This window comes from Mycobacterium sp. GA-0227b, from assembly GCF_001499855.1.
GTDB lineage: Bacteria > Actinomycetota > Actinomycetes > Mycobacteriales > Mycobacteriaceae > Mycobacterium.
In genome coordinates this window covers 114843-170811 of record NZ_LQIK01000002.1, presented here as the reverse complement: position 1 = coordinate 170811, position 55969 = coordinate 114843, and the positions used below count along the sequence as shown (strand labels likewise).

Sequence of the window (55969 nt, the reverse complement as noted above, 5' to 3'; positions counted from 1 at the left end):
ACGCTCGTCTGGGCGGCGGTCACCATGGTCTTCAACGCCGTCGCCGGCACCAATTACGGCTTCCTGAACGCCAAACCGGACACCGCATCGCTGTTGGATGTCCTGGGTCCGTGGCCGGTGTACGTCCTCGTCGGGGCGACCCTGGTGGCCGCGGTTTGGGCGTTGATGACGTGGCCGTGGGTGGCACGCCGGTCGCAGACCTGAGTCACGCCACCCCGAGATAGGCGGCGCGAATGCTGTCATCGGCCAACAACTCTCGGGCATTGCCTTCGCGCGTGACTTCACCGGTCTCCAGAATGTAGGCGCGGTCCGAACGGCTCAGCGCCTGTTGGGCATTCTGCTCGACCAGCAGCACGGTGGTGCCCTGGGCGTTGATCTCGCCGATGATCCGGAAGATCTGGGAGATCACCATCGGCGCCAGGCCCATGGACGGCTCGTCGAGCAGCAGCACCCGCGGCCGGGCCATCAGCGCCCGCCCGATGGCCAGCATCTGCTGCTCGCCACCCGAGAGCGTGCCGCCCACCTGACTGCGGCGTTCGGCGAGCCGCGGAAACGTATCCAGGACCCAGTCCAAACGCTTCCGATGTTCGGACCGTGAGGCGAACTTGCGTCCGTAACAACCCATCTCGAGGTTCTCCACGACCGACATCCCGGGGAAGACACCGCGTCCCTCGGGCGCCTGCACCAGCCCCTGGATCACCCGCTGGTGGGCTTTGACCTTGGTGATGTCGGCGCCCTCGAACCAGATCGAACCCGAGGTCAGCGGCAGCAGCCCCGAGATCGCCCGCATGGTGGTCGTCTTGCCGGCTCCGTTGGAGCCGAGCAGGGTCACCAGTTCACCTTCGCGAACCGTGAGCGAGATCCCGTGCAGTGCACGGATTCTCCCGTACTGCACGACGATGTCGCGTAATTCGAGGATGACGGGCCGCTCGGTCCCTGGCGATTCATTCGACTGCGTCATCGGGCACCCCCAAGTACGCCGCGATCACCTTCGGGTCCTCGCGGATCTCCCCGGGCAGGCCGTCGGCGATCTTGCGACCGAACTCCAGGACCACGATGCGATCGGTCACGCCCATCACCAGCCTCATGTCGTGTTCGATCAGCAACACGGTGTAGCCGTCGTCGCGGATCTTCTGGATCAGCTCGATGAGCGCGGCCTTCTCCCGCGGGTTGAATCCGGCCGCCGGCTCGTCCAGACACAGCAGTTTCGGTTCGGTGGCCAGCGCGCGGGCGATCTCCAGCCGTCGTTGGTCCCCGTAGGACAGGTTCTTCGCCTTCTCCTCGCCGCGGTCCGCGATGCCTACGAAATGCAGTAGTGCAGCCGATCTCTCGATCGCAGTCCTCTCCTCGCGCCTGTGGCGCGGGGTTCTGACCAGCGCACCGGGCACCGAGGTGAAGTGCCTTGCGTCGGTGCCAACCATGACGTTCTCCAGGGCGGTCATCTCGCCCCACAACCGGATGTTCTGGAAGGTCCGCGCTATTCCGCGGCGGGTGATCTGGTGCCTTTTGACGCGGCCCAGTGGTGCGCCGTCGAAGGTGACCGATCCCGATGTCGGGCGGTACACCCCGGTGATCGCGTTGAAGCAGGTGGTCTTACCGGCGCCGTTCGGGCCGATCATGCCGAGGATCTCGCCGCGACGAATGTCGAACGACACCGAGTCGAGCGCCGTCAACCCGCCGAACTTCACGGTGAGATCGGTTGTCCTCAAGAGGATCTCGCCCTCGGCGGCATGGATCTCGCGGTGGACGCCCGCCAATTCCTCGATCGTCATCGCGCCGATTCCTTTTCCGGCGAGCGCAGCAGGTCGCGCGCGGCCCTGCCGTAGGCGAGAAGTTGCTGGCGGGCCGGGAACAGGCCCTGCGGCCGGAAGATCATCAGAACCACCAGCGCCAGCCCGAAGAACAGGTACTTCAGGTCGCCGAGGTTGATACCGAGGAACTCCACGCCGAGCAGTCGGTTCGGCAGGTAGACGATGATGAACGCACCCACCACCACGCCGAGCTTGTTGCCCTGACCGCCGAGCACCACGGCGCACAGGAACAGCATCGAGTTGATGATGTTGAACGTCGGCGGCGCGACGAACTGCACCTGGCCCGCGTACAGCGCGCCGGACAGACCGCCGATCGCCGCGCCGATCACGAATGCCCACAACTTGAATCGGAAAGTGTTGACGCCCATGACTTCCGCGGCGTCCTCGTCTTCCCGGATCGCGATCCAGGCGCGACCGACGCGGCTGCGTTCGAGGTTGCCGACAAGCAGCAGGATCCCGACCATCAGCACGATGCCCAGCCAGAACCACCATGTGCCGTAATTGGCGTCGCCTGCGGAGTTACCGCTGGAGAACACGCCTTCCGGGACGCGTTCGCTCTCACCGAACCGCGGGTAGGCCACCTCGTTGAGGCCGCGCGGGCCGTTGGTCACCTCCGAAAGGTTGTCCGCCAGCAGCCGGATGATCTCGCCGAAACCCAGCGTGACGATCGCGAGGTAGTCGCCGCGGAGCCGTAGCGTCGGCGTTCCGAGGATGAGTCCGGTCAGCGCGGTGATGGCCATCGCCAGCGGCACGCAGGCCAGCCACGCCCAGTCCTCGTTGAACCATCCCGTCGCGCCCATCTTGTTCCACGGACTGTTGGGACTGGTGAGCAGCGCGACGGTGTACGCACCCACGGCGTAGAAGCCGACGTAGCCGAGGTCGAGCAGGCCGGCCTGACCCACCACGACGTTGAGGCCGATCGCGATGATGGCGACCATGGCGAATTGCGCCATGGTGCCGCCGAAGCTGATGTTCGGCGTGTTCAAAAACGGCGGCGGGAAGAGCGGCAACAGTGCGAGCAGGCCGAAGGCGAGCACGCCGAAGCCCCACTTCTGCACCCGCGAAAGGCCGTCCCACCAGCGCCGCACCGCGTCGCCGGGCGCCAACACCTTCTCGCTGGCCCTCATGCCCGTGCCTTTCCGAGGCTCTCGCCGAGTATTCCGGTCGGCCGGAAGAACAGCACCAGAACTAGCAACACGAAGGCCACGACGTCACGCCATTGCGTCCCGAACACCGCCTGCCCGTAGTTTTCCATGATGCCCAGCAGCAGCCCGCCCAGCAGCGCACCGCGCAGGTTGCCGATGCCGCCGAGGACCGCGGCCGAGAACGCCTTGATGCCGAGCAGGAAGCCGCCGGAGTAGATGATGCCCTGCGGCACCTTCAGCGTGTACAGCAGCGCCGCCGCACCCGCCAGGAGGCCGCCGATCAAGAACGTCAGCATGATGATGCGTTCCTGGGAGACGCCCATCAGCGTCGCGGTGTCGGGATCCTGGGCCACGGCCCGGATTCCGCGTCCGAACTTCGTCCGGTTGATGGTGATGTCCGTCATCAGGGCGAGGACCAGCGCCCCGCCCACGATGATCAGCGTGATGTTGGAGACGGCGGCGCCGAACACCGTGAACTGAGTTTCGGGCGAGACGAGCCGGATCGGTTGCTGCGCATTGGATCCGCCGTACCCGTCGATGATCTTCGGCAGGATGAAGTGCACGAACTCCTGCAACACGAATGACATTCCGATCGCGGTGATCAGAAATGACAGCCGTTCGGCCTTGCGTCTGCGCAACGGTCGGTATGCGACCGCCTCCAGTCCGATCGCGGTGGCGCCGGACACCATCATTGCGAACAGCATCGCGATGCCCAGATACAGCACCGTCAGCGCGATGCCCTTGTCGTAGGTGTTACCGCTCGGGGTGAAACCGAGGATCATGTCGAGGCAGAAATACGCGCCGAACATGCCGAACATGAAGACTTCGGAGTGGGCGAAGTTGATCAACTTCAACACGCCGTAGACCAACGTGTAGCCGACCGCCACCAAGGCATAGATGGCGCCCCACGACAGGCCGTCGATTGTCAACTGCCAGAAGCCGTCTCGCAACCCGTCCAGGTTGAAGCTGATGTTGGCGGCCAGGCAGGTGTACTGGTCGACGCACTCGGGGGGCATCCCGGTCTCTCGATCGGTCTCCTACTGAACCTTGAAGATCCAGATGAGGGTGGACGTCAGTTCGCCGTTGGGATCCCACTGGTACTTGCGTCCGATCCCCTGACCGTTGTAGGTCCGGACGAATTCGAGGAGGTCGGGGCGGGTGGTTTTTCCGGAGTCGATGCCCTTCAGCATGATGGTGCCCAGGTCATAGCCCTCGACGCTGTAGGTACCCGGATCGGCGTTGAACGCCTTCTTGTACTCCTCGGCGAACTCAGCAGGCGCCGGCGTGCACGGGCACGACAGGATCGCGCCCTCTGCCGCGTTTCCGGCCTGCTTGACGAACTCCGGGTCTTTCGTGCCGTCGGCACTGACGAAGGTCCCGGTGTATCCGCCGTCTTTGAGCTGCTGGGCGAACGGCGCGGCCTCGGCGTAGTAGCCGCTGAAGAACACCGAGTCAGGGCTGGCGCCCTTGATCTGGGTCACCGCGGCCGAGAAGTCCTTGTCGCCCTTCTTCACCGAGATGTTGCACGCCGGGTCGGCGACTGCCCCGAGCGTGTTTCGGACCACGGTCGCCAGGCCCAAGCCGTAGTCGGTGCTGTCATCGACCACGCATACCTTCTTGTGGCCCAGCGAGTTCTTCAGATAATTTCCGACCGCTTGCCCCTGCTGGCCGTCATTTCCGAGGCCCCGGAAGAACGTCTTCCACCCCTTCTGCGACAGCGTGACATTGGTCGCCGACGCGGTGGCGGCAACCAGGCCGGCCTGGTTGTACACGTCTCCGGTGGCCATCGTTTCCCCTGAGAACGCGGGACCGATCAGGCCGATGATCGACGCATCGTTGATGATCTGCGGCGCCGTCTGGCTGGCCTTCTGCGGATCGCCCTCGGTGTCGAAGGCCTTCAGTTGCACCTTGCAGCCCGGGTTTGCGGCGTTGTGCTGGTCGACCGCCAACTGGATGCCGTTCTTGATGTTGATGCCCAGCGCGGCGTCGGGGCCGTTGAGCGCGCCCGCCATCGCGATCGACACGGGTGGGCACTGCGCCTTGCCGTCGCCAGCCGGGTCAGCCGCCGCGGCAGTGTCCGGCGGAGTGATCTCCGCGCCGTTCTCGTCGATCGGGACCTGCTCGACGATTTTCAGGTCGGTCTGCGCCGCACCGCCCTCGCTCGGCTGGGATTGCTGGCAGGCCGCCAATGTCATTGCGCTGCCGAGCACGACCAAACCAGCGCTGCTGATAGCAATTGCTTTCCGTGCTCCGCGACCGCGCACGCTTCACCTCCGGGTCAATGTTCTAGTCGGCTCCGCGCCTCCACCTGGCTCGGCAAGGGCGGCGACGTTCCGGGAAGACCATAGCCAACGCTCGACGCCGGTGCGTGGTCTGCGCGGCCGGAAACGAAGTTTTTACGAACCGCCGGGCCGGCCCGTCAGCCTGACTCCGGTGCGTCGCCGGGCGTGTCGAGGGTTTCGAGCACCACCTCGGCGACTCGTTTCATCGTGGTGCGCCGGTCCATCGCGGCCCGCTGAATCCACTTGAACGCCTCGGGCTCGGTCATGCCCTGCTTGGCCTGCAGCAAACCCTTGGCGCGCTCGACCAGCTTGCGGGTCTCCAACCGGTCGGACAGGGTCGCCACTTCCCGCTCCAGGGCGGAGATCTCCCCGAACCGGCTCACCGCCACCTCGATGGCCGGGATGAGATCGGTGATGGTGAATGGTTTGACGAGGTAGGCCATCGCGCCGGCATCCCTGGCTCGTTCGACCAGTTCCCGCTGGCTGAAGGCGGTCAGGATGACGATCGGCGCGATGCGCTTGCTGGCGATCTCCGATGCCGCGTCGATGCCGTCGCGACGCGGCATCTTGACGTCCATGATCACGAGGTCGGGTTTCAGGCTCTCGGCGAGATCGACCGCCTCCTGCCCGTCGCCGGCCTCACCGACGATCTCGTAGCCCTCCTCGCGGAGCATCTCGGCCAGGTCCATGCGGATGAGCGCTTCGTCTTCGGCGACGAGAACGCGGCGTGCCTTCACGGCGTCGGTCGCTGACCCAGGAGCGGATGCCATGGAACACATTGTGGCGGTAGCAGGCACGTCCAGCGACTGCGGGGCATCCTCTATGGTGGTAAGCCGCACAGCGACATGACACAGACCGACGTTCGGCCCTCGTAGCCCAATTGGCAGAGGCACACGACTCAAAATCGTGACAGTGTGAGTTCGAGTCTCACCGAGGGCACCACCGCCGCAGCTACGCTCTAAACGTGGAGATGAGACTGCGGCCGGTCTGTGTGCCGGAAGTCGCGCTGGAAAGCCGGATGCCGGCCCGCGTCCGCCACCACGCCGAGAGCGCCGCACGTCACCGCCGGGTGCTCGACGTGACCGCGATGATCAGCGCCGCGATCAGCGCGTTCTTCGGGCTGCAGGGGCTGCTCGTCGGCCTCGAGGTGTGGTGGATCCCCGTGATCAACCTCGTCAGCGCGGCGGCTTTCGCGTTGATCCCGTTGATGTGCCGGTTCGGGGAACTCGTTGCGCCGCTGGTGTTCTTCACGGTCGCGTACACGACGATCACCGTCCAGTGCATTCAGCTGGGCACCGGCTCGGGGCTGCAGTTCTATTACGTCGTGGCGGCCGCGATCATGGTGCTGGTCCTGGGCATCGACCACATCCTGCTCGCGTCGACGCTGTCGGCGGTGGGCGCGGTGACGGTGATCCTGCTGGAGTTCCTCGTCCCGAACGACACCGGCATCCAACCGCCGTGGGCATTCACGACCTCGTTCGTCCTCACCGTGGCGACCGCGTGGATTCTCGTCATCGCCACGCTGTGGTACGCCCTTCGTGAGATACGCCGGGCCCGGCTGGCGATGGAGGCCGAGTACGAACGCTCCGAGCGGCTGCTGGCCAATATCCTGCCCGTCCCGATTGCCGAGCGGCTGAAGGATCCGACCCGCGCCGTGATCGCCGACAAATACGACGACGCGTCGATCCTGTTCGCCGATATCGCCGGCTACACCAAGCGGGCCAGCGACACCACGCCCAGTGATCTGGTGCGCTTCCTGGACCGCCTCTACACCGACCTCGACGCGCTGGTCGACCGGCACGGCTTGGAAAAGGTCAAGACCAGCGGCGATTCCTACATGGTGGTCAGCGGAGTGCCCCAACCGAGACCGGATCACCTCGAGGCGCTGGCCTGTCTTGCGCTCGATATGGCCGACGCGGTGGCCGACCTGCGCGACCCGCGCGGCCGCGAGGTGCCGTTGCGCATCGGGCTGGCCGCCGGACCGGTGGTCGCCGGCGTCGTCGGCGCGCGCAAGTTCTTCTACGACGTGTGGGGCGACGCGGTCAACGTCGCATCCCGAATGGAGACCACCGACGTCGAGGGCCGCATCCAAGTGCCGCACGACGTCTACGAACGGCTGAGAAGCACATTCGTCCTGGAACCGCGCGGCGAAGTCGACGTCAAGGGCAAGGGCGTCATGAGGACCTGGTACCTCGTCGGTCGGCGCGACGATTCAGCGGTCCGCGACGCGGTGGAACTCGAACCGCTCAGTCGTCAGAGAGCTCAGTCGGCTTGAGCCGTTCGGCCAGCGCGCCGAGCCGCCACAAAGTTTCCCGGTTCCGCGGATAGACGGCGATATCGGACAACCGGTTCGGCATGAGCGCGGCGGGTCCGCTCACCGGGAACTCCTGCATCTCGACCCGGCAGCCGTCGGGAATATCGCTCAGCTGCAACACTATTCGCGCCCCGCCGAACGGCCGGCCCTTCGCGTGCAACACCAGCTCCTCCAGTGGCACGCTCTTCTCGACCACGGTCACGTCGTCGAGCAGCAGCGGCCACACCCCGATCGAATGGCGTATCTGCGAGCCGGGCGCCGGCCAGTCCGCGTCGACAGCGCGCATCCGGCTGTTGCCGACGACCCACTGTGAGTACGTCCATCCATCGGCCATCACGTCCCACACCTGCTGCCGCGAGGCGTGGATGTCTCGTGTCACGGTCACGCCGGTGATATACCCGCATCGCCGGAAACGACGCACGGGCGGGCCAGCAGCTCGAGGATCGCCGCAGTCACCTCGGCGGGGCGCTCCTCCATGACGTAGTGGTCGGCGCCGGTCAGCCGGGTCAGCGTGGCACCGGGAACGCGGTCCGCCAGCTGACGGGCGGTGCTGAACGGGATGTAGCGGTCGCGGTCGCCCCAGATCACCGCGGTCGGGCAGGTGATGTGGGCGAGGCCCGCCGCGAGTTCGGGGATCGCGGGCACGTGGTAGTGCCGGAAGAACTCGACGAATGTCTGGCGGCCGGCGGCGGTGTCCATCCAGCCCAGATACTCGGCTTCCAGCGCGTCGTCGAAACACCCCATGACGCGATACGGCCGCAACGCCGCGTGGTGCAGGCGGCGCAGCGGCAGCCGACGGACCAGCCCGGGAACGTGGACCGTCGCCCACCGCTGGCTCAGCGAGTAGCGGTAGAACCACGGCCGGAAGGTGTTGTGCGCCCTGGTGTTGAGCAACGCCAGCCGCAGGACCCGCTCCGGGCGGCGCAGCGTGTAGCCCAGGCCCAGGAACCCGCCGTAGTCATGCGCGACGAGGTTGAACCGGTCGAGACCGATCGCGTCGGCGACCGCGTCGATGCGATCGACCTCGTTGTCGTAGGTCGGCGGCGTGCCGGGCGGCTCGGAACGGCCGAAACCCGGCCAGTCGGGCGCAATGACCCGGTACTGCTGCGCGAGCGTGGGGATCTGATGCCGCCAGCACGAGGCGTTCTGCGGATAGCCGTGCAGTAGCAGCACGGGCTCGCCGGAACCCCGGTCGACGTGCGATAACCTCATTTTGTTCAAACTAGTATAAAATTCTCGTCGTGACCAGAGCAGCGGCCCGTCGCCGCGGTCGGCCCCGCGCATACGATCCCGAAGTCGCCTTGCGCCGGGCGCGCGAAACGTTCTGGCGCGCCGGCTACGCGGGCACCTCGTTGGACGATCTAGCGGCGGCCATGGGCATGAACCGGCCGAGCATCTATGCCGCGTTCGGTGACAAGCGGGCGCTCTACCGGCGCGCCGCCGCCGACTACGCCGACGCCAGCCGGGCCTGGCTGACAGCGGCGCTGGCCCGGCCACAGCCGTTGCGAGAGGCGCTCGGGGCGGTCTACCGCTACGCCCGCGATTTCTACCTGTCCGGAGACAGCGGGCCGCGCGGCTGCTTCCTGATCGGTACGGCGCTCACCGAGGCGACCGGCGACGCACAGGCGCGCGCGATCGTCGAGGAGACGATGGCGGCGTTCACCGCGACGTTCGCCGAACGATTCGAGCGCGCCGGCCGCGACGGCGACCTTTCACCGCACGCGCCGGACGCGCTCGCACAGATCGCGACGGCGACCCTCAACGCGCTGTCGGTTCGGGCCAGGTCGGGCGCGGGCAGGCTCGAGTTGGATGCGCTGATCGATGCCGCGATCGCGGTGATCTGCGCACCGGTTGACCGGCCCGGTTAGACCTTGCGGTTCTCCGACTTGATCAGCCAGGCCAGCTTCTCCAGGCCGTCGATCAGCTGATGCAGGATGTCGGCGGTGCTGGGGTCCTCGGCGTCGACCGCGTCGTGCACCGCGCGCATGGTCCCCACCGCGGCGTAGATCCGGCCCGCGATCAGGTCGACCGCCTCCTGCGTGCTCACCTCGTACGCCGGGAACTGCGGCAGCGTGGTGTCGGCGGTGACGGTGTTCGACCGGCCGTCGGGTACGGCATCGAGGGCGCGCATCCGTTCGGCGACCGTGTCGCTGGCCTCGCGGGCGAACTCGACGAGTTCGTCGAGCTGCAGATGCAGGTCGCGGAAGTTGGTGCCGACGACGTTCCAGTGCGCCTGCTTGCCCTGCAGGTGCAGCTCGATCAGGTCGACCAGAACCCGCTGCAGGCTCGCGCTGAGTTCGGGCGACGCTTGGAATCCCTGGACTTCTGTTTCTAGACGACGTGTGGTGTTCATGACTCCTTCAACGCCTCCTAATCTGGATTGAGTCCAGTTTAACGTGTGTCGGCTGTCACGGGCATGTTCTGCTGCTGGTCCTGCTTCTCCAGCAGCCGCGCGTAGCCGGCGCCCATGCCCAGCAGCACCAGGCCGACCACGATGAACACCACCACCCGGAAGATGCCGTCCAAGGTGCCCAGGTCGAAGAGGAACAGCTTGGCCGTCGCGGCGGCGACCAGCGCCAGCCCCCCGCCGATCGGCAGGGAGCGGTCGGCGCGCGGCAGCCGGGCGGCGTAGCCGAACAACGCGGCGGCCAGCCCGATCCAGCAGATCGTCGCCGCCATGTGGCCCGCGAAGAACCCGCCGTCGGTGCCGCCGACCAACACGCCGGCGGTCACCGCGAACATCGTGATCGCGTAACCCGCCACGGCCGCCGAGACCGCCCACGCCGCCGAACTCCGGCGGGGGAACGCCCACACGAGCACGGCCGCACACGCGGTGAGCAGAACGCTGGCGACCAACGTCGAAATGCCGACCGCGGCGCTGGTTGCGGTGCCCCGCATCAGTACTGACGGCGGGGCGTAGCTCAGATAGAACCCCGCGCCGATCAGCCCAAAGCCCACGGCGATCGCCCGGGCCGTGGCGTGGCGGCGACCAACCGTCGCCACCACGAGCGCCGTCGCCAGCAGCACGGGGCCGGCGATCCTGCCGTCGAACGCCACCAGCACGCCGATCAGCGCCGACACCGCCGACAGCACCGCCCAGATCCGGCGCACGCTGCGGTCCACCCCGGACAGCTGCTCGCCGACGAGCACGATCGCCAACAGCGCCGCGGCGAGCGCGGCCGCCATCAGTGCCGCGACGACACGGTCGACGGCCAGCCCGACCGACAGCACGGGCAGTACACCCGCGGCGGTGAGCACGGCCATCACCGGCTTGTTCGCGGTGTGGGGCAGCAGGATGAGCGCGCCGGCGATCGCGAGCAGTGCTGCGATACCGCACGCACCGGCCAGCCACCGATCGCGTCCGCCGTCGAAATAGACACCCACGAGTGCGGCCAGCAGCGGCAGCGTGCCCGCCGCGATACGGGCGGCGTGCAGCCAGAGCCAATCCCTGCCGAGCTGTACGGGCAGCGACGCCGCCGACAGCGCCAGCATGAACGCCACGAGCAGCAGCGTGACACCGCCGACCACCACCGGCGCCAACACCAGCAGCGGTACCAGCACCAGCAGCCCCAGATGCTCGGAGTTCCACCGACGCGCCAACGTGAGGCCGCCTCCCCCGATCACCGAGGCGATGATCAACGCCGCGGGTGCGGACAGCCAGGTATAGATCGTCGTCACCGCGATGACGTCCATGTACGCCGCGGCGGTACCAGTCGCGGCCAGCGCAATTGCGCCGACCCGACCCCCGGGACGGGTGTACAGCCACCGCGCGGCGATCACCAGTCCCGCGGCCAGAATCACACCGGCCGCGACCCGGACCTCGGGCCTGAGCACGCCCGCCTGCGCGGCCAGCACCAGTAGGAACACCACGCCGATCAGCGTCACGGCGACACCGGCGACGGCCAACAGCTTGCCGATCCATCCGTCGTCCCGCGGCGTTCGGGGCGGCGGAGGCGGGGGCGGCGCCGGTCGTGGCGGCGGGGCGGGCGCCACGTATGGCGGTGAATAGTGAACGGGCGCCACGTATGGCGGTGAATAGTGAACGGGCGCAACGTATTGGGGAACCTGCTGAGGCGGCGGTGCCCACGACGGTGCCAACAGCCGGTCGAGTTCGGCCAGATCGGTCGAAGCGCGCGCCAACTGCGCTGAGATGGCCGCGAAGTCGGCGGACAGCCGGGCTATCACGGCGCGATGCGGTTCGGTCATGGCGTCATCGTCACAGCCGCGACCGCCTCGCGGATGAGTAGGACTACTCGTCTAGGCCGTGTTCTATCGCGTAACGGGCCAATTCGACGCGGTTGGCGACCTGCAGCTTGCGGAATGTGGCCTGAACATGGTTCTCGACGGTGCGGTGGCTGAGCGACAGCCGGGCGGCAATCTGTTTGGCGGTCAAGCCTTTGGCCACGTAGCGCAGAATCTCGGTCTCGCGCTCGGTCAGGCTCGGCGTCTCCGGGCCCGGTGTCTGCGCGATGCGCCGGTACTCCCCCAGCACCAACCCCGCAAGGCCCGGGGTGAAGACGGCCCGGCCCTCGGCGGTGGCCCGTACCGCGGCGCCGAGTTCCTGCTTCGAAGCGCTCTTCACCAGATAGCCGGTAGCACCGGCCTTCACCGCCTCGAGCACGTCGTCTCGCTCGTCGGACGCCGACAGCACCAGGATCCTCGACGACGGCGAAACGGCGAGCACCTCGGCGGTCGCCTGGGCGCCGTCACCGTCGGCGAGCCGCATGTCCATCACCACGACGTCGGGCTGGACCGCAAGGGCGCGGCGGCGTGCCGAGCCCACGCCGTCGGCGGTGGCGACCACGGTGAAGCCGTCCTCGTCGAGGTCGCGGGCCACCGCGTCGCGCCAGATGGGATGGTCGTCGACGACCATCACCGTCGGGGTACCGTCAGTTCCCATTCCGTCCCGCTTTCCGGCCCGGTCGTCAGCTTTGCGCTGCCACCCAGCCAGTTCATCCTTCCCACAATCGATTTCGCCACTCCGATCCGACCCTCGCGCACCGCCTCGTCGAGCCGGCCGTCGGCGATCCCGGTGCCGTTGTCGCGGATGCTCACCGTGACCGTATCGCCGAGGTCCTCGAGCAGCACGTAGGCGTGGGCGTCGGGCCCGGCGTGGGCCGCCACGTTGTCGAGCGCGTTGGCGGCCGCGGCGTACAACTCCGTGGCGACGCCCGCTTCGAGGAGCACCGGTTCGGCGGGCAGGCTCACCGAGACACGGTCCGACGCGCGTTGGCGCAGTAGCGCGCCGACGTCGGTCGTCGCACCGAGCCGCGGTTCGCTCTCCCCGGAGCTGACCAGCCGGCGCAACGCGCGCTCCTGCTCTCCCGCGAGCTCTGCGAGTTCAGCTGTCGCACCGCCGATTTCGCGGCCGCGGCGGGACACCAGCGCGAGCACCTGGATCGCGCCGTCGTGCACCTGGCGGGACAACCGCTCCCGCTCCTGGTGCGCTGCCGCCAGCCGCGCCGCCTGCTCCAGCTCGGCGTGTGCCCGGCGCGCGGTCTGCGCGGCCATCCCGACCGCGAGGCCGACGGCAAGCTCGATGACGATCGTCGCGTTGCGGCCGAGGTCGTAGTTGATGAAGCCCTTGACGACGGTGCTGGCGATCATCACCACCACCCCGGTCAACATCCCGGCGATCGGGCCGGCGACGATCGCCGCCGAGATGGTGGCGTTGGTCGCCCACAGCGTCGTCGGCCAGGACTGGTTGTCGAACGCCCACTGGGGCGACGCGACCACTTCGGTCGACAGGATCAGCCCGACCACGACGGCGATTTCGGCCAGCACCCACAGCGGACGTCGCCCGAATCCCTGCAGATAGGCGACCGCGCAGACGGAGCTCCACGCGAGCAAGGAGGCGAACAGAATCCACGCCACACCCGGCCGGTCCAGATCGCCGTTGACCGACACTTGAAACCCGAGCGCATACAGGCAACTCAACACCCGGAACACCTGCGCCGCACGCCACAGCGGCGCGGCCGGGTCCGGGGCGCTTTCCACCACGACACCGCCTCCGCAACGCTGCGTTCGAATTTCCATTTCACTGACGGCCGGGACTTCCGGATATCTACGATACGTCTTCTGGTAATGCTCAAGAGGATTGATTATGGATGCGCCAACTCGTAGTGCCGCGAAATGTCTCCTAGCCGCTTGCGCCGCCGCCTCGAGCTTTTGCTTTTTCGCCGTTCCCGCTGGAGCCGAGCCAACCGACTTTGCGGTCCCCGGCCCGACCACCGACGAGTCCAACGTCCTTCCCGTGGCGGACGTGCTCGAAGGCATGTGGAAGGAGTACGTACCTCCTAATGCCATGTCACCCGACCCGATCGGGTCGGCTGACCGATTCGTTGAGCAATTCGTGCCCACCACCACGCAGATCCGCGACTTCTTTGTGTTCCTCGAGCAATTCCGGCCACTGGCGACTGCAAGCTGATCGATACCGAAATGCAACGGCGATTCCATTCCGTTGTGCCAAACTGCGGCAATGGATAACACCGCACCGCCCAGCTTGCTGCGGCACCTCTGGAAAACCACCCTGCTCTCCGGCATCCTCGCCGTTGCACTCGGCGTTCTCGTCTGGCTGTGGCCGGGTAAGACCATCGTCATTGCGGCGATTTTCTTCGGGGCGTACCTGCTGGTCGCCGGCATCGCACAGGTGATCTTCGCGTTCAGCCTGCATGTCTCGGCGGGCGGCCGGGTGCTGCTGTTCATCTCGGGTGCCGCGGCCCTGATCCTTGCCGTGCTGTGCTTCCGCAGTTTGCAGGAATCGATCCTGCTGCTGGCGATCTGGATCGGCGTCGGCTTCATCTTCCGCGGTGTGGCGACGGCGGTATCGGCGATCAGCGACCCGACCTTGCCCGGCCGTGTGTGGGAGATCATCGTCGGCGTGATCAGCCTCATCGCGGGCGTGGTGATGCTGGCGGCGCCGTTCGAGTCGCTCGCGATCCTCACCGTGGTGGCCGGGATCTCGCTGATCGTGATCGGCGTCTTCGAGATCGTGTCGGCCTTCGGTATCCGCAAGGCCTCGAAGAACCTCGACACGCCGGGCGGATCCACCGCCTCACCTGCGGCGGAAGCGCCGGTGAGCTAACCCACACTGACGTCTACTACACCCTGTCGTAGGCTGTATTAACAGCCACGAAAGAGGGTGAGATGGACGCGCTCGATGTGTCGCGGTGGCAGTTCGGCATCACCACCGTGTACCACTTCATCTTCGTGCCGCTGACCATCGGACTGGCACCGCTGATCGCGGGCATGCAGACGGCCTGGCTGATCACCGGAAACACCGCGTGGTACCGGCTGACCCGCTTCTTCGGCAAGCTGTTTCTGATCAACTTCGCCCTAGGCGTGGCCACCGGCATCGTGCAGGAATTCCAGTTCGGCATGAACTGGTCGGAGTACTCGCGGTTCGTCGGCGACGTTTTCGGCGCGCCGTTGGCGATGGAAGGGTTGGCCGCCTTCTTCTTCGAGTCGACGTTCCTCGGGCTGTGGATCTTCGGGTGGACCCGCCTCCCCCGGCTCGTCCATCTCGCCTGTATCTGGGTGGTCGCGTTCGCGGTGAACCTGTCGGCCTTCTTCATCATCGCCGCGAACTCGTGGATGCAACATCCCGTCGGAGCCCGCTTCAACCCGGAGACCGGTCGCGCGGAACTGACCAGCATCGTCGCGCTGTTCACCAACAACACCGCGGTTGCGGCGTTCGCGCACGCGGTGTTCGGGGCGTTCCTGACCGCAGGCACATTCGTCGCGGGCGTATGCGTGTGGTGGATGATGCGCGCACGGCGGGAGAACCAGTCCGAGGCGCACACGATGTTCCGTCCCGCCGCGATCATGGGCTGCCTGGTCGTGCTGGTGTCGACGGCCGGCCTCGTTCTCACCGGCGACGTCCAAGGCAAGTTGATGTTCGAACAGCAGCCGATGAAGATGGCCTCCGCGGAATCGTTGTGCCACAGCGCAACCGATCCCGACTTCTCCGTGCTCACCGTCGGCACGCACAACAACTGCGACAGCGTCGTTCATCTCATCGAGGTCCCGTACGTACTGCCGTTCCTGGCAGAAGGTCAATTCGAAGGGGTCCGCCTCGAGGGCGTCAAGGAGCTTCAAGAGCAGTACGTGGAGAAGTTCGGCCCCGGCGACTACCGGCCCAATCTGTTCGTGACGTACTGGTCGTTCCGCGCCATGATCGGCTTGCTCTCCGTCCCGGTGCTGTTCGCACTGACGGTGCTCTGGCTCACGCGCAGCGGGCGAATCCCGCAGGCGCGCTGGATGTCCCGATTCGCGTTGCTGTCGCTGCCTGCCCCCTTCCTGGCCAACAGCGCCGGTTGGGTGTTCACCGAGATGGGCCGTCAACCCTGGGTGGTGGTGCCGAATCCGACCGGAGACCCGATGATCCGGCTCACCGTCGCCGACGGGGTGTCCGGGCATCCGGTCGGCATGGTCGTGTTGTCGTTGGCCGCTTTCACCTTGGTGTACGCGGTCCTCGCCGTGATCTGGTTCTGGTTGATCCGCCGCTACACCGTCGAAGGACCGCAGGAGCACGATTCCGAACCCGCTGCGCCGCTGCCGCCGGCTGACGACGAGGTGGCACCGCTGTCGTTTGCGTATTGAGAGGGTGTGATTGGCAATGGCGGCAATGGCGCTGCAGGACTGGTGGTTCGTGGTGATGGCGGGCCTGTTCCTCGGTTTCTTCGTCCTCGAGGGGTTCGACTTCGGCGTCGGCATGTTGATGGGACTGTTCGGCCGCGCGGCCCGCGACAACCCCGAAAAGCACCGCCGGGCGGCGCTGAACACCATCGGCCCGGTCTGGGACGGCAACGAGGTCTGGCTGATCACCGCCGGCGGTGCGATGTTCGCCGCGTTCCCCGACTGGTACGCGACGATGTTCTCGGGGCTGTACCTGCCCCTGCTCGCGATCCTGGTCTCGATGATCCTGCGGGTGGTGGCCATCGAATGGCGCGGCAAGATCGACGACGCGGACTGGCGCAGATGGGCCGACGTCGGGATCGCCGTCGGATCCTGGGTGCCCGCTGTGCTGTGGGGCGTCGCGTTCGCGGCACTGGTGCACGGGCTTCCGGTGGACGCCGACAAGCGAATGCACGCCGGGATCCTCGATCTGCTCAACGGCTACACGTTGCTCGGCGGCCTTGCCACAGCCGGCCTGTTCCTGTGGCACGGCGCGGTGTTCGTGGCGCTGAAAACCGATGGGGCGGTGAAGAATGACGCGCTGCGGTTCGCGAACGCGCTGGCGTTGCCCGTGACCGCGGTGCTGGCCTCGTTCGGATTGTGGACTCAACTCGCGCACGGCAAGAGCTGGACCTGGATCGTGTTGCTAGTCGCCGGATGCGCGCAGCTGGCCGCCATCGGCCGGGTCTGGCGCCGCGCCGGAGAGGGGTGGGCGTTCGCGTGCACGACGGTCGTCGTCGCGGCGCTGGTGGTGTTGTTCTTCGGCACGCTGTACCCGAACCTGGTGCCGTCGTCAATCGATCCGGCCTTCAGCCTCACAGTCGACAATGCGTCCTCGAGCCCGTACACGTTGACGATCATGAGCTGGGCGGCGCTGGTGTTCGCGCCACTGGTGCTGCTGTATCAGGGGTGGACGTACTGGGTGTTCCGGCAGCGCATCTCCGCCGAGGACATTCCGGCGCCCGTGGGATTGACCCGGCGGATGCCGTGAACCTGTGGCGGGCTTCCGAGGCGATGCGGCGTTACCTGGTCGCGTCGGTGATGTGCGGAGTGACCATCACCGTAGCGACGATCGCCGCGGCCGTGGTGCTGGCCGACATCGTCGCCGGCGTGATCACCGAACCCGCAACACGCGACATCCGGCACTGGGCCGGCCCGCTCGCATTTCTGCTCGGGCTGTGGGGAATCCGCACCTTCGCGCACTGGCTTCAGGGCCGGCTGGCCTCGACTGGCGCGACGCGCGTCATCGCCGATCTGGCGGGCCAGGTGCTTCGCGCGGTCACCGCGCTGCCGCCGCGGCGCCTCGCGGTCGAACGCGACACCGCGGCCGCGCTGGTCACGCGGGGCCTGGACGGTCTGCGGCCGTTCCTCACCGCGTATCTGCCCGCGGTATTCCTGGCGGGAATCCTCACCCCCGCAGCGGTGCTGGTGATCGCGGCCGTCGACTGGCGCTCGGCGCTCATCGTGCTGGTCGCGTTGCCGCTCGTCCCGGTGTTCATGGTGTTGATCGGGCTGCTGACCAAGGACCGCTCCGAGGCGGCGCTCGCGGCGATGACCACACTGCAGTCACGGCTGCTCGACCTGGTGGCCGGCATCCCCACGTTGCGGGCGTTGGGACGGCTCGACGGATCTGTCGACCGCATCACCGAACTCGCTGCCGCACATCGCCGTTCGACGATGGCCACGCTGCGGATCGCGTTTCTGTCCGCGCTCGTGCTCGAACTTCTGGCCACCTTGGGCGTCGCACTGGTCGCCGTCGGTATCGGACTGCGCCTGGTGTTCGGCGAGATGACGTTGACCGCGGGGCTGACCGCGCTGTTGCTCGCGCCCGAGGTGTTCTGGCCGCTGCGTCGGGTGGGCGTGGAGTTCCACGCCGCTCAGGACGGTAAGACCGCCGCCGACGCCGCATTTCGACTTCTCGACGCCCTGCCGGCCCGGTCGGCGGGAACCGCCACCGTCAGGGCGGCCGGCGCCACCATCCACATCGGGGCGCTCGACGCGGATGTGGAACCGGGTCGGGTGACGGTGCTGACCGGCCCCAACGGCGCCGGCAAGTCGACTCTGCTGCACACGATCCTCGGGCTGCATCCGGGACAGGTTTCGGTCGACGGGATCGACGTCGGCGACCTCGACCAGCGGGCATGGTGGGACCAGATCGCCTGGTTGCCACATCGTCCGGTGCTGGTGCCGGGCAGCATACGGGAGAACCTCGAGCTGTTCGGTCGGCTGCCGGACATCGAAGGTGCCTGTCGCGCAGCAGGTTTCGACGCGGTGCTGGCGATTCTCCCCGACGGGCTGGACACGGTGCTGGGTCGCGACGGCTCGGGGCTGTCGCTCGGCCAGCGGCAACGGTTGGGGTTGGCCCGGACGCTGGGCTCGGCCGCGCCGGTGCTGCTGCTCGACGAACCGACCTCACACCTCGATGCGGCGATGGAGGCGCGTGTCCTCGAAGCGATCGTCGCGAGGGCGCGGGCCGGTGCCACCGTGCTGGTCGTCGGCCATCGCGATCCGGTGCGCGCAATCGGCGATCGGGTGCTGACGCTGGGAGACCTTGTCGATGCGTGAGCTATTGCGACCTCGGTTGGGGCGACTGGTGCTCGCCGTGCTGCTCGGTGTGCTGTCACTGGGCAGTGCCCTGGCGCTGGCCGCGATTTCGGCGTGGCTGATCACAAGGGCGTGGCAGATGCCACCGGTGCTGGACCTCACCGTCGCGGTGGTGGCGGTCCGCGCGCTCGGCATCTCCCGCGGGGTGCTGGGCTACTGCCAGCGGCTGGCGGCCCACGACACCGCGCTGCGCTCGGCGGCGGACACCCGCGAAACGCTGTACCGGCGGCTGGCCGAAGCGCCCGCGGACACGGTGTCCCGAATGCCGAGCGGCGAGCTGGTGGCCCGGATCGGCGCGTCCGTCGACGATCTCGCCGACGTGGTGGTTCGCGCGGTGCTGCCGATTGCCGTGGCTGCGGTGCTGGGTCTGGCCGCCGTCGTTGGCATCGGCATCGTGTCGATCGCCGCGGCGGCCGTCCTGGCATGCTGCCTCGTGGTGGCGGGCATCGTCGCGCCGTCGTGGGCAGCCCGTGCCGCCGCGGACACCGAAGCCGTCGCCGCCCAACATCATTCGGGCCGCGACGTGGCGGTGATGCTCGCGCTCGAGTATGCGCCGGAGCTTCGCGTCAGCGGCCGCCTCGACGCGATCCTCGCCGATTCCGATCACCGACAACGCGACTGGGGCCGAGCCACAGACCGCGCGGCCGCCCCCGCCGCGATGGCCGCCACTGCGTCGACCGCGGCGATCGGCGTCAGCGTGCTCGGCGCCGTGATTGCAGCGATCGCGATCGCCGACTCTGTTGCACCGACGACTCTGGCGATCCTGATGCTGTTGCCGCTGTCGGCGTTCGAGGCGACCACCGCACTGCCCGCGGCTGCCGTGCAGCTCACCAGGTCGCGAATCGCGGCTCGTCGCCTCGCCGAATTGACCACAACGACCGATTCAGCACGGACCAGGCCGCCGGCTCCACATGTACCGCTGGCGGCCGGTGATCGTCTCGCGGTCATCGGACCCAGCGGGTCGGGCAAGACCACGCTGCTGCTGTCGATGGCCGAAACCCACTCGAACACAGTATTTTTCGCCGAAGACGCGCATCTGTTCGCCACCACCGTGCGGGACAACATGCTGGTGGCCCGCGGCGATGCGACCGACGATGAGATCCGAATCGCGCTGCGGCGCGTCGGACTTGGCGAGTGGCTCGACGAGTTGCCTGACGGGTTGTCCACAGTCCTCGTCGGCGGGTCGGCCGCCGTATCCGCGGGACAACGCAGGAGACTACTGCTGGCGCGTGCCCTTCTCACCACGGCCGCCACGGTGCTGCTCGACGAACCGACCGAACACCTCGACGCCGCCGATGCCGGCCAGATTCTGACCGAACTGCTCACGCCCGGCGGGCTTTTCCCCGCCGACCGCACGGTGGTCGTCGCGACCCACCATCTGCCCGACCACCTTGACTGTCCTACCCTCATTTTCGCTGACCGCGGAGTAACCTCATCGGCATGAGCGAACCGGACAAGCCCGAGACGCCACCACACAACCCTGAACTCACGTCGCCACAGAATCCTGAGCAAGGGTCGCCACAGAACCCTGAGCAGACGTCGTCACAAAACCCTGAGCACACGTCGTCACAGAATCCGCCGCAAGAGCCCCCTCCGAATTTCCCGCAGGCACCGCCCCCTCCGCCGCAGTACGGGGCTTATCCCGGCACCTATCCCCCTCCGCCGCAGGGCTACCCCGGTTACCCCCCGCCGGCGACCGCCCCGAAGAACGGCCTCGGCATCGCGTCGCTGGTGATCGCGATCGTCGCGCTGTTGTCCGTCTTCGGTGGCATCGTGCTGGGCGTCGTCGCGGTGATTCTCGGTTTCCTCGGCTGGGGCAGGGCCAAACGCGGCGAAGCCACCAACGGTGGTATGGCGGTGGCCGGCATCGTCCTCGGGTTCTTGAGCATCATCGAAGCCATCGTGCTGATCTGGTTGGCCGTCTGGGGATTCAACCAGGTGGGCGGCACCGATTACATCGACTGCATCTCACGCGCCGGCAACGATCAGGAAGCCGTGCAACAGTGCGCCGAGGAGTTCCAGCAACGTGTCGAGGACGAATTCTCGGTCACGTTGACGCCCACGCCGTAGCCCCTCTAGCGCGCCGGGAAGTACTTGACGATGCCCTCCTGCACCACGGTGGCGATCGGCTGACCGGTGCGGTTGAAGTAGTGGCCGGTGCCCAGCCCACGGGAGTCGGCGGCCACCGGTGAGGACGTCGAGTACAGCACCCACTCGTCGAAGCGCACCGGCCGGTGGAACCACACCGAGTGATTGGTGGTGACCGCGAAGATCCGGTCGTAGCCCCACGACAGGCCGTGGGTGGTGATGATCGAATCGAGCACGGTGGTGTCCGACGAGTAGACCAGCGCGGCGGCGTGCAATACGGGGTCGTCGGGCATCTGCCCGAGCGCCTTCATCCACACGCGGTTGTGCGGCAGCTTCTCACCTTTGCGGCGCATCACCCAACTCGGATCGTTGGTATAGCGCCAGTCGATCGGCCGCAACGCGTTGACGAAATGTGGGACGACGTCTTCGTATCCGAGCAGCAGATCATCCACCGGCGGAACCGATTGCGGGTCAGGCAGCTCAGGCGGTGCGATGCCGTGCTCCAGGCTGCGGCCGCCGGACAGGAACGACACCATGGCGGTGGTCAGCAGCTGACCGTCCTGCATCACGTCGACCCGCCGGTTGGCGAACCGACGCTCGTCACGTAGCCGTACGACGCGGAACTCGAGATCCTTGTCCGGGTCGCCACCGGCGATGAAGTGAGCCGAGAGTGCGCTCGGCGGCGTCGGATGCTTCAGGCTACGGCTGGCCGCCACGAACGCCTGGGCGATCATCTGACCACCGAAGGTGCGCACGGGGTTCTTGCTGGGATGCGAGCCGATGTAGATGTCGTCGTCGGATTGCCGGAGGTGGAGTATCGCGAGCAGCTCGTCGAAATCCGCGGAGCCTGACACGCGCTTCCTCCTCAACGTCTAGACGTCGTCCTCCCCGATCCGGTGCACGTGGATCAGATTCGTGGAGCCTACTGTGCCGGGCGGGATGCCCGCGATGACGACCACCAGGTCGCCACGCTTGTACCGGCCGAGCTCCAGCAGCGACTTGTCGACCTGCCGGATCATTCCGTCAGTGGTCTGGATGTGCGGGACGATGAACGTCTCGGTGCCCCAACTCAGTGCCAGCTGGCTGCGGACCTCCGGCAGCGACGTGAACGCCAGCAGCGGCAGCGGCGTGTGCAGCCGCGCGAGCCTGCGCACGGTGTCACCCGACTGGGTGTAGGCGACCAGCGCCTTGGCGTCGAGGCGCTCACCGATATCGCGGGCTGCATAGGAGATGACGCCGCGCTTCGTCCTCGGAACGTGAGTCAGCGGCGGAGCGGCCACCGAGTTCTCCTCGACGGCGTGGATGATGCGCGCCATGGTTCTCACGGTTTCGAGTGGGTACTTGCCGACTGACGTCTCACCGGAGAGCATCACCGCGTCGGTGCCGTCGAGAACCGCATTGGCGACGTCGGACGCCTCGGCCCGGGTAGGCCGGGAGTTCTCGATCATCGACTCCAGCATCTGTGTTGCAACGATGACGGGTTTCGCGTTCTCCCTTGCCATTTGGATCGCACGCTTCTGTACGAGCGGGACCTCTTCGAGCGGCAGCTCGACGCCGAGGTCGCCGCGGGCGACCATGATGGCGTCGAACGCCAGCACGACAGCCTCGAGGTTGTCGATGGCTTCGGGCTTCTCGAGCTTGGCGATGACGGGCACTCGTCGACCGACACGGTCCATCACCTCGTGGACGAGTTCGATGTCGGCCGGCGAGCGGACGAACGACAGCGCGACGAAGTCCACACCGAGGCGTAGCGCGAATTCGAGATCGTCGACGTCCTTCTCCGAAAGCGCAGGGGCGGACACGTTCATGCCGGGCAGCGACATGCCCTTGTTGTTGCTGACCGGACCGCCCTCGGTGACGGTGCAGATGACGTCGTTGTCGTCGATGCGTTCCACGACCAGGCCGACGTTGCCGTCGTCGACGAGGACCCGGTCGCCGGCCGTGGCGTCTTCGACCAGGCGCTTGTAGGTGGTCGACACCCGGTCGGGGGTGCCTTCGATGTCGTCGACGGTGATGCGCACCGTCTCCCCGGTGGCCCAGAACGTCGGCCCGTCCTTGAACCGGCCCAGCCGGATCTTGGGACCCTGCAGATCGGCGAGGATGCCGACGGCGCGTCCGGTTGCGTCGGACGCGGCCCGGACCCGCTTGTAGTTCGCCTCGTGATCGGGATAGTCGCCGTGGCTGAAGTTGAGCCGCGCGACGTCCATTCCGGCCTCGACAAGCGCACGAACAGCGTCCTCGTTGGCTGTGGCCGGACCGAGGGTGCAGACGATCTTCCCGCGCCTATTCACGACTCCCGAGCATAGTCGTTATCGATTCAGTCGAGGGCAGCCCGAAGCGCTTGCGGAGTCACCGGCGAAGCTGGCGGGTCACCCGTCGAGAACGGTCGGAACCAGCGGGAATCCGGGCAGGTTGCGCACCACCGTCCAGGCCACGATCGAGACGATGATCACGACGGTGGCCGGTGTATTCATCAACGGTTTGTCTTGGCGCCATCGGATCAGAAGCCATCCCAACAACAGCGGAAGCCCCACGAGCAGATAGACGTTGTCGGCCACCGCGGCGGCAAGGTCGCCGTGCAGCAGGTCGTGCGCCATCCGCAAGCCACCGCAGCCTGGGCAGTAGAGCCCGGTAAGCGCGTTGAAGGGACACGACGGAAAGGGGAAGCTCGGGCGGTGCGGATCGGCGATGCCGATGTAAGCCAACGCGCCTGTCAGCAGGGCGCCCGTTCCGAGCGCACCGTACAGCCGTTTGCGGCTCGTGGCGGAGCTAGGTGCCATCGCGCAGAGGGCGCCCCTGAGGATCGCGGACCCGGTCGGTCAGCAGCAGGATGGCGTCGATGATGCCCCAGATGACGGCACCGATGCCGCAGGTGAGCAGGCCGACCACCAACTGCGCGATGCCGAGTCCGGTGTAGCCGAGGTAGATACGGCCGATACCCACCACACCGAAAAGGCCGATCAGCTGCAAAAGGCCCGCAATGGTCTTGGATTTGTCGGAGTACGGCTCACCCGTCAGCGGATGGCGGCCATACGGGGCCGTCGGATCGCCATACACGGGCGGATAGCCCCCTGGCGGCGGGCCGTACTGGCCGGGTGGAGGCGGATAATCGGGCTGCTGCGGGGGCGGTGGGGGCGTGCTGCCATGCTCACTGCCACCGAACTGCGGCTCAGTCATGGCCCCCAGCATGCCAGACGAACCAGCGGCCGGTCAGTAGGAAACCTCGCCAATCTCGATAGGAAGTGCCATTGGCGCGGCAGTGACCGCAATGACAGCTACGGGACACTGCGTAGTGGGCACGTGCACGCTTTCAAAGATGCTGCCGCTCTTATATTTTGACGATTTCGTCTGATCGTCGTCGTCACCTAGAAGGGTGGAGGTTCGCAGTCGCGGGCGAGGGCTTCGGCGAGTAGCTGCTGTTGGCGTTGTTCTTCGGCGATCAGTTCGCTGCGTTGGCGGCGTTCGGCGTCGATGCGGTCGCGACGATCCTGCTCGCGAGTTTGCCTGCGCCGCGGCATCATCGCCAACCGGTCGGCGCCGTCGTCAGGCTCACTACGTGGTGGTATCTCGAGTTGCCCCGTCGACTGCCCGAGCGCCGGAAACATGGCCGCCCCATGGGGTTCGGTGCGCCAGAGATGACCCGTCGGCGCGATCAACTCGATCGAGCCGTCGGGCAATTGCCGGTCGGACCACCCGCCTGTCCCGCACAAGAACGTCTTGACCAGATGGTGGGTGCGGCAGTAATGCTTGGTGTTCGACGGATGAGTCGGGCCGTACGGCCAAGGCACCGTATGGTCAACATCACAGCGCTGCACTGGCTTGTCACAACCCGGCCAGCGGCAGGTGAGATCCCGCCACCGCAGGAAATCGGTCAACCCAGCGCTGGGCCGATACCCGTTGTCGGCGACCGCATCAGCGCGCGGCAGCACCACCGGCTTCAACTGCGCGTTCTTGGCGATGCCTCGTACCGATTCGGCCGGCAGCACCCCGAACCCGGGCAGATAGCCCGGCTTGTCGCTGGTCCCATCGAGGGTGCCGTGTTCGGCGAGCAGGTGCACCACCGCCGCGGTAGCCGCTGCGTGTTGCTCAGCCGCCGGGCAATCGTCTAATCCACACTCACAAGCCAGCCTGGACTCCAAGCGCGACAGCGGCCCGCAGGCATCGGCGCGGCGCTGCTCTTTGGTGCGCGGATCCTTGTCGCAGACCGTGGCCGCAAGCGCATCCAACCGCTGATCCAACGCAGCCCCGACTTCGGCGTGCAGTGAACCCGTTACCGCGGCCACTCCGGCGGTGTCGGTCGGGGTTATCTCGACGTAGCGGTGCTCGTCGACCTCCGGCGGCACCCGGACGGCGGCCGGATCATATTCGGCGACAAACGAATCGATGCGATCGCGCAACTTGTTCTTCGACAGTTTCATCCACTTTTCGACCCGCCCGGCCAGTGCTTCGTCCAAGCCGGCGATGATGTCGTCTTCGACGTTCTCGGTGCGCGCAACGACCGTGGCCACCAGCCGGTAGTCGATCACTCCCCGGCAGAACCGTCGAAGAATCTGCGGCAGCCGCTTCCGCAACGTCACCGCGACCCCGACCTGACCGACCGCGCGGGCATGGCTGATGTTCTGCACCGCCGAGATCTCGGCCGCCACTGCGGTCATGGAGTCGACGGCGCACAAGTCGGCCAACTCGAAACCCGGATTCCGCCGCTCAAACAACTCGCCGACCGACGCCAACCGCCGCCCCATCGCCGCGGACTCCTCACGAGTCTCCTCCCCCATGAAGGTGAGCAGCTCCGAATCGGATACGGTTTCGAACATATGTTCGATATTACTCGGAGCGTCTGACAGATGTCTCGGAATTGCCGGGAAAACCCGACCGGATCAGCGGTTGCGGCGACTACGCAGCCAGCGACGCATCCGCCCGCCGGATCTCTCCGTCGGCGCGGCGGTTGACTCCTCAGGCTTGGGCTCAGGCCCCTCGTCAGACTCAACCTCACCGGCCAGTTCTTCGGCCTCAGCCTCACCCTCGACCGCGACGTCGTGCGCCTCGCCGGCGTCGGCCAACGCGTCGCTGGCCTCCTCCCCCTCAACGGCACCGACACCACCAACGTCAGCGCCCTCACTGGCCTCCGCCTCGACAATGTCTTCCGCCGGGGCGTCGGCCACATCCGTAGTCAAGGCGTCAGCCTCAGCGGCGGCCTCCGGCTCCTCGTCAGCCTCAACCTCATCGACCAGTTCTTCGGCCTCAGCCTCAGCCTCCACCGCGACGTCGTGCGCCTCCGAAGCATCTGCCAACGCGTCGCTGGCTTCCTCCCCTTCAACGGCACCGACACCGCCTACGTCAGCGCCCTCACTGGCCTCCGCTTCCGGCCCTTCGGCCACATCTGCGGTCAAGGCGTCAGCCTCAGCGACGGCCTCCGGCTCCTCGTCAGCCTCAACCTCATCGACCAGTTCTTCGGCCTCAGCCTGACCCTCGGCCGCAACGTCGTGCGCCTCCGACGCGTCCGTCAGAGCGTCGCTGGCTTCCTCCCCCTCAACGGCACCGACACCACCAACGTCGGCGCCCTCACTGGCCTCCGCCTCCGGCCCTTCGGCCACATCTGCGGTCAAGGCGTCAGCCTCAACGACCGCCTCCGGCTCCTCGTCAGCCTCAACCTCATCGACGAGTTCTTCAGCATCAGCCTCCACCGCGACGTCGTGGTGCGCCTCGTCGGCGTCGGTCAGAGCGTCGCTGGCTTCCTCCCCTTCAACGGCACCGACACCACCAACGTCGGCGCCCGCACCAGCCTCGGCGCCAGCGTCGGGCTCCTCTGCAGCCTCAACCTCATCGACCAGTTCTTCGGCCTCAGCCTCACCCTCGACCGCAACGTCGTGCGCCTCCGAAGCATCGGCCAACGCGTCGCTGGCTTCCTCCCCTTCAACGGCACCGACACCGCCTACGTCAGCGCCCTCACCGTCCTCCGCCTCCGGCCCTTCGGCCACATCTGCAGTCAAGGCTTCAGTCTCAGCGACGGCTTGCGCGTCCCCGCCCTCGTCCGCTTTGCCAACAAGCGCCTCGTCGGCGCCCGCCTCGGCAACCGGCACTGTCTTCCGCCGTCGCTTCGGCCACATTCTCGGCCAAGGTTTCGGCCTCTTCGCGACAACCGCTTCGTGCGCGCCCTCGTCGGCCTCGGGCTCCCCTTCAGCCTCAACCTCGTCGACCAGTTCTTCGGCCTCAGCCTCGCCCTCGACCGCAGCTCCGTGCGCCTCCGAAGCATCGGCAAGCGCGTCGCTGGCCTCCTCCCCTTCAACGGCACCGACACCACCTACATCAGCGCCCTCGCCGGCCTCGGCGAACTCCTCCGCCTCGAGAATGTCCTCGGCCGGGGCGTCGGCCACATCGGCAGTCAAGGCTTCAGCTTCGAGGACAGCCTCCGCGGTCTCCGAGTCGTCACCTTCAACGGCGAATTCCTCGGCGTCTTCGAGGTCGTCGGCGGGCACACCGGCGACATCCGCGCCGAGTTCCTCTGCCGAGATGTCCTTGATCGAACCCTTCTCGTCGTCGTCTTTATCGGCGGCCGCGGCCTTGGCAGCTGCCACCACACCCGATGTCGCGGCGACGGCGGCCAGATCCTCGGTGACTTCCCCGACCGGCGACCAGCCCTCGCGGGCTTTTCCTTTGAGCGTCGCCGGGTCCTCCCGGCCTTTCGGAGCGGCCATGATGTACACGACGGCACCGATGAACACGAACGTCGCCGTGAACGAGTTGATTCGGACGCCCTCGATCATCGTGGCGTCGTCGACGCGCAGCAACTCGATCCAGAACCGGCCCACGCAGTATCCGGCTACGTACAACGCGAACAGGCGGCCGTGACCGAACTTGAATCGCCGGTCGACGTAGATGAGAACCGCGAAAACCAGCAGGTTCCAGAGCAATTCGTACAGAAACGTGGGATGGACGAGGTGGACCACTTCGCCCGTCGAGACACCGTTGAGGTTGTCCACCATGCCCGCTGAGTCTCTGCGCTCGTAAATCTTCAGCGCCCAGGGCAGGGTCGTCTCGCTGCCCCACAACTCCTGGTTGAAATAGTTGCCGATTCGGCCGATCCCCTGCGCCAGAATGATTCCCGGCGCGATCGCATCGCCGAACGCGGGCAGCGGAATTCCCCGCCGACGGCAGGCGATCCAGGCGCCCACACCGCCGAGGGCGACCGCACCCCAGATTCCGAGACCACCGTCCCAGATTCGAAACACCCCGGCCAGGCCGGCGCCGTTGTCGCCGAAGTAGCGCCACCAGTCGGTGATCACGTGGTAGAGCCGGCCACCGATCAACCCGAACGGCACCGCCCACAAGGCGATGTCGTAGATGACTCCGCGCTCGCCGCCCCGGGCTTCCCACCGCCGGTCACCGATGATCAACGCCGCCACGATGCCGACGATGATGCACAACGCATATGCTCGAATAGGCAGTGGGCCGATCTGCCAGACGCCCTGTGCCGGGCTTGGAATTGCGGCCAGGAATGTCGTCGTCACGCAGGAATCCTCTGCCTGACACCGTCCGCGAGCTCGGCGGTCAGCGTTCCCAACGCGTCGAGACCGTTCTGCAGCGCCGACACCAACGCCGACCCCACGATCACCCCGTCTGCATAGGCGCCGATCTCGGCGGCCTGCGGTCCCGACCGGACCCCCAGGCCGACGCCCACCGGGATATCGGAGACCGCCTTCACCCGGCGCACCAATTCAGGTGCGGCCGTAGAGACTGCATCCCGCGCACCGGTCACCCCCATCGTCGATGCGGCATAGACGAACCCGCGCGACGCGCGAACCGTCATCGCCAGCCGTTCGGGCGTTGACGACGGCGCCACCAAGAAGATCCGGTCCAGGCCGCGTGCCTCCGACGCCTCCAGCCACTCGGCGGCTTCGTCCGGAATCAGGTCCGGGGTGATCATCCCGAGCCCACCGGCCGATGCCAGATCTCTGGCGAAAGCGTCGATCCCCCAGTGCAGGACCGGGTTCCAGTACGTCATCAGCACCGCCCGCCCTCCGGCGTTGCTGATCGCCTCCACCGCCGCCAGTGAGTCACGCACGCGCACCCCGCCGTGCAATGCGGCTTCGGTGGCCGCCGCGATCGTCGGACCATCCATCCCGGGGTCCGAGTATGGGACGCCGACCTCGACGAGGTCGCACCCATTTTCGACCAGCGTCGTCATCGCCGAGATCGAAGTCGGCAGATCCGGAAATCCGGTCGGCAGGTAGCCGATCAGCGCGCTGCGCCCCTCGCTACGGCAGGCGTCGAACAACGAAGCGAGCCGACTCACCGCGCACCGTCCAGCAAGCCGAACCACTTCGCCGCGGTCTCGACGTCCTTGTCGCCGCGCCCGGACAGGTTCACCAACACGATCGAACCGGGACCGAGTTCCCGGCCCAATTGAATTGCGCCAGCGAGCCCGTGCGCGGACTCGATCGCGGGGATGATGCCCTCCATGCGGCAGAGCAACGAGAACGCGTCCATCGCCTCGGTGTCGGTGATCGGCCGATACTCTGCGCGCCCGATGTCCTTGAGGAAAGCGTGCTCAGGTCCGACCCCCGGGTAATCCAAACCCGCTGAGATGGAATGCGATTCGATGGTCTGCCCATCTTCGTCCTGCAGAAGGTATGAGAACGAACCCTGGAACGCACCCGGTGAGCCACCTGTGAAAGTCGCTGCGTGACGGCCGGTTTCGACGCCGTCACCGGCGGCTTCGTAGCCCACCAGCCGCACGTGGGGGTCGTCGATGAACGCATGGAAGATCCCAATCGCATTCGACCCGCCGCCGACACAGGCGGTCACCGCGTCGGGCAGCCGACCCGCCTGCGCCTGGATCTGCGCGCGGGCCTCCAGCCCGATCACCCTCTGGAAGTCGCGCACCATCGTCGGGAACGGGTGAGGTCCGGCAGCCGTGCCGAAGCAGTAGTAGGTGTAGTCGGCGTTGGTGACCCAGTCACGGAACGCCTCGTTGATCGCGTCCTTCAAGGTCTTCGAGCCCGCCTCTACCGACACCACCGTCGCACCGAGCAACCGCATCCGCGCCACGTTCAGCGCCTGGCGAGCGGTGTCGACGGCGCCCATGTAGATGATGCATTCGAGGCCGAGCAGCGCACACGCGGTCGCGGTCGCCACACCGTGCTGGCCCGCGCCCGTCTCGGCGATGACCCGTGTCTTGCCCATCTGCCTGGCCAGCAATGCCTGACCGAGCACGTTGTTGATCTTGTGAGATCCCGTGTGGTTGAGGTCTTCTCGCTTCAGGAAGATACGAGCGCCACCGGCATGCTCCGACAGCCGTTCGGCTTCGTACAACGGTGAGGGACGGCCGCTGTAATGGCGCTGCAGCCGGTCCAATTCGTCGAGAAAGGTCTGATCGCCGCGTGCCTTTTCGTAGGCCGCGGTGACCTCCTCGATCACCGCCATCAGCGCCTCGGCAACGAATCTGCCGCCGTAGACCCCGAAGTGGCCACGCTCATCCGGATCGTGGGCGGTCGGCTCTGCTATGGCCGCGCTGGAACGAGGCAGCTCAGGCCCGGCGAGATCGGCCACTTCTCAACGCGCTGGTTTCGGGCACGACGGGTGGGTGCCTGCGGTGACCAGATCGGCGACGACGCTGCGCGGATCACCGCTGGTGACCAGCCCCTCGCCGACGAGTACAGCGTCAGCGCCCGCACCGGCGTAGGCCAGCAGATCGGCGGTGCCGCGAATCCCCGACTCCGCGATACGGATGACGTCGGTCGGCAGTCCCGGCGCAATGCGCGCGAAGCAATCCCGGTCGACGTTCAGCGTCTTGAGATCGCGGGCGTTCACACCGATCACGGTGGCGCCGGCCGACAGTGCGCGGTCGGCCTCCTCCTCGGTGTGGACCTCGACCAACGCGGTCATCCCCAGCGACTCGGTCCGCTCGAGCAGCGATTCGAGCACCGGTTGCTCCAGCGCCGCGACGATCAGCAGCAGCATGTCGGCACCGTGCGCCCTGGCTTCGTGGATCTGGTACGGCCGGATGATGAAATCCTTGCGCAGCACCGGTATTGACACCGCGGCGCGCACCGCGTCGAGATCCTCGAGCGAGCCGTTGAACCGACGCTGTTCGGTCAGCACGCTGATGATGCGCGCCCCGCCGCTCTCGTAGGCGCCGGCCAGTTCCGCGGGATCCGAGATCGGCGCCAGCGCGCCACGCGACGGGCTGGCCCGCTTCACTTCGGCGATCACCGCGATGCCCGGCGCGCGCAGTGCGGCCATCACGTCCAGCGGCGGTGCTGCATCCTTGGCCTTGGCCTTGATTTCGGCGAGCGGGATGGCGGCTTCACGGGCGGCGACGTCGGCGCGGACTCCCTCGATGATCGAGTCGAGCACGGTTGCCGAACTCATGAGTGCCGCTTCCCTTCCCCCGACAACGCCGAACGATCTTCAACCACGAAGGGTAGCCGCCACCGCACCACCGGTGATCACCGGCCCTTGTTGTCCGGATCGGCGGGGTCGCGGGTCGGATCGGAGCCCTCGTCGAGGGCGTCCCAGATCGCGCGTTCGGACATCTCCTCAGCGGATTCCTCGGGCTGTTCGACGCGTCGCGCGTACCGGGCCGCACCGGAGCGCTCGCTGCTGGCAGACCGCATCAACAGCACCGCGCACGCGAGCGCCAGCACCGCCGCGACCACCGTGACCACCGCCCCGGCGTAGTGGCGCTGCGTGTCGACCAGGTCTGCAACGGGTGCCTCCGCGATGTGCGAGGCCCGCACGGCGACGTCGGCGATCACCCACAGGCTGACCGCGAGGTAGGCGGCTCCGGCGCTGGCCGCCGCGACCAGCACGGCCAGCACCCGCAGCGGCCACCCGCGCACCGCCAATGCGGCGATCGCGGCGGCCAGCAGCAGCACCGCAAGCGGCACCAGCGCCGTCGACCACGTGCCGCCGGACAGCGCGACGGTTCTCGGCTGGCCGAGACCGTCGAACGACGTCACCTCCACCCAGGTCAACCGCGACGCCACCCACAGGCCCGCAGCGGCGAGCACCAGGCCGAGCTGGGCGGCCCTGATCACGGCTCGGTCAGGGTTTCGGCGGCGGCGATCGCGTTGAGCACCGCACGGGCCTTGTTGGCCGCCTCGGTGTACTCGTAGGGGCCGTTGGAGTCCGCGACGACGCCGCCGCCCGCCTGCACGTACGCGGTGCCGTTGCGCATCAGCGCGGTGCGGATGGCGATCGCGAAATCGGCGTTGCCCGCGAAGTCCAGATAGCCGAGCACGCCGCCGTAGAGTCCACGACGGGTCTTCTCGACCTCCTCGATCAGCTGCATCGCTCGCACCTTCGGCGCGCCCGACAACGTGCCCGCGGGGAAACAGGCGGTCACCGCGTCCAGCGCGGTCTTGTCCTCGGCCAGGTCGCCGTGCACCGTCGACACGATGTGCATCACGTGGCTGTACCGCTCGATGTGGCTGTAGTCCTCGACCCGCACCGTCCCGGGCCGGCAAACCCGGCCCAGATCGTTGCGCCCGAGATCGACGAGCATCAGATGCTCGGCCCGCTCTTTCTCGTCGTGCAGCAGCTCCTTCTCCAGCAGCAGGTCTTCCTCATCGGTCTGGCCGCGCCAGCGGGTGCCCGCGATCGGATGCGTCGACGCACGCCCGTCCTTGACCGTCACCAGCGCTTCGGGGCTGGAGCCGACAACCGAGAAGTCCAGTCCCCCAGCCGCATTGGGCACATTGAGCAGATACATGTACGGGCTCGGATTGGACACCCGCAGCATTCGGTACACGTCAAGCGGATCGGCGTCGGTGTCCATCTCGAAACGCTGCGACGGCACCACCTGAAAGGCCTCCCCGGCCTCGATGTCGCGCACCAGCTTGTCGACGATGGCGCCGTACTCCTCCAGCGTGCGCTGGGCGCAATGCAATGGCTCGGGTCTGGTGAACGTCGCCACCGACGACGGGAGGTGCTCGCCGAGCGCCGCGGTCATCACGTCGAGCCGGGCCACGGCGTCGTCGTACGCCCAGTCGACTCGTTCGTCGGTGCCGTTCCAGTTCACGGCGTTGGCGATCAGGGTGATGGTGCCCTCGTGGTGGTCGACGGCGGCGACGTCGGTGGCCAGCAGCAGCAGCATGTCCGGCAGGCCGAGGTCGTCGACGGTCAGCGACGGGAGCTTCTCCAGCCGCCGGACCATGTCGTAGGCGAAGAACCCGACCAGCCCGCTCGACAACGGCGGCAGGCCGGGCAGCGGCTCGGTTCTCAGCAGCTCCAGCGTCGCGCGCAGGGCCTGCAGCGGCTCACCGCCCTGCGGCGCATCCTTCGGCGTGGTGCCCAACCAGACGGCCTCGCCGTCGCGCACCGTCAACGCCGACGGCGCTCCCGCGCCGATGAACGACCAGCGCGACCACGAGCGACCGTTCTCGGCCGACTCCAGCAGAAACGTCCCGGGCCGATTGGCGGCCAGCTTGCGATACGCCGACAGCGGGGTCTCGCTGTCGGCGAGCACCTTGCGGGTCACCGGCACCACGCGGTGCTCGGCGGCCAGTGCCCGGAAGTCCTCGCGCGAAGTCGTCACAGCGAGGCTGGCGGTGGTCTGCACGGGTCAAGTGTCCCAGACGCGCGCCAGTGCGGAGGACGACGCAGGCGTCAGTGGGCTGGTCAGTACCACCGGCGACTGCGCCATGAACCGCGGCTTGGTGCCCCGGTGCTCGTCGGCGGCATGCACGGTGAACGGGTGCAGCACGTACATGTCGCCCGGCTCACCCGTCGCGTGAATCACGGGCCGAGCCGCGCTCGCCGCGTCGACGATGCGGCCCATCTCGGCGAGCTCGACCGGCTCAGGGCCGAGCACATGCGCCACGTCCCGATGCGAGCCCACTCTGATCCGCGTCGGCGCGTCGTCCGGACCCACGTCGGAGAGCAGCGTGAGCACCAGGACAGTGTGCGGGCGTCCTGTGACCGTCCATGTGCCGTCGGGTCGTGGCGTGTTGGCGTCGATGTGCCAACCGCGGTCGTCGGCGGGTGGGGAGACAGGAAACCGGACCGGGATGTTGCCGAGCGATCCGCGCGGCGACCATCCGCCGGCACCGCAGATGCGATCCAGCGCCGCGGCGAGTGTCGGGCTTCGTGCCAACTCGCCGAACGGACCCGCGCCGGTCATGTCGCCGGCCCAGTAGACCGGCTCGGCCCAGTTGTCGGGCTCGTCGGGCGACAGTCCAAGCTGTTGCCACAGCGCGCCCCGCGCCGCGTCGGCGACACCGCGGGGGGCTGCTCGTTCGAGCTTCACAAAGCCGTCGCAGAGAAACGCGCCGAGATCCACCATCGGCCCGAGGCTCTCATGGAAACACGCTCCCGCACCAACGATTTTCATGCGGCGTAGCCTGGCCCCCATGAAAACGGGTGACCGAGTTGCCGAGTTCGAACTGCAGGACCAGACGGGCACGCTGCGAAGCCTCACGGAGTTGCTCGCCGACGGGCCGATCGTGCTGTTCTTCTACCCCGCCGCGATGACGCCGGGTTGCACCAAGGAGGCGTGTCACTTCCGCGATCTCGCGGCGGAATTCGCCGCGGTCGGGGCGAGCCGGGTCGGCATCAGCACCGACGCAGTCGACAAGCAGGCGAAGTTCGCCGACAAGGAGCGGTTCGACTATCCGCTGCTGTCCGACGCCGACGGCGCCGTCGCGACGCAGTTCGGGGTCAAGCGAGGCCTGTTGGGCAGGTTCATGCCGGTGAAGCGGACCACCTTCGTCATCGACACCGACCGCACCGTGCTGGCCGTGATCGCCTCGGAGATCAGCATGGACAGCCACGCCGACAAGGCCCTCGACGTGTTGCGGCAACGACAGTCGGCGTGACCCCGGTTCTGGAGCTTGCCGATGTGACGTTCCGTCGCGAGGGTAAGCAGATCATCGACGGTATCTCGCTGACCGTGAATGCCGGCGAGCACTGGGCGTTGCTGGGTCCCAACGGCGCAGGCAAGAGCACGCTGCTGGGGTTCTGCGCCGCAGTGCAATTCCCGACGACCGGCACCGTGCGGATCCTCGGGCGGCAGATGGGCCGCGTCGACCTCGCGCAACTGCGGCATTCCATCGGCCACGTGAATCCCCGCCACCGGCTGCAGTATTCCCTCACAGTCCGCGAGGTAGTGCTGACCGGTATCACCGCGACGATCGACCTGCCGATGCGGTGGACCCCCACTGACGAGGAGCGCGACCGCGCCGACGCGATGCTGACGGCGGTGGGCCTGTCGCACAAGGCCGACGCCGTATGGCCGACGCTTTCGCAGGGCGAGCGGGGCAGGACTCTGATTGCGCGGGCACTGATTTCGGATCCTCGGCTGCTGTTGCTCGACGAGCCCAGCACCGGACTCGACGTCGCCGCGCGCGAACAACTGCTCGAGACAATGGATTCGCTCGACGACACCCACCCCGAGGTGGCGTCGATCCTGGTGACCCACCACCTCGAGGAACTGCCCACCACGACGACGCATGCGCTGCTCATCGCCGAGGGCCGCACCGTGGCCAGCGGTCCGGCCCGCCAGACGGTGACCACCGACAACGTCACCGAGGCATTCGCGCATCCGGTGACGGTCACCTACCACGACGGCCGGTGGGGCGCCCGCGCCAAGGCCACTCGGATCATCGACGTCTAAGACGTCAGGTGTTCGGCGAACCAGTCGCCGGCAAGGGCGGCCACGCGCTCCAGCGCCCCCGGCTCCTCGAACAGGTGTGTGGCGCCCGGAATCACGACGATGCGGTGCGGGCCGGCCAGTTCGCGACTGGCCTGCTCATTGGCCGCCATGATCCTGGTGTCGCGCTCACCGACGAGCATCAGTGTCGGCGCCGTCACATCGCGCAGCGCGTCGCCGGCCAGATCTGGGCGGCCGCCCCGGGACACGACCGCACGCACCGATTCGTCGCCCGCCGCGGCGATGATCGCGGCCGCGGCACCGGTGCTCGCGCCGAACAGCCCTACCGGCAGGCCCCGCACCGCGTCGTGCGCGCGCATGCGGTCGAGAGCCGACAGCACCCGGTCGGCGAGCAGACCGACGTCGAACCGGAGTTCGCCGGTGCGCAAATCGGTCTGCTCTTCCTCCTCGGTCAGCAGGTCGATCAGCAGCGTGGCGAACCCCTTGTCCCGCAGCACCTGTGCAACCAACCGGTTGCGCGGACTGAACCGCGAACTCCCGGTCCCGTGCGCAAACACGACGAGTCCGGCGGCGTTCGCGGGCACTTCGAGGTCGCCGAGCAACTCGGCCATACCTGGGGATTGACACCCGACGGTGCCCACCAAACATCGCCTACTGTGCAGCCAAGACGGTCGAGCTTTCCTGCGGGCTACCACCGAGTCCGGATTTCTGCGACTTGGCGGTGCTGGCCGAGACACTGGGCTATTCGCGAGTGTGGATCTTCGACTTCGCGCCGTTGTGGGAGGACCCGTTCGTCCACCTGACGCTGGCCGCACGGCGGACGTCACGTGTCGGCCTGGGTACCGCGGTGTTGATTCCGACCGAACGATCCGAGATGGCGACGGCGTCCGCGAGCTGAAGGCGCTCGCTGCTGCCTGCAGCTAAGGCGCTGCGGGCCCGATGAAGTCGACACCTGCGCGAATCGCGGGGCGGTGCCGCAGAATCCGGTAATGCGCCAACCGGCCCAGGCCTTTGGTGGTCATCAATCTCGCGCCCGGCCATGACTCGACGACCCGCTCACTCGTCTCGTAGGGCGTGTCCGGGTCGTCGGGATCATGGATGACCAACAATGGCGGATAACCCGTGCGGGCACCGACGACGGTCATGTTGGTCTCGTACAGCGCCATCTCGATGCGGCGTTCCAGCCGCCGGTGCAGGCCGGCACGGATGCGCGGGCCGAAGCCGTGACGCTTGGCGAAAAAATCCAGATAGAGCGGGAATTCGCCCATCGGCGCGAAATAGACCAGCCGCTCGACTTTCGCGCCGTAAGCGATCGCGAACGTGGTTGCGTTCGCGCCGAGCGAATGGGCGACGACAGCGCGTGCCGCGCCGTGTTCGCGGATCATCGCCTCGACCGCTTTCGCGCACTCGATGGCCGTCGTGCGACCGGGTTTGAGCGCCCCCGCGTCGGACTCGTTGTGGCTGGGCAGGTCGAACGCGATCACCCGATGACCGGAATCGACGAGCGGTTTGATGAACATGCCCAGGTGTGGGCGCCGCCCGCCCCAGCCGTGCACGAGATACACCGGCGGGCCCTCACCCCACGATTCCCCCACGACCCGATGGCCGTCCCAAAACGCTTCCAGTGGCTCGCCCAGCGCGACGCCGGGCGGCATTTTCAGGTTCGACTCCATGACCGGCGGCGTGCACCACAGCTCGACCGCCCACCGTGACCCGATACCGGGGGCGAAGCGCTCCAGCCACCAGAACGCTCGACGCACCCGCGGGTCGACGGGCGGCTCGATTCCCGACCCCTCGATCTCGACGGGGACCGCCCGATCTACTTCGGTCACTCCGCCCCCAGCAGCAGGTCGGCGTCGAAGCAGGAGTGCTCGCCGGTGTGGCAGGCCGCGCCGACCTGGTCCACCTCCAGCAGCACGGTGTCGCCGTCGCAGTCCAGCCGCACCGAGTGCACGTACTGGGTGTGTCCCGACGTTTCGCCTTTCACCCAATGCTGTTGGCGCGACCGCGAATAGTAGGTCGCCCGACGTGTTTCCAGCGTGCGGGCCAACGCGATGTCGTCCATCCACGCCACCATCAGGACCTGTCCGGTGTCCCGCTCCTGCACGACCGCGGTGATCAATCCGTTGGCGTCGCGTTTGAGCCGCGAAGCGATGTCGGCGTCGAGAGTCATGGCCGTCCGTTCCTCGTGCGAGCGCTCATCACCGCACCACGATCCCTTCCGCGGCCATCGCCGCCTTCACCTGGCCGATGGTGAGCTCGCGGAAGTGGAACACGCTGGCGGCCAGCACGGCATCCGCTCCGGCGACGACGGCGGGCGCGAAATGTTCGGGCGCACCGGCGCCTCCGCTGGCGATCACCGGGACGTTGACGGCCCCGCGCACCGCCTCGATCATCGGCAGATCGAAACCCGCCTTGGTGCCGTCGAAGTCCATGGAGTTCAGCAGGATCTCGCCGACACCGAGTTCGGCTCCGCGGGTGGCCCACTCGACGGCGTCGATTCCGGTGCCACGCCGCCCGCCGTGTGTGGTGACCTCCCACCCCGACGGTGTCGGCTCCTGATCCTGCGGCACGGTGCGGGCGTCGACCGACAGCACGATGCACTGGGATCCGAATTGGCGCGCCAACTCGGCGAGCAGTTCGGGTCGGGCGATCGCCGCGGTGTTGACGGCGACTTTGTCCGCACCCGCGCGCAGCAGCACGTCGACATCGGCGACCGAGCGCACCCCGCCGCCGACCGTCAGCGGGATGAACACCTGCTCGGCGGTCCGCTTCACGACCTCCAGCATGGTGGCTCGCCCCGAGGAGGACGCGGTGACATCGAGGAACGTCAGTTCGTCGGCACCCTCAGCGTCGTAGGCCGCCGCCAACTCCACCGGATCGCCTGCGTCGCGGAGGTTTTCGAAGTTGACGCCCTTGACCACCCGGCCGTCGTCGACGTCCAGGCACGGGATGATCCGTACAGCCAGGTCCTTCGCGTCCATCAGAAGTCCCCGGGATCGCCGACCGCGCGCAGCAGATCCAGCAGCTGGCCGTGCACGCCGGGCACGCCGGCGAGCACCGATGGCGAGTTCACGGTCCAGTCGGCGCCGGCGAGGTCGGTCACGACTCCACCGGCTGCGCGGATCAACGCCACACCCGCGGCGTGGTCCCACACGTGGCCACCGAAACTGATTGCCCCGCCGAGAATTCCAGCCGCCGTGTAAGCGAGGTCGATGCCCGTGGCACCGTGCATGCGCATCCGCGAGCATTTGCGGCTCAGGCTCTCGATGACCGCCAGTCGGTAGCGCCCGGGCACCCTGCCGCGGGAGTCGACGTTGAACGTGCTGACCCCGACGACCGAGTCCGACAGGTCCGCGGGTTTCAAGGCGGATTGCTCGACACCGTTGCTGCGCAACGGTCCACCGACGACCCCGGTGAACCGCTCACCGGTGAACGGCACCCACGTCAATCCGGCGACCGGTTCCCCGTCGCGCAACAGGCCGAGCAGTATCGCGGCCATCGGCGAGCCCGCGGCATAATTGAATGTGCCGTCGATCGGGTCGAGCACCCACACCAGCGGCGAATTCAGGTCCGCGCCGCCGAACTCCTCACCGTGTACCTCGATTCCGGTGCGGCTGGTGAGTGCCTCGACCACCTGGCGTTCGATCGCGAGGTCCACCTCGGTGGCGAAGTCGTTGCCCTTCTTCTGCACGGCCGAATCGGCGCGGTGCCCCTCGATGAACGGTTTGGCGGCGTCTTCGAGGATCTGCGCGGCCTCGGCGACCAATGCGTCGAGATCGGCCACGTTCAGCGCCATCTACCGCTCCACCGCGGCCAACGCTTCCGGCAGCGTGAATCGACCGGCGTACAACGCTTTTCCGACGATCGCGCCCTCGACACCGCGGTCGGTCAGCGTGGCGATCGCCCGCAGGTCGTCGAGGCTCGACACCCCGCCGGACGCGATCACCGGTGCGTTCGTACGTTCGCTCACCTTCGAGAGCAGTTCGAGGTTCGGCCCGTTGAGGGTGCCGTCCTTGGTGACGTCGGTGACGACGAAACGCGAACAGCCTTCCCGGTCAAGCCGTTCCAGCACCTCCCACAGGTCGCCTCCGTCTGTCTCCCAGCCGCGGCCGCGGAGTCGGAATCCGCCGCCAGGCATGGAGGGGTCGATCTTCACGTCCAGCCCGACCGCCACCTTCTCGCCGTGCTCGGCGATCGCCCTGGCGCACCACTCGGGGTTCTCCAGCGCCGCGGTGCCGAGGTTCACCCGGGCGCAGCCGGTCGCCAGCGCCGCCGACAGCGAGTCGTCATCGCGGATTCCGCCGGACAACTCGACGGCCACGTCCAATTTGCCGACCACCTCGGCGAGCAGCTCGCGGTTGCTGCCCCGGCCGAACGCGGCGTCGAGGTCGACGAGGTGGATCCACTCCGCGCCGTCGCGCTGCCAGGTCAGCGCCGCCTCCAGCGCCGAGCCGTACTCGGTCTCGCTGCCGGCCCGGCCTTGCACCAGACGCACAGCGCGGCCTTCGACCACGTCGACGGCGGGAAGAAGAATCAATCGCTCCGGCACGTCGGTCAACCTAATGCCTTCACCCAGTTGGCGAGCAACGCGGCACCCGCGTCGCCACTCTTCTCCGGGTGGAACTGCGTCGCCGACAGCGGCCCGTCCTCGACCGCGGCCAGGAACGGCACATGGTGGGTCGCCCACGTCAGCTTCGCCGCCGGGTCGCCCTCCCACTGCTGGGCGGCATACGAATGCACGAAGTAGAACCGCGTGTCCGGGTCCATTCCGGCGAACAGCGTGCTGCCTTGGGGCGTGTCGACGACATTCCAGCCCATGTGCGGGATCACCGGCGCATCGAGTCGCACCACGGCGCCCGGCCACTGACCGCAACCGGTGGTCTCCACACCGAATTCCACGCCGCGGGCGAACAGAATCTGCATGCCGACGCAGACGCCGAGCACGGGACGGCCCGCGGCCACCCGGTCGGCGATCAGCTTCGGCCCGTCGATCTTGCGCAGACCCGCCATGCACGCCTCGAACGCGCCGACCCCGGGGACCACGAGGCCGTCGGCGTTCATCGCGGCATCGGCATCGTCGGTCACGGTGACGTCGGCGCCGACTCGCTCCAGCGCGCGTTGGGCCGACCGCAGGTTCCCCGAGCCGTAGTCCAGGATGACGACTTTCGGCGAAATCCCCGTCACAGCGTGCCTTTCGTCGACGGCACGCCGCTGACCCGCGGGTCGTACTCGACGGCCTGTCGCAGTGCGCGGGCGACGGCCTTGTACTGAGCTTCGGTGATGTGGTGCGGGTCGCGACCGTAGAGGGTGCGCACGTGCAGGGCGATGCGCGCGTTCATCGCCAGCGACTCGAACACGTGCCGGTTGACGACGGTGTGGTACGGCGCCTGTGAGCCGGCGATCGTGAAGCGCAGCATGTGATCCGGTTCGCCGCTGTGCACGCAGTACGGCCGGCCCGACACGTCGACCGCGGCGTGCGCGAGCGTCTCGTCCATCGGGATCCACGCGTCGCCGAACCGGCGGATGCCCTTCTTGTCGCCCAGCGCCTGCCCCAACGCCTGCCCCAGCACGATCGCGGTGTCCTCGATCGTGTGGTGGCCCTCGATCTCGATGTCACCCTTGGCGCGCACCGTCAGGTCGAAGCTCGCGTGACTGCCCAGCGCGGTGAGCATGTGGTCGAAGAACGGCACACCGGTGTCGACGTGCACCCGGCCGGTGCCGTCGAGGTCGAGTTCGACGACGATGTCGGACTCCTTGGTCTTGCGTTCGATTTTCGAGCGACGCTGTGCGGGTTGGGGTTGAGTCACGATGCTCCTACAGGGGTCAGTTCTGTCGCGGCCAGGTGAGCGCTGGCGGCCAGCAGCGCGTCGTTCTCTTCGGCCAAACCGGTGGTGGCGCGCAGATAACCGGGGATACCGACGTCGCGGATCAGGATGCCCGCCTCGAGGTAGCGCCGCCACGTGGCGGGCGCATCGGCGAATTCGCCGAACAGCACGAAGTTGGCGTCGCTGTCGATCACCCGAAACCCCATGTCCGACAACTCCGCTGAGACGCGGTTACGTTCGGCGATGAGGGTGGCGACGCTGCCGAGCGTGTCATCGGCATGGCGCAGCGCGGCACGCGCGGCGGCCTGGGTCACCGACGACAGGTGGTATGGCAACCGGACCAGTAGCATCGCCTCGACCACCGCGGGCGCGGCGATCAGATAACCCAGCCGGCCGCCGGCGAATGCGAACGCCTTGCTCATCGTGCGGGTGACGACGAGCTTGGTCGGGTACTGCTCGATCAGGTGCACCGCGCTTGGCTGCGACGAGAACTCGCCATACGCCTCGTCGACGATGAGGATGCCGCTGCGCATGGCGTCGAGCAGCCGACGTAGCTCGTCGAGCGGAACGCTCTGTCCCGACGGGTTGTTCGGGCTTGCGACGAACACGATGTCGGGGCTGCGCTCGGTGACGGCCGCGACGGCGACGTCGATGTCGATGCCGAAGTCGTCGGCCCGGTTGGCCACCAGCCATGCGGTCTGGGTGCCGTCGGCGATGATCGGGTGCATCGAGTAGGAGGGCACGAACCCGATCGCGCTGCGGCCGGGCCCGCCGAAGGCCTGCAGGAGTTGCTGCAGTATTTCATTGGAACCGTTTGCCGCCCAGACATTTTCGACACCAATACGGGTTCGGGTCTGCGCCGACAGGTAGGTCGCCAGGTCGGTGCGCAGCGCCACCGCGTCGCGGTCCGGGTAGCGGTGCAGGTCGCCGGCGACCGCAGCGACCGACGCCGTCACGTCGTCGATGAGCGCCTGCGTCGGCGGGTGCGGGTTCTCGTTTGTGTTCAGCCGCACCGGGACGTCCAATTGCGGTGCACCGTAAGGCGATTTGCCGCGCAAGTCCGCACGCAACGGAAGATCGTCGAGCGTCACACCGGCACCGGGCAAGTCAGTGGGCGTCACCGTTCGAACCTCCGCCGCACCGCTTCGCCGTGGGCGGGCAGGTTCTCGGCCTCGGCCAGTGTGATCACGTAGCCGGACACGTCTTTGAGCGCGGCCTCGTCGTAGTCGACGACGTGGATACCGCGTAGGAACGTCTGCACCGACAACCCGCTCGAGTGCCGGGCACAGCCGGCGGTCGGCAGCACGTGGTTGGATCCCGCGCAGTAGTCGCCGAGGCTGACCGGCGCGTACGGGCCCACGAAAATCGCGCCCGCCGAGCGGATCTGACCGGCGACTTCGCGCGCATCGACGGTTTGGATCTCGAGATGTTCGGCGGCGTAGGCGTTGACCGTGCGAATGCCCGCCTCGAGGTCGTCGACGAGCACCGTCGCCGACTGTTTTCCGCTCAGCGCCGCGCTCACCCGCTCGCGGTGCACCGTGCTCTGCAGCTGTTTGGCGAGCTCACGGTCGGTCGCGTCGGCCAACTCGACGCTCGGCGTGACCAACACGCTGGCGGCCATCTCGTCGTGTTCGGCCTGGCTGATCAGGTCGGCCGCGACATGGACGGGGTCGGCGGTGTGGTCGGCCAGGATCGCGATCTCGGTCGGGCCCGCCTCGGCGTCGATGCCCACCTGCGACCGGCAGATCCGCTTCGCGGCGGTCACGTAGATGTTGCCCGGCCCGGTGATCATGTCGACAGGCGCGAGCTCGGCGCCGTCGGTGTCGGTGCCGCCGTACGCCAGCAGCGCGACGGACTGCGCCCCGCCGACCGCCCACACCTCGTCGACGCCCAGTAGCGCTGCGGCGGCAAGGATCGTCGGGTGAGGCAGCCCGCCGAAGTCGGCCTGCGGCGGGCTGGCGATCACCAGCGAGTCCACTCCCGCGGTCTGGGCGGGCACCACGTTCATCACCACGCTCGACGGGTAGACCGCGTTACCGCCCGGCACGTACAGCCCGACCCGCTCTACCGGTACCCAGCGCTCGGTGACCGTCGCTCCGGGCGCCAGCGTCGTCGTGCTGTCGCGGCGGCGCTGGTCGGCGTGCACGGCGCGGGCCCGCTCGATCGCGACCTCCAACGCGGCACGGACGTCGGCGCCCAGGGCCGTCAGCGCGGCGGCGAGACGATCGGGGGGCACACGGACCTGCGCAGGGCGCACCCCGTCGAACGTTTCGGTGTATTTCAGCGCCGCGTGCGCGCCGTGCCCGCCGACCGCGTCGACGATCGGGCGCACCCGGGGAACCACCGCGTCCACGTCGACCCCGCCGCGTGGCAGAGCGGCCCGCAACCGCGCGGCGGACAGCGGCGCGCCGCGCAAGTCGATGCGGGCGATCGGCCCCGGCGATAGATTCACGCTGTCCATTCTCCCAGAGCAGACCAAATCGGTTATGGAGGCGCCATGAAAGCTTCTGTGTCAAGGAAAGAGCACCCCAACAACGCGCCCGGGGTGCCCATGCTCTTCCCACCCTGGTTCGAGAACTTCCAGGTCAAGTACTTGAACCGGATGATCAGGCCGTTCTCCCGGTTCACGCCGGGGTTGTCGACGATCAAGCACCGCGGCCGCACGTCCGGAAAGCCGTACGAGACCATCGTCACGGCATACCGCAAGGACAATCTCGTCGCTATCGCGCTGGCACACGGGAAAACGAATTGGGTGAAGAACGTGCTGGCCGCGGGCGAAGCGGAGCTGAGGATGGGGCGCCGCGACCTGCATCTCGTCAATCCCAGGATCATCCCCGCGGGTGGCAGCGCCGAGGGGCTGCCCAGGATGGCTCGGTTGCAGCTCGGCCGGGCGGCGTTCTTCGTCGCGCATGTCGCCTAATTCTTGAGCGACCTTTCTACTATTCTCGTGGGGTGCCTCGCCCGGACCGCAGCCGAACCGCGCTGATCGACGGCGCGGCCCTGCTGTTCCGCAGGCAGGGCTACGCGGCGACCGGGGTCAACCAGATTCTCGAGGTCGCCGACGTCAAGCCGGGGTCGCTGTATCACCACTTTCCGGAGGGCAAGCAGCAGTTGGCGGCTGCGGTGGTCCAGCGGGTCGGCGCCGAGGTCGAAGAACAACTCCGCGCACTGCTCGACGCGGATGTTCCGGTGCCGGATCTCATCGACGGCTGGATCGATCAGATGGCCGCGGGGCTGACCTGCGACCAGCGCGACGGATGTCCCATCGAGCCGATCGCCACCGAATCGGTCAACGCCAGCGCGCGCGTCCGCGAAGCGTCGGCCACGGTGTTCGCCGGCTGGCGCGCGGCCGTCGCGGACCGGCTGCGCGCCGACGGATGGCCACCCCCCGACGCCGAGCGCACCGCGCTGGCCCTGATCGCGCTCATCGAGGGCGCGTTGATTATCGCCCGGGTCGCGGGTGACGCGGCCCCGCTCGACGCCGCCAAAGCCGCGGCCCGAACCTTGCTGAAGCGATAGCTACTTGCAGAGCGCGGTGATGGCTTTGTTCTCGGCGTCGGCGTCGGCCAGCCGCTTCGCTTGCGCCGGATCGTCGTTTGGCACGCCCGCGGTGGCGTGGGCGCCGATGTCCATCAGGTTGTTCGCGAACTGGCGAACCTTCTCGGCGAGCTCCGGCGGGGTGGCGGGGGCGAGCCGCTGCAACAGGTACTGACCGCCGTCGTACAGCGAGATTCGCGCATTGGCGGCGACCGCCTGGGCGCCGGTGACGTCCTGCGACCCACCTTCGGGTCGCAGGTTCGTGTTGAGTGAAACGCCTTTTCGGACGATGTCCGCCGCCCCGCACACCGTGGCCTTGGCGTCGGCGATCTGGGCGGCGTCGTATTCCTCGGAGCGGTTCGTCGTGTACAGCGTCCACCCTGCGACGGCCAAGGCAGCGACGGCGATGACCAGGCTGACGACGGTCAGCAAAACGAGACGGCGCGACGAATCCTCATCCACGCGAACGATGGTAGTGGTCGCTACAGGTCGAGCCCGATATCGAGCACCCGCACCGAGTGGGTGAGCGCTCCGACCGCCAGGTAGTCGACACCGGTGCCCGCGTACTCGGCCGCGCTGTCGAGGGAGAGCCCACCCGACGATTCCAACTTCGTCCCCGGCGACCGGGAGTCGCGGCGCTGCACCGCGATCTGCGTCTGCCACACGGGGAAGTTGTCCAGCAGCACGAGCGACCCGGGCCCCAGGTTTTCGGCCAGTACTTCGTCGAGTTGCTCGAGTGAGTCCACCTCGACTTCGCAGTCGATGTCCGGCGCGGCGGCACGCACCGCGCGCAGCGCCGCCACCACCGAACCGGCGGCCGCGACGTGGTTGTCCTTGATCAGCGCCGCGTCGCCCAGTCCCATCCGGTGGTTGACGCCGCCGCCGACGCGCACCGCGTACTTCTGCAGCGCCCGCAGGCCCGGCAACGTCTTGCGGGTGTCGCGAATCTTCGTCTCTGTCCCGGAAACCGCCTCCACCCACGCCGCGGTCGTTGTCGCGATACCCGAGAGGTGACAGACCAGGTTCAGAGTCGTGCGCTCGGCCGTCAGCAGTCCCTGTGTGGGCGCCTCGACGGTCAGCACGGCACCGCCCGGTTCGAGCCGGGCACCGTCGTCGACGCGATGCTTGATCAGGTAACCGTCGGGGCCGAGCACCTCGTCGAGGGCCAGCAGCGCGATGTCCACGCCGGCGATCACCCCGGCCTCGCGGGCCACCATCGACGCCGTTGTCCGCGCGTCCGGTGGCACCGTGGCGAGCGTGGTGACGTCCGGTCCGTAGCGCAGATCCTCTTCCAGACCGCGCGCGATCACCCTGCGAGCCTCTGCGAGCTCGTCGGCGGTCAGCTCCATCAGCAGCACGCCCCGGCCTCGACGAGGTTGCGCGACAACGCGGGATCGGTGCCGGGGTAGTCGCGCCGGTGGTGGCAGCCGCGGGTTTCGGTGCGGGCAAGCGCGGCAGCGGCGACCGCTCCCGCAGCAGTCGTCAACGCCACGTCCTCGAAGTCGGCGCGTGAGCCGAGCACCCGCGGTGGTGCGGCGTCCAGTTCCGCGGCCAGGGCGAGCAGGCCGTCGCCGTCGCGCACCACGCCGGCGTTCCTGGTCATCGCTCGCTGCAGAACGGCCCGCGGAAGGGCTCGCCGCACGGTCGGCTCCGGTGGCCGTGCCGTCACCGGTCCGGCGGCCAAAGCGTATGCCGCCGCGGCCTTTCCGGCCCGGCCACCGACGACGAGCCCTTCGAGCAGGCTGTTGGACGCCAACCGGTTCGCGCCGTGCACCCCCGTGCACGCCACCTCGCCCGCGGCGAACAGGCCCGCGATGTCGGTACGTCCGTGCACGTCGGTGACGACGCCGCCGCAGCTGTAGTGCGCACCCGGCAGCACCGGAATCGCCTCGACGGAGGGATCGATGCCCGCCGCTGCGCATGCCGCGGTCACCGTCGGGAACCGCTTCGCGAAATCCTCGATCCGGCGGGCGTCGAGGAACACACACGGCGCGCCGGTCTCCTCGATACGGGCGTGGATCGCCGCGGCGACGACATCCCGCGGCGCCAGGTCGCCCATCGGATGGACACCGTCGGTGACCGAACGGCCCTGTGAGTCAACGAGTATCGCGCCCTCACCGCGGACGGCCTCGGTGATCAGCGGCCGCCTGCCGGCGTTGTGACCGTCGAACAACATGGTCGGGTGGAACTGGATGAACTCGATGTCGCTGACCGGCAGTCCGGCCCACATCGCCAGCGCGACACCGTCTCCCGTCGACCCGTCAGGGTTCGTGGTGGCCGAGTAGAGATGGCCCAGTCCCCCGGTCGCGAGAATCACCGACGGCGCGTGCACCACCCCGAGACCGTCCTCGTTGAGCACCTGCACCCCGGTGACGGCTCCGGCCTCGTGCAGTATCTCGACCGCGACGTGATTGTGGCGGATGTCCAATGTGGCGGCCGCGATGTTGAGCGCTCGCTGCACCTCCGCGCCGGTTGCGTCGCCGCCGGCGTGGATGATCCGGCGCCGCGAATGGCCGCCCTCGCGGGTCAGCGCCCAGGACCCCGGCGCCGCCTCGTCGAAGCTCGCCCCGTCGGCCACCAGGTCGAGGACCGCGCGATACCCGTCGGCCACGATCGAGCGCACCGCATCGGGATCACACAGCCCCGCGCCGGCGGCCAGCGTGTCGGCCACGTGCGCCTCGATCGAGTCACCGTCCTCCCGCAGGCTGTCCGGCAGCACCACGGCGATCCCGCCCTGAGCGTAGAAGGTTGCGGTGTCACCGGTCTTGCTGAGGACCATCACTTTTCGACCGCGGCGGTGCGCTGCGAGCGCGGCGACCAGGCCCGCCACACCGGTACCGATCACCACGACATCGGCCCGCTGCTGCCATTGACCGGCCCACCGTCCCGAACCGCAGGCGAGGGGGCGCGTCATTCTCCGCCGCCGGGCTGACCGATCGCGATCATGCGCTGCACGCTGGCGCGGGCCAGGCGTGCGGTCTCGGGGTCGACGTCGACCTCGTCCCTGCCCTCAACCAGACACCGCAGCAGCGCGGCGGGGGTGATCATCTTCATGAACTTGCACGAGGCACGGTCGTTGACCGCCATGAAGTCGACACCCGGTGCGGCGCGGCGTAATTGATGCAGCATGCCGACCTCGGTGGCCACCAGCACCTGTCGCGCCCCGGTCTCGCGCGCGGCGTCGAGCATCCCGCCGGTGGACAGGATCTTGACCCGGTCCTCGGGGAACGCGCCCTCGCCGGCGAGGTACAACGCCGATGTGGCGCAACCGCATTCAGGATGAACGAACAGTTCGGCGTCGGGGTGGGTACGGGCCTGGTCGGCCAGCTCGTCGCCGTTGATACCGGCGTGCACGTGGCATTCGCCCGCCCACACGTGCAGGTTCTTGCGGCCGGTGACGCGCCGGACGTGCGCGCCGAGGAACTGGTCCGGGCAGAACAACACCTCGCGGTCCTCGGGGATGGACGCCACCACCTCGACGGCGTTCGACGAGGTGCAGCAGATGTCGGTCTCGGCCTTCACCGCCGCGGTGGTGTTCACGTAGGAGACCACGACGGCTCCGGGATGCTCGGCCTTCCACGCCCGCAGTTCGTCGGCGGTGATGGAGTCGGCGAGAGAGCAGCCGGCCCGCTGGTCCGGGATCAACACGGTTTTGTCCGGGGACAGGATCTTGGCCGTCTCGGCCATGAAGTGCACGCCGCAGAACACGATGGTGTCCTCGGGCACGTCGGCCGCGATTCGCGACAGCGCCAGCGAGTCACCGACGTGATCGGCGACGTCCTGGATTGCCGGCAACTGGTAGTTGTGCGCCAACAGCGTCGCGCCACGCAGGTCGGCGAGGCGGCGCACCTCGGCGGCCCACTCCTCATCGCCGTCGACGCCGGAAAAGCCGGTCGGACCATCGACGATCCGGCTCGACAGATGGTCTGCGGGCATCCGGTCGAGAACCGTCATGGCCGCCTCCTTCGTCAGAATCGAGTTTTCGACTTACAATCGAAAACATGGATCATATTAGCACCGCGCATGAGGTGCTCGCCGCCGTGTTCCAGGTTCGGGACGCCGCCAACGGCAAACCCGCACTTCACGTGCTGTTGTGGCAGCGGGCACTCGACCCGCAGCGCGGGCGGTGGTCGCTGCCCGGCGGACGACTCGGCGCCGACGAGGATCTGACCAGCTCCGTGCGCCGACAGCTGGCCGAGAAGGTGGACCTTCGTGAGCTTGCTCACCTCGAACAGCTCGCGATCTTCTCCGATCCGAAGCGGGTCCCCGGGGTTCGGACGATCGCGTCGACGTTTCTGGGACTGGTGCCCTCCCCCGCGACCCCGGAGCTGCCGCCGGACACCCGTTGGCATCCGGTGAGCGACCTGCCGCCGATGGCGTTCGACCACGGCACCATGGTCGAGCACGCCCGCACCAGGCTTGTCGCCAAGCTCTCTTACACCAATATCGGATTTGCGTTGGCGCCAACGGAATTCGCGCTGTCGGCATTGAGAGACATCTACAGTGCCGCGCTCGGCCACCACGTCGACGCGACAAACCTGCAACGCGTGCTCGAACGCCGAAACGTCATCACTCGCACGGGCACCACCGCGCGGTCCGGCCGCAGCGGGGGCCGCCCGGCGGCGTTGTACCGGTTCACCGAGGCGCGCTACCGGGTGACCGACGAATTCGCCGCACTGCGTCCGCCCGGGTGAGTCGACTGGATTCTTAACGCTCTCTTAAGCAAGAATGGCCGAATGTCTCTGGGCAATGCCGCGCCGGCATCGGGTGCCGAGTGGATCGGGTACGTACCCCACGAGGACCTGTCCCGCGGCGCGCGCCCGCAGCTGCCCGCCGACGACCCGTTCTACGAACCACCCAGCGGTTTCCAGCACGCCGAACCGGGCACCATCCTGCGCAGCCGTGACGTCGAGCTGGCCTTTCTCGGGCTCGTCCCGCAGAAGTTCACCGCCACGCAGCTGCTCTACCGCACTACCGACATGAACGGAGCCCCGGAAGCCACCGTCACCACGGTGATCGTGCCGACCGAGCGCACCAACCGCGACGTGGTCCCGGTCATCTCCTACCAGTGCGCGATCGACGCGGTGACCTCGCGCTGCTTCCCGTCCTACGCGCTTCGCCGCAAGGCGGTCGCCCCCGGTGCGCTCGCACAGTTCGAGTTCCTCCTGATCGCCGCTGCGCTCGCCGAGGGCTGGGCGGTCTCGGTGCCCGACCACGAGGGGCCGCTCGGTTCGTGGGGCACCCCGTGCGAGCCCGGCTACCGCATCCTCGACGGCCTGCGCGCGGCCGTCAGCTGCGAGCGCCTCGGACTGGACGAATCCGCACCGATCGGGCTCTGGGGGTATTCCGGCGGCGGTCTGGCCTCGGCTTGGGCCGCCGAGATGCACAACCAGTACGCGCCCGAACTCAACATCGTCGGGGCGGTGCTCGGCTCCCCCGTCGCCGACCTCGGCAGTGCCTACCGCCGGCTCAACGGCAGTTTGTACTCGGGGCTGCCCGCCATGGTGGTTGCGGCCTTGACCCACGTCTATCCCGAACTGGACCGCGTGATCCAGGAACACGCGACCGAAGCGGGCAAGGCCATGCTGCTGCGGATCGAGAACATGACGACCGCGCATGCGGTGTTCCGGTTCGCCGGGATGGACATGGGCAAGCTCGTCGACCGGCCGCTCAACGAGATCCTCGATATGCCCGAGGTCAAACACATCTTCGACAGCATCAAGCTGGGCACCGCGGTGCCGACCCCGCCCGTGCTGATGGTGCAAGCCGTCCACGACAAGATCGTCTCCGTCGACGACATCGACGAGCTCAGCGAGATCTACCGCTCCGGCGGCGCGTCGGTCACCTACCACCGCGACCTGTTCAGCGAACACATACTGCTGCATCCGATGTCGGCGCCGATGGCGCTGCGCTGGCTGATCGACCGGTTCGACGGCAAGCCGGTGTCCGAGCATCTGGTCCGCACGACCTGGCCGACGCTGCTGAACCCGATGACCTACGTCGGAATGACGCGGCTGGTCAAGATAGCGGTCAAGGTGATGACGGGCCGGAAGGTGGAGCGCTCTCCGCTGTGACCGGCGGGACGAACGCCGGCACCTCGACCGGCGGCCAGGCGCCCAGATCGTCGCGCGCCGTGGAGACCGCGGTCAACGCGTAGACGAGTGCGGCGGCCGCGGCGGGGAACAGGATCGTCAACGCCGCCTGTATCGGGGTGTGCCCGAAGAACACCGGCGGCGCCTCGACGACGTAGTGCACGCGGTGTTCGGGTGTCACCGGCGCGGCGGCCACGTCGATCGTCCCGTATCGCAGGTGCACCAGCAGCGCGCCCAGGCCGGCGGCCGTTCCCGCGGCCAGCATGCAGCCGGTCGCCAGGGCCGCCAGCGTCACCGGCCCGCGGTGCGCCCGCCACTGCCACACCAGCACCGCGGCGACGACGGCCACGACGCAGAGCATGCCGACGAGCAGGAATGCCGCGACGAAAAAGTGGTCAGCCTCGTTGCCCAGGTAGGCGCGGATGCGATCGCCGCCGCGCGTCAGCGCCACCACGCCGTGGATCGGCGGCGCCAGCCACGACCACAGCGCCCCGATCAGTGCGCCGGCCACCGCCAGCGCCGCCATTACGGTCAGTGCCGCGCGGACGCGCGAAATACGCGGGGCGGCAACATCGTTCATCGTTGTTCCAGATCCTTCGAGTCGGTAAGGCCGTGGCGGGAGCAGTTGGCGGACCAGCCGTCGGGCCGCACCTGGACGATCATCCGCCGACCGCACTCGGCGCAGAACCGGGGCGGTTCCAGGCCCATGCTGGCGGCGGTGGGCACAGCGGTGCCGTCCGGTTCGCCGGTGTAGACGTTGAACGGCATGGGTTTACAGACTGGCTCAGAGAGTGGCGTTGAGCGCCTTGATCGGCATCTGCAGATCGTCGAGCAGTTCGAGGTCCGCCTCGGCCGGTCGCCCGAGCGTGGTCAGGTAGTTGCCGACGATCACCGCGTTGATCCCGCCGAGGATGCCCTTCTTGGCGCCGAGGTCGCCCAGGGTGATCTCCCGCCCGCCCGCGAAGCGCAGCATCGTGCGCGGCAGCGCCAGCCGGAACGCGGCCACGGCCCTGAGCGCATCGGCCGCGGGCAGGACCTCCAGGTCGCCGAACGGGGTGCCGGGCCGCGGATTGAGGAAGTTCAGCGGCACCTCGTGCGGGTCGAGTTCGGCGAGGTTGGCGGCGAACTCCGCGCGTTGCTCCAGCGTCTCGCCCATGCCGAGGATGCCGCCGCAGCACACCTCCATACCGGCCTCGCGGACCATCCGCAGGGTGTCCCAGCGCTCCTCCCACGTGTGGGTGGTGACGACGTTGGTGAAGAACGACCGTGCGGTCTCGAGGTTGTGGTTGTAGCGGTGCACGCCCATGTTCGAGAGTCGCTCGACCTGTTCTTGGGTCAGCATGCCGAGCGAGCAGGCGATCTGGATGTCGACCTCGTTGCGGATCGCCTCGATCCCGGCGGCCACCTGGGACAGCAGTCGCTCGTCGGGTCCGCGTACGGCGGCGACGATGCAGAACTCGGTGGCGCCGGTCTTCGCGGTCTGCTTGGCGGCCTCCACCAGGCTCGGCACGTCCAGCCAGGCGCTGCGCACCGGAGACGTGAAAAGCCCTGACTGTGAACAGAAGTGACAGTCCTCGGGGCAGCCGCCGGTCTTGAGGCTGATGATGCCCTCGACCTCGACGTCGGGTCCACACCACTTCATCCGGACGTCGTGTGCGAGTTCCAGCAGGTCGTCGAGGCGGTCATCCGGCAACTGCAGCACCTGCAGCGTCTGATCCTGGTCGAGACCTTCGCCGCGTTCGAGCACCTGCTCGCGGGCCACCGCCAGAATGTCGCTCACCTAGTCGTCCTCTCGCCTTGAACACGTCGGCGGTGCCGACAATTGAACACGTCGGCGGTGCCGACAATTGAACGGTGTTCAGGTTAGGGTATCGGCGTGCAGCTTCACAAACGCGACGTGGTGGACGCGGCGACCGCTCTGCTGGACAGTTACGGGCTCGCCGATCTGACCATGCGACGGCTGGCGCGCGAGCTCGACGTCTCTCCCGGCGCGCTGTACTGGCATTTCGCCAACAAGCAGGAATTGCTGGGAGCGGTCGCCGACCGCATCTTGGACGGTGTGCCGTCCGCGACGGGAATCGTCGACGTGTGCAATCGGCTCAGGGATGCGCTGTTGTCGCACACCGACGGCGCCGAGTTGGTGTCGGCCAGCTTCGCCGCCGGACAGTCCGCGGCGATGGCGCGCGTCGTGGCACGTCTGACCGAGGCAGCGGTCGACGCCGGCGTCGATCGGGAGCACGCCGAGTTGGCCGCCCGCACCGTCGTCTACTACGTGTTGGGGTTCACCGTCGACGAGCAGTCCCGCCTGCAGTGGGACGCCGCAGGGGCCGAGTTGCCCGACGCGCAGTCGGCGCTGACCGACGACGCGACCGCCCGGTTCGGCTTCGGTGTCGCGTTACTCCTCAACGGCATTCGCGTCGCCGAGGTTGTCCCGAGTGGGACGCTTGCGCGCCTCGATGAGCGTCCGTGAGGAGTGCGCGACAAAGGGACCGTCGTGCTCGATCTGCCGATGGAGTTCGCGGAGCCGGTCGCGGTACCGCTCGACGGTGAAGTCCGGCACCATCCAGATCACCTTGCGCAGGAAGTACACGACCGCCCCGATATCGAAGAACTCCATCCGGAGCCGCTCCGTCCGGAGGTCGACAACCTGCAGACCCGCGGCCGCCGCTTCGGCGGCTTCGACATCGGGATGACGTTTCTTCGCCGCGTCCGGTTGGGGGCCGAGGAAGTACTCGATGAGTTCGAACGCGCTCGCGGGACCGACGTGCTGCGCGAAATAGGTGCCTGCGGGCACCAGCACACGAGCGATCTCCGTCCACCACACGGTGGCTGGATGTCGACTCGTCACCAGATCGAACGAGTCGGAGGCGAACGGCAGCGGCGGCTCGTCGCGCGTCGCCACGACCACCACGCCATGCGGATGAAGCAGCCTGGTCGCTCTGGCGACATTCGGCGGCCATGACTCGGTGGCGGCCATGGTCCGCGGCAGGACGGCCGCCTCGGCGAGCAGCTCGCCGCCGCCGGTCTGGATGTCGAGCGCAGCGTTCGACTTGGCCAGCCGACGACTCATCAGGCGCTGATATCCCCACGACGGCCGTTGTTCGGTCGCCCGTCCGTCGAGCCAGGAGAAATCCCAGCCGGACACCGGCGCCGCCGCGGCTTCGGCGACAAGCTCCTCGAACGTCACGCGATCGCATGCTCCTGCTTCGTATCGCCGTCCCAGCGGCGCAACCCGACGATGGAGCCCTTGATCTCGGCGGGCTTTCCCGCGATCCGCACCGCCCGGCCCATCTGCGCCGGCGCCACCCGGCGCGCCAAGGTCATGTGTGGCGTCCAGCCGTCCGGCGCAGCGTTGGCCATCGGTTCGGGATGCATGTGCGGCAGACAGAGTTTGTGCACCTCCGCATGAACCTCCAGCAGCGCAACCGTCGGTACCACGAGGCGCGCGAGCACGGCCTTGGCGCGGCCGAAGAACAGCGGTGCGCCGATCCGGCACGGCATCGGGAACCGATCCGTCACCGATGAAAGCAATCCGTCCACCTCGGCGCCGATCCGCTGCGCAACGGTCAACGTGACGTGCGGGCGACTCGCCGGCGCCTGACTCGGAATACCGTTCTCCCGCAGCTCGTCCCAGATGCGACGGATCGCCGCCTCGGTGTCCGGATCGAAGATCAGCTCCACGGAATGCACCATTGGCTACACCAGGCTTGCGATCCAGTCGGGGTCGAACGCCGACGCGCTCATCGCCGCGAACTCCGCGGCCGTCATAGTCCCCGCACCTGCGGGCAACACGGCGCGCACCGGCGCCAATCCGGCCAACGCGTCGCGGTTGCCTTGCTCGGCCACACCCGGATCCGACGGCCATGAACCGATCACCAGGCCGGCGCACGAAAGCCCCTGCGCGTCAAGCGCTTCCAGCGTCAAGGCGGTGTGGTTGAGCGTGCCCAGGCCCGCATGGACGACGACCAGCACCGGCGCGGCCAGCTCGACGGCTAGGTCGCGCAGCGTCACTTCCTCGCCGATCTCGACGAGCAGCCCGCCGGCACCCTCGACCAACGTCAGCGGCGCGTTCACCGACCGCACCGACGCCACCAGTTCGGCGCGCGCGGGTAACGCGAGTCCCGCGCGATCGGCGGCGGCTCGCGGCGCCAGCGGTTCCGGATAGCGCCACCCACCGCGCAGGTCTGAGACACCCGACAACCGGCCGACGTCGGCGAGATCGTCATCGCGCGGACTTCCCGTTTGCACCGGCTTGCACACCGTGACGTCGATGCCGGCCAGCCGCGCACAGCAGGCCAGCGCAGCGGTGGCGATCGTTTTACCGACGCCGGTGTCGGTGCCGGTGACGACGAGCACGCTCACCGGCGCGCGGTCGTCAGCACGTTGCCGAGAACCTCACTCGCCACGCACATTTCGTCGTCGGTCAGCGATGCCCGAGCGGTCAGCCGCAGCCTCGACGTGCCCGGTGGCACGGTCGGCGGCCGGAAGCACCCGACCCGTACACCACGCTCCAGGCAGGCGACCGCCGCGCCGAACGCCACCTCCGGCTCACCGAGGATCACCGAGACGACGGCCGACTCCGGCCGCTCGGGCACCGAGCAGATCGAGGCCAGCTCGGCGGCATGGTCCAACACGGCCTGTGCGCGCCATGGCTCGGCGATCAGCACGTCCAACGCCGCCCACGCCGCTCCGACCGCGGCGGGCGCCAGGCCGGTGTCGAAGATGAACGGCCGTGCCGCGTCGATCAAATGGTCGCGCACGGCGCCCGGACCCAGCACCACGCCGCCCTGGCTGCCCAGCGCCTTGGACAGGGTCGTGGTCATCACGATGTCGGGCGCGCCGGCCAGACCCAGTTCGTGCAGCAGGCCGCGGCCGCCGGTGCCCCGCACGCCGAGACCGTGCGCCTCGTCGACGAGCAGCAGCGCGCCGTGCCGTCGGCAAACGTCGTGCAGCGCGCGCAGCGGGGCCATGTCGCCGTCGG

The 55969-nt window shown here is 67.9% G+C and carries 63 protein-coding genes and 1 tRNA gene (2 of these 64 only partly in view); 19 read left to right on the top strand and 45 right to left on the bottom strand.

What is annotated here, in order from left to right:
* Positions 1–204 carry the end of a YwaF family protein gene (locus tag AU185_RS03500; RefSeq protein ID WP_059099400.1) on the top strand. Its footprint begins 483 nt before the window's first position, so only the last 204 of its 687 coding nucleotides appear in the window; its start codon lies off the left edge, out of view; its stop codon occupies positions 202–204.
* A 1-nt stretch (position 205) separates the two neighbouring features.
* Here AU185_RS03500 and AU185_RS03495 read toward each other — a convergent pair whose 3' ends face one another.
* The 6 genes from AU185_RS03495 to AU185_RS03470 form a co-directional block, all read right to left on the bottom strand.
* Complete coding sequence (locus AU185_RS03495) at positions 206–961, bottom strand: ABC transporter ATP-binding protein (RefSeq protein ID WP_059099376.1); 756 nt, start codon at positions 959–961, stop codon at positions 206–208.
* Positions 945–1772, bottom strand: a complete 828-nt coding sequence (locus tag AU185_RS03490; RefSeq protein ID WP_059099377.1) for an ABC transporter ATP-binding protein — start codon at positions 1770–1772, stop codon at positions 945–947. The genes AU185_RS03495 and AU185_RS03490 overlap by 17 nt, the downstream gene beginning before the upstream one ends.
* On the bottom strand, positions 1769–2938 hold the full coding sequence (locus tag AU185_RS03485; protein ID WP_059099378.1) for a branched-chain amino acid ABC transporter permease: 1170 nt from the start codon (positions 2936–2938) through the stop codon (positions 1769–1771). Before AU185_RS03485 ends, AU185_RS03490 begins: the two co-directional genes overlap by 4 nt.
* On the bottom strand, positions 2935–3972 hold the full coding sequence (locus AU185_RS03480; RefSeq protein WP_059099379.1) for a branched-chain amino acid ABC transporter permease: 1038 nt from the start codon (positions 3970–3972) through the stop codon (positions 2935–2937). The genes AU185_RS03485 and AU185_RS03480 overlap by 4 nt, the downstream gene beginning before the upstream one ends.
* A gap of 21 nt (positions 3973–3993) precedes the next feature.
* Positions 3994–5220, bottom strand: a complete 1227-nt coding sequence (locus AU185_RS03475; protein WP_059099380.1) for a branched-chain amino acid ABC transporter substrate-binding protein — start codon at positions 5218–5220, stop codon at positions 3994–3996.
* Positions 5221–5375: 155 nt separating this feature from the next.
* Positions 5376–6008, bottom strand: coding sequence for an ANTAR domain-containing response regulator (locus AU185_RS03470; RefSeq protein WP_059099381.1), 633 nt, complete (start codon positions 6006–6008; stop codon positions 5376–5378).
* A 95-nt stretch (positions 6009–6103) separates the two neighbouring features.
* Here AU185_RS03470 and AU185_RS03465 point away from each other — a divergent pair.
* Both AU185_RS03465 and AU185_RS03460 read left to right on the top strand, forming a co-directional pair.
* Positions 6104–6180 (top strand) — tRNA-Leu (locus tag AU185_RS03465).
* A gap of 28 nt (positions 6181–6208) precedes the next feature.
* Positions 6209–7513, top strand: coding sequence for an adenylate/guanylate cyclase domain-containing protein (locus AU185_RS03460; protein WP_059099382.1), 1305 nt, complete (start codon positions 6209–6211; stop codon positions 7511–7513).
* On the opposite strand, the gene AU185_RS03455 is transcribed toward AU185_RS03460, so the two are convergent.
* Together AU185_RS03455 and AU185_RS03450 are read right to left on the bottom strand one after the other, a co-directional pair.
* A complete protein-coding gene (locus AU185_RS03455; protein WP_059099383.1) occupies positions 7485–7937 on the bottom strand; it encodes an SRPBCC family protein in 453 nt (150 codons plus the stop codon). The two genes, AU185_RS03460 and AU185_RS03455, sit on opposite strands and share 29 nt — an antisense overlap.
* A complete protein-coding gene (locus AU185_RS03450; protein WP_059099384.1) occupies positions 7934–8764 on the bottom strand; it encodes an alpha/beta fold hydrolase in 831 nt (276 codons plus the stop codon). Before AU185_RS03450 ends, AU185_RS03455 begins: the two co-directional genes overlap by 4 nt.
* A gap of 29 nt (positions 8765–8793) precedes the next feature.
* On the opposite strand from AU185_RS03450, the gene AU185_RS03445 reads away from it, so the two are divergent.
* On the top strand, positions 8794–9420 hold the full coding sequence (locus tag AU185_RS03445) for a TetR/AcrR family transcriptional regulator (protein ID WP_059099385.1): 627 nt from the start codon (positions 8794–8796) through the stop codon (positions 9418–9420).
* Here AU185_RS03445 and AU185_RS03440 read toward each other — a convergent pair.
* The 4 genes from AU185_RS03440 to macS are packed head-to-tail and all read right to left on the bottom strand — an operon-like array spanning position 9417 to position 13588.
* The gene (locus AU185_RS03440; RefSeq protein ID WP_059099386.1) at positions 9417–9905 is read right to left on the bottom strand and encodes a Dps family protein; all 489 of its coding nucleotides are present in this window, start codon (positions 9903–9905) and stop codon (positions 9417–9419) included. The two genes, AU185_RS03445 and AU185_RS03440, sit on opposite strands and share 4 nt — an antisense overlap.
* Before the next feature lie 38 nt (positions 9906–9943).
* A complete protein-coding gene (locus AU185_RS03435; RefSeq protein WP_059156941.1) occupies positions 9944–11758 on the bottom strand; it encodes a DUF2339 domain-containing protein in 1815 nt (604 codons plus the stop codon).
* Positions 11759–11801: 43 nt separating this feature from the next.
* Positions 11802–12452, bottom strand: coding sequence for a response regulator (locus AU185_RS03430; RefSeq protein ID WP_059100092.1), 651 nt, complete (start codon positions 12450–12452; stop codon positions 11802–11804).
* Positions 12425–13588 (bottom strand): MacS family sensor histidine kinase, encoded by a 1164-nt coding sequence (gene macS / locus AU185_RS03425; RefSeq protein WP_172800204.1) that lies wholly within the window; start codon positions 13586–13588, stop codon positions 12425–12427. The genes AU185_RS03430 and macS overlap by 28 nt, the downstream gene beginning before the upstream one ends.
* A gap of 217 nt (positions 13589–13805) precedes the next feature.
* On the opposite strand from macS, the gene AU185_RS25000 reads away from it, so the two are divergent.
* From AU185_RS25000 to AU185_RS03390, 7 genes are all read left to right on the top strand, one after another.
* Positions 13806–13979 carry a hypothetical protein gene (locus AU185_RS25000; RefSeq protein ID WP_156425378.1) on the top strand — a complete coding sequence of 58 codons (174 nt, stop codon included), beginning with the start codon at positions 13806–13808 and terminating at the stop codon, positions 13977–13979.
* Positions 13980–14030: 51 nt separating this feature from the next.
* On the top strand, positions 14031–14636 hold the full coding sequence (locus AU185_RS03415) for an HdeD family acid-resistance protein (RefSeq protein WP_059100090.1): 606 nt from the start codon (positions 14031–14033) through the stop codon (positions 14634–14636).
* Between the two features lie 62 nt (positions 14637–14698).
* Positions 14699–16153: a cytochrome ubiquinol oxidase subunit I gene (locus tag AU185_RS03410; RefSeq protein ID WP_059100089.1), complete on the top strand. Its 1455-nt coding sequence runs from the start codon at positions 14699–14701 to the stop codon at positions 16151–16153.
* 25 nt (positions 16154–16178) lie between these two features.
* Positions 16179–17219, top strand: a complete 1041-nt coding sequence (gene cydB / locus AU185_RS03405) for a cytochrome d ubiquinol oxidase subunit II (RefSeq protein ID WP_059100190.1) — start codon at positions 16179–16181, stop codon at positions 17217–17219.
* 23 nt (positions 17220–17242) lie between these two features.
* The gene (gene cydD / locus AU185_RS03400) at positions 17243–18793 is read left to right on the top strand and encodes a thiol reductant ABC exporter subunit CydD (RefSeq protein WP_059100189.1); all 1551 of its coding nucleotides are present in this window, start codon (positions 17243–17245) and stop codon (positions 18791–18793) included.
* Positions 18786–20276: an ATP-binding cassette domain-containing protein gene (locus tag AU185_RS03395; RefSeq protein ID WP_059100088.1), complete on the top strand. Its 1491-nt coding sequence runs from the start codon at positions 18786–18788 to the stop codon at positions 20274–20276. The genes cydD and AU185_RS03395 overlap by 8 nt, the downstream gene beginning before the upstream one ends.
* Entirely contained in the window at positions 20273–20902 is a 630-nt protein-coding gene (locus AU185_RS03390; RefSeq protein WP_059100087.1) for a DUF4190 domain-containing protein, read from the top strand. The genes AU185_RS03395 and AU185_RS03390 overlap by 4 nt, the downstream gene beginning before the upstream one ends.
* 5 nt (positions 20903–20907) lie before the next feature.
* Here AU185_RS03390 and AU185_RS03385 read toward each other — a convergent pair whose 3' ends face one another.
* The 12 genes from AU185_RS03385 to AU185_RS03330 all read right to left on the bottom strand — a co-directional run bounded on the left by AU185_RS03385 (position 20908) and on the right by AU185_RS03330 (position 34205).
* Positions 20908–21774 (bottom strand): acyl-CoA thioesterase II, encoded by an 867-nt coding sequence (locus AU185_RS03385; protein WP_059100086.1) that lies wholly within the window; start codon positions 21772–21774, stop codon positions 20908–20910.
* Positions 21775–21792: 18 nt separating this feature from the next.
* Positions 21793–23211 (bottom strand): pyruvate kinase, encoded by a 1419-nt coding sequence (gene pyk / locus AU185_RS03380; RefSeq protein ID WP_059100085.1) that lies wholly within the window; start codon positions 23209–23211, stop codon positions 21793–21795.
* A 78-nt stretch (positions 23212–23289) separates the two neighbouring features.
* Positions 23290–23700, bottom strand: a complete 411-nt coding sequence (locus tag AU185_RS03375) for a DUF2752 domain-containing protein (RefSeq protein ID WP_059100084.1) — start codon at positions 23698–23700, stop codon at positions 23290–23292.
* Complete coding sequence (locus tag AU185_RS03370; RefSeq protein ID WP_059100188.1) at positions 23690–24097, bottom strand: TM2 domain-containing protein; 408 nt, start codon at positions 24095–24097, stop codon at positions 23690–23692. The genes AU185_RS03375 and AU185_RS03370 overlap by 11 nt, the downstream gene beginning before the upstream one ends.
* Positions 24098–24285: 188 nt before the next feature.
* A complete protein-coding gene (locus tag AU185_RS03365) occupies positions 24286–25734 on the bottom strand; it encodes an HNH endonuclease signature motif containing protein (protein ID WP_059100083.1) in 1449 nt (482 codons plus the stop codon).
* A gap of 63 nt (positions 25735–25797) precedes the next feature.
* Positions 25798–28428: a prolipoprotein diacylglyceryl transferase gene (lgt, locus tag AU185_RS03360; RefSeq protein WP_059100082.1), complete on the bottom strand. Its 2631-nt coding sequence runs from the start codon at positions 28426–28428 to the stop codon at positions 25798–25800.
* Positions 28425–29213, bottom strand: coding sequence for a tryptophan synthase subunit alpha (gene trpA, locus AU185_RS03355; RefSeq protein WP_059100081.1), 789 nt, complete (start codon positions 29211–29213; stop codon positions 28425–28427). The genes lgt and trpA overlap by 4 nt, the downstream gene beginning before the upstream one ends.
* Positions 29210–30469, bottom strand: coding sequence for a tryptophan synthase subunit beta (trpB, locus tag AU185_RS03350; RefSeq protein ID WP_059100080.1), 1260 nt, complete (start codon positions 30467–30469; stop codon positions 29210–29212). The genes trpA and trpB overlap by 4 nt, the downstream gene beginning before the upstream one ends.
* Before the next feature lie 3 nt (positions 30470–30472).
* Positions 30473–31291, bottom strand: coding sequence for an indole-3-glycerol phosphate synthase TrpC (gene trpC, locus AU185_RS03345; RefSeq protein WP_059100079.1), 819 nt, complete (start codon positions 31289–31291; stop codon positions 30473–30475).
* A 77-nt stretch (positions 31292–31368) separates the two neighbouring features.
* Entirely contained in the window at positions 31369–31959 is a 591-nt protein-coding gene (locus AU185_RS03340; RefSeq protein ID WP_059100078.1) for a TIGR02234 family membrane protein, read from the bottom strand.
* A complete protein-coding gene (locus AU185_RS03335; RefSeq protein WP_059100077.1) occupies positions 31956–33482 on the bottom strand; it encodes an anthranilate synthase component I in 1527 nt (508 codons plus the stop codon). Before AU185_RS03335 ends, AU185_RS03340 begins: the two co-directional genes overlap by 4 nt.
* Before the next feature lie 3 nt (positions 33483–33485).
* Positions 33486–34205, bottom strand: a complete 720-nt coding sequence (locus tag AU185_RS03330; RefSeq protein WP_059100076.1) for a phytanoyl-CoA dioxygenase family protein — start codon at positions 34203–34205, stop codon at positions 33486–33488.
* Between the two features lie 67 nt (positions 34206–34272).
* Between AU185_RS03330 and AU185_RS03325 the strand changes: the two genes are divergently transcribed.
* Together AU185_RS03325 and AU185_RS03320 are read left to right on the top strand one after the other, a co-directional pair.
* Positions 34273–34737 (top strand): peroxiredoxin, encoded by a 465-nt coding sequence (locus AU185_RS03325; protein ID WP_059100075.1) that lies wholly within the window; start codon positions 34273–34275, stop codon positions 34735–34737.
* A complete protein-coding gene (locus AU185_RS03320) occupies positions 34734–35534 on the top strand; it encodes an ABC transporter ATP-binding protein (protein ID WP_059100074.1) in 801 nt (266 codons plus the stop codon). The genes AU185_RS03325 and AU185_RS03320 overlap by 4 nt, the downstream gene beginning before the upstream one ends.
* Here AU185_RS03320 and AU185_RS03315 read toward each other — a convergent pair.
* Positions 35531–36142 carry a dienelactone hydrolase family protein gene (locus AU185_RS03315; protein ID WP_059100073.1) on the bottom strand — a complete coding sequence of 204 codons (612 nt, stop codon included), beginning with the start codon at positions 36140–36142 and terminating at the stop codon, positions 35531–35533. The genes AU185_RS03320 and AU185_RS03315 overlap by 4 nt on opposite strands.
* A gap of 104 nt (positions 36143–36246) precedes the next feature.
* Between AU185_RS03315 and AU185_RS03310 the strand changes: the two genes are divergently transcribed.
* Positions 36247–36429, top strand: coding sequence for an LLM class flavin-dependent oxidoreductase (locus tag AU185_RS03310; RefSeq protein ID WP_059100072.1), 183 nt, complete (start codon positions 36247–36249; stop codon positions 36427–36429).
* 22 nt (positions 36430–36451) lie between these two features.
* Here AU185_RS03310 and AU185_RS03305 read toward each other — a convergent pair whose 3' ends face one another.
* Genes AU185_RS03305 through hisD form a run of 9 tightly spaced genes read right to left on the bottom strand, consistent with a single transcriptional unit; the run spans position 36452 to position 43820 of the window.
* Positions 36452–37363 carry an alpha/beta fold hydrolase gene (locus AU185_RS03305; protein ID WP_156425377.1) on the bottom strand — a complete coding sequence of 304 codons (912 nt, stop codon included), beginning with the start codon at positions 37361–37363 and terminating at the stop codon, positions 36452–36454.
* On the bottom strand, positions 37360–37704 hold the full coding sequence (hisI, locus tag AU185_RS03300; protein ID WP_059100071.1) for a phosphoribosyl-AMP cyclohydrolase: 345 nt from the start codon (positions 37702–37704) through the stop codon (positions 37360–37362). Before hisI ends, AU185_RS03305 begins: the two co-directional genes overlap by 4 nt.
* Before the next feature lie 28 nt (positions 37705–37732).
* Complete coding sequence (hisF, locus tag AU185_RS03295; RefSeq protein WP_059100070.1) at positions 37733–38515, bottom strand: imidazole glycerol phosphate synthase subunit HisF; 783 nt, start codon at positions 38513–38515, stop codon at positions 37733–37735.
* Complete coding sequence (locus AU185_RS03290) at positions 38515–39330, bottom strand: inositol monophosphatase family protein (RefSeq protein ID WP_059100069.1); 816 nt, start codon at positions 39328–39330, stop codon at positions 38515–38517. The genes hisF and AU185_RS03290 overlap by 1 nt, the downstream gene beginning before the upstream one ends.
* Positions 39331–40083, bottom strand: a complete 753-nt coding sequence (gene priA / locus AU185_RS03285) for a bifunctional 1-(5-phosphoribosyl)-5-((5-phosphoribosylamino)methylideneamino)imidazole-4-carboxamide isomerase/phosphoribosylanthranilate isomerase PriA (protein WP_082683717.1) — start codon at positions 40081–40083, stop codon at positions 39331–39333.
* A gap of 5 nt (positions 40084–40088) precedes the next feature.
* On the bottom strand, positions 40089–40709 hold the full coding sequence (gene hisH, locus AU185_RS03280) for an imidazole glycerol phosphate synthase subunit HisH (RefSeq protein WP_059100185.1): 621 nt from the start codon (positions 40707–40709) through the stop codon (positions 40089–40091).
* 5 nt (positions 40710–40714) lie between these two features.
* On the bottom strand, positions 40715–41341 hold the full coding sequence (gene hisB, locus AU185_RS03275; RefSeq protein ID WP_059100068.1) for an imidazoleglycerol-phosphate dehydratase HisB: 627 nt from the start codon (positions 41339–41341) through the stop codon (positions 40715–40717).
* Complete coding sequence (locus AU185_RS03270) at positions 41338–42465, bottom strand: histidinol-phosphate transaminase (RefSeq protein ID WP_059100184.1); 1128 nt, start codon at positions 42463–42465, stop codon at positions 41338–41340. The genes hisB and AU185_RS03270 overlap by 4 nt, the downstream gene beginning before the upstream one ends.
* Positions 42466–42476: 11 nt before the next feature.
* Positions 42477–43820 carry a histidinol dehydrogenase gene (gene hisD / locus AU185_RS03265; protein WP_059156940.1) on the bottom strand — a complete coding sequence of 448 codons (1344 nt, stop codon included), beginning with the start codon at positions 43818–43820 and terminating at the stop codon, positions 42477–42479.
* A 48-nt stretch (positions 43821–43868) separates the two neighbouring features.
* Between hisD and AU185_RS03260 the strand changes: the two genes are divergently transcribed.
* Both AU185_RS03260 and AU185_RS03255 read left to right on the top strand, forming a co-directional pair.
* Positions 43869–44279: a nitroreductase family deazaflavin-dependent oxidoreductase gene (locus tag AU185_RS03260; RefSeq protein ID WP_059100066.1), complete on the top strand. Its 411-nt coding sequence runs from the start codon at positions 43869–43871 to the stop codon at positions 44277–44279.
* 32 nt (positions 44280–44311) lie between these two features.
* Positions 44312–44878 carry a TetR/AcrR family transcriptional regulator gene (locus AU185_RS03255; protein ID WP_059100065.1) on the top strand — a complete coding sequence of 189 codons (567 nt, stop codon included), beginning with the start codon at positions 44312–44314 and terminating at the stop codon, positions 44876–44878.
* Here AU185_RS03255 and AU185_RS03250 read toward each other — a convergent pair whose 3' ends face one another.
* The 4 genes from AU185_RS03250 to nadA are packed head-to-tail and all read right to left on the bottom strand — an operon-like array spanning position 44879 to position 48850.
* The gene (locus AU185_RS03250) at positions 44879–45358 is read right to left on the bottom strand and encodes a hypothetical protein (protein WP_059100064.1); all 480 of its coding nucleotides are present in this window, start codon (positions 45356–45358) and stop codon (positions 44879–44881) included.
* A 20-nt stretch (positions 45359–45378) separates the two neighbouring features.
* Positions 45379–46245, bottom strand: coding sequence for a carboxylating nicotinate-nucleotide diphosphorylase (nadC, locus tag AU185_RS03245; RefSeq protein ID WP_059100183.1), 867 nt, complete (start codon positions 46243–46245; stop codon positions 45379–45381).
* Positions 46245–47810, bottom strand: a complete 1566-nt coding sequence (locus AU185_RS03240) for an L-aspartate oxidase (protein WP_059100063.1) — start codon at positions 47808–47810, stop codon at positions 46245–46247. The genes nadC and AU185_RS03240 overlap by 1 nt, the downstream gene beginning before the upstream one ends.
* On the bottom strand, positions 47807–48850 hold the full coding sequence (gene nadA / locus AU185_RS03235; protein WP_059100062.1) for a quinolinate synthase NadA: 1044 nt from the start codon (positions 48848–48850) through the stop codon (positions 47807–47809). Before nadA ends, AU185_RS03240 begins: the two co-directional genes overlap by 4 nt.
* 47 nt (positions 48851–48897) lie before the next feature.
* On the opposite strand from nadA, the gene AU185_RS03230 reads away from it, so the two are divergent.
* Both AU185_RS03230 and AU185_RS03225 read left to right on the top strand, forming a co-directional pair.
* A complete protein-coding gene (locus tag AU185_RS03230; protein WP_059100061.1) occupies positions 48898–49590 on the top strand; it encodes an NUDIX hydrolase in 693 nt (230 codons plus the stop codon).
* A 42-nt stretch (positions 49591–49632) separates the two neighbouring features.
* Entirely contained in the window at positions 49633–50970 is a 1338-nt protein-coding gene (locus tag AU185_RS03225; RefSeq protein WP_059100060.1) for a lipase family protein, read from the top strand.
* Here the strand turns inward: AU185_RS03225 and AU185_RS03220 are convergent.
* From AU185_RS03220 to bioB, 3 genes are read right to left on the bottom strand one after another with little or no spacing between them, the layout of a single operon-like run.
* Positions 50927–51568, bottom strand: coding sequence for a DUF2567 domain-containing protein (locus AU185_RS03220; RefSeq protein ID WP_059100059.1), 642 nt, complete (start codon positions 51566–51568; stop codon positions 50927–50929). The two genes, AU185_RS03225 and AU185_RS03220, sit on opposite strands and share 44 nt — an antisense overlap.
* Entirely contained in the window at positions 51565–51756 is a 192-nt protein-coding gene (gene bsaP / locus AU185_RS03215) for a biotin synthase auxiliary protein BsaP (protein WP_059100058.1), read from the bottom strand. The genes AU185_RS03220 and bsaP overlap by 4 nt, the downstream gene beginning before the upstream one ends.
* 16 nt (positions 51757–51772) lie before the next feature.
* Positions 51773–52768, bottom strand: a complete 996-nt coding sequence (bioB, locus tag AU185_RS03210; RefSeq protein ID WP_059100057.1) for a biotin synthase BioB — start codon at positions 52766–52768, stop codon at positions 51773–51775.
* A 96-nt stretch (positions 52769–52864) separates the two neighbouring features.
* On the opposite strand from bioB, the gene AU185_RS03205 reads away from it, so the two are divergent.
* Positions 52865–53458, top strand: coding sequence for a TetR family transcriptional regulator (locus AU185_RS03205; protein WP_059100056.1), 594 nt, complete (start codon positions 52865–52867; stop codon positions 53456–53458).
* Here the strand turns inward: AU185_RS03205 and AU185_RS03200 are convergent.
* The 4 genes in view from AU185_RS03200 to AU185_RS03185 are tightly spaced (at most 3 nt apart) and all read right to left on the bottom strand, a layout consistent with a single transcriptional unit that may run on beyond the window.
* Positions 53384–54175: a methyltransferase domain-containing protein gene (locus AU185_RS03200; protein WP_059100055.1), complete on the bottom strand. Its 792-nt coding sequence runs from the start codon at positions 54173–54175 to the stop codon at positions 53384–53386. The two genes, AU185_RS03205 and AU185_RS03200, sit on opposite strands and share 75 nt — an antisense overlap.
* Positions 54172–54681: a 2'-5' RNA ligase family protein gene (locus AU185_RS03195; protein ID WP_059100054.1), complete on the bottom strand. Its 510-nt coding sequence runs from the start codon at positions 54679–54681 to the stop codon at positions 54172–54174. Before AU185_RS03195 ends, AU185_RS03200 begins: the two co-directional genes overlap by 4 nt.
* Positions 54682–54684: 3 nt before the next feature.
* The gene (bioD, locus tag AU185_RS03190) at positions 54685–55350 is read right to left on the bottom strand and encodes a dethiobiotin synthase (RefSeq protein ID WP_059100053.1); all 666 of its coding nucleotides are present in this window, start codon (positions 55348–55350) and stop codon (positions 54685–54687) included.
* On the bottom strand, positions 55347–55969 hold the 3' portion of the coding sequence (locus AU185_RS03185) for an 8-amino-7-oxononanoate synthase (RefSeq protein WP_059100052.1). The gene runs 526 nt beyond the window's last position; 623 of the gene's 1149 nt are visible here — the last part of the coding sequence; the start codon falls outside the window, past its right edge — the gene reads right to left on this strand; its stop codon occupies positions 55347–55349. Before AU185_RS03185 ends, bioD begins: the two co-directional genes overlap by 4 nt.

Coding starts and splice junctions, on each gene's coding strand:
- macS (WP_172800204.1), bottom strand. CDS start 13,588: ATGGAAATTCGAACGCAGCGTTGCGGAGGCGGTGTCGTGGTGGAAAGC.
- hisI (WP_059100071.1), bottom strand. CDS start 37,704: ATGACTCTCGACGCCGACATCGCTTCGCGGCTCAAACGCGACGCCAAC.
- AU185_RS03195 (WP_059100054.1), bottom strand. CDS start 54,681: ATGGTGCATTCCGTGGAGCTGATCTTCGATCCGGACACCGAGGCGGCG.
- AU185_RS03225 (WP_059100060.1), top strand. CDS start 49,633: ATGTCTCTGGGCAATGCCGCGCCGGCATCGGGTGCCGAGTGGATCGGG.
- AU185_RS03460 (WP_059099382.1), top strand. CDS start 6,209: ATGAGACTGCGGCCGGTCTGTGTGCCGGAAGTCGCGCTGGAAAGCCGG.
- AU185_RS03375 (WP_059100084.1), bottom strand. CDS start 23,700: ATGGCACCTAGCTCCGCCACGAGCCGCAAACGGCTGTACGGTGCGCTC.
- AU185_RS03220 (WP_059100059.1), bottom strand. CDS start 51,568: ATGAACGATGTTGCCGCCCCGCGTATTTCGCGCGTCCGCGCGGCACTG.
- AU185_RS03430 (WP_059100092.1), bottom strand. CDS start 12,452: ATGGGAACTGACGGTACCCCGACGGTGATGGTCGTCGACGACCATCCC.
- AU185_RS03495 (WP_059099376.1), bottom strand. CDS start 961: ATGACGCAGTCGAATGAATCGCCAGGGACCGAGCGGCCCGTCATCCTC.
- AU185_RS03450 (WP_059099384.1), bottom strand. CDS start 8,764: ATGAGGTTATCGCACGTCGACCGGGGTTCCGGCGAGCCCGTGCTGCTA.
- trpC (WP_059100079.1), bottom strand. CDS start 31,291: ATGAGTTCGGCAACCGTGCTCGACTCGATCATCGAGGGAGTCCGCGCC.
- AU185_RS03415 (WP_059100090.1), top strand. CDS start 14,031: ATGGATAACACCGCACCGCCCAGCTTGCTGCGGCACCTCTGGAAAACC.
- AU185_RS03315 (WP_059100073.1), bottom strand. CDS start 36,142: ATGGCCGAGTTGCTCGGCGACCTCGAAGTGCCCGCGAACGCCGCCGGA.
- AU185_RS03365 (WP_059100083.1), bottom strand. CDS start 25,734: ATGTTCGAAACCGTATCCGATTCGGAGCTGCTCACCTTCATGGGGGAG.
- cydD (WP_059100189.1), top strand. CDS start 17,243: ATGCGGCGTTACCTGGTCGCGTCGGTGATGTGCGGAGTGACCATCACC.
- AU185_RS03410 (WP_059100089.1), top strand. CDS start 14,699: ATGGACGCGCTCGATGTGTCGCGGTGGCAGTTCGGCATCACCACCGTG.
- nadC (WP_059100183.1), bottom strand. CDS start 46,245: ATGGAGCTGACCGCCGACGAGCTCGCAGAGGCTCGCAGGGTGATCGCG.
- AU185_RS03290 (WP_059100069.1), bottom strand. CDS start 39,330: ATGGCGCTGAACGTGGCCGATCTCGACGCATTGGTCGCCGAGGCCGCG.
- AU185_RS03330 (WP_059100076.1), bottom strand. CDS start 34,205: ATGGTGGATCTCGGCGCGTTTCTCTGCGACGGCTTTGTGAAGCTCGAA.
- AU185_RS03395 (WP_059100088.1), top strand. CDS start 18,786: ATGCGTGAGCTATTGCGACCTCGGTTGGGGCGACTGGTGCTCGCCGTG.
- AU185_RS03440 (WP_059099386.1), bottom strand. CDS start 9,905: ATGAACACCACACGTCGTCTAGAAACAGAAGTCCAGGGATTCCAAGCG.
- AU185_RS03390 (WP_059100087.1), top strand. CDS start 20,273: ATGAGCGAACCGGACAAGCCCGAGACGCCACCACACAACCCTGAACTC.
- hisD (WP_059156940.1), bottom strand. CDS start 43,820: ATGGACAGCGTGAATCTATCGCCGGGGCCGATCGCCCGCATCGACTTG.
- hisF (WP_059100070.1), bottom strand. CDS start 38,515: ATGGACGCGAAGGACCTGGCTGTACGGATCATCCCGTGCCTGGACGTC.
- AU185_RS03485 (WP_059099378.1), bottom strand. CDS start 2,938: ATGAGGGCCAGCGAGAAGGTGTTGGCGCCCGGCGACGCGGTGCGGCGC.
- AU185_RS03490 (WP_059099377.1), bottom strand. CDS start 1,772: ATGACGATCGAGGAATTGGCGGGCGTCCACCGCGAGATCCATGCCGCC.
- AU185_RS03240 (WP_059100063.1), bottom strand. CDS start 47,810: ATGACGCGCCCCCTCGCCTGCGGTTCGGGACGGTGGGCCGGTCAATGG.
- AU185_RS03470 (WP_059099381.1), bottom strand. CDS start 6,008: ATGGCATCCGCTCCTGGGTCAGCGACCGACGCCGTGAAGGCACGCCGC.
- bsaP (WP_059100058.1), bottom strand. CDS start 51,756: ATGCCGTTCAACGTCTACACCGGCGAACCGGACGGCACCGCTGTGCCC.
- AU185_RS03435 (WP_059156941.1), bottom strand. CDS start 11,758: ATGACCGAACCGCATCGCGCCGTGATAGCCCGGCTGTCCGCCGACTTC.
- AU185_RS03480 (WP_059099379.1), bottom strand. CDS start 3,972: ATGCCCCCCGAGTGCGTCGACCAGTACACCTGCCTGGCCGCCAACATC.
- AU185_RS03230 (WP_059100061.1), top strand. CDS start 48,898: ATGGATCATATTAGCACCGCGCATGAGGTGCTCGCCGCCGTGTTCCAG.
- nadA (WP_059100062.1), bottom strand. CDS start 48,850: ATGACGGTTCTCGACCGGATGCCCGCAGACCATCTGTCGAGCCGGATC.
- AU185_RS03325 (WP_059100075.1), top strand. CDS start 34,273: ATGAAAACGGGTGACCGAGTTGCCGAGTTCGAACTGCAGGACCAGACG.
- AU185_RS03370 (WP_059100188.1), bottom strand. CDS start 24,097: ATGACTGAGCCGCAGTTCGGTGGCAGTGAGCATGGCAGCACGCCCCCA.
- cydB (WP_059100190.1), top strand. CDS start 16,179: ATGGCGCTGCAGGACTGGTGGTTCGTGGTGATGGCGGGCCTGTTCCTC.